A 56,734-nucleotide genomic window follows, 5' to 3' on the forward strand; every position below is an offset into this window, starting at 1 on the left:
TCGCGATGGGTGTGGGTCACGAGAATATGCGTCACGGTCTCGCCGGCTACGGCCTCAAGCAACGCTTTCGCATGGGCTTCATCGCCAGGACCGGGATCGATGATCGCGACCTTGCCGCGACCGACGATGTAACTCACCGTGCCCGTGAAGGTGAACGGCGACGGATTGTTGCAGAGGATGCGTCGCACGTCCGGCCGGACTTCCTCGACCACGCCGGGTTGAAGCGGAAAGTTGCGGTTGAACGGGACGTCGTCGGTGTCGGCCATTTTTCTTCCTGATTGGAGCGGCTTTAACCGCTCCTCATGCTGAGGAGGCCCGAAAGGGCCGTCTCGAAGCATGAACAAATTCGATTTCCGTGGCCATCCTTCGAGACGCCCGCGAAGCGCGGCCTCCTCAGGATGAGGTCGGAGCCTTACATAAACGCCTGAATGCCGGTGATGGCCCGCCCCAGGATCAGGGCATGAACGTCATGCGTACCCTCGTAGGTATTCACCGTCTCGAGGTTCGCGGTGTGCCGCATCACGTGATATTCGATCTGGATGCCGTTGCCGCCGTGCATGTCGCGCGCGGTGCGGGCGATGTCGAGCGCCTTGCCGCAATTGTTGCGCTTGACGATGGAGATCATCTCCGGGGCCATCTTGCCCTCGTCCATCAGCCGCCCGACGCGCAATGAGGCCTGCAAGCCCAATGCGATTTCCGTCTGCATGTCGGCGAGCTTCTTCTGCACCAATTGGGTTGCCGCCAAGGGCTTGTTGAACTGCCTGCGGTCGAGCGTGTATTGTCGCGCGCGATGCATGCAGTCTTCGGCCGCGCCCATCGCGCCCCAGGAAATCCCGTAGCGGGCGCGATTGAGACAGCCGAACGGTCCCTTGAGGCCGGAGACGTTGGGGAGCAGCGCGCTTTCGGGCACCTCGACCCCGTCCATCACGACTTCGCCTGTCACGGAGGCGCGTAGCGACAGCTTGCCGCCGATCTTCGGCGCCGAAAGTCCCTTCATGCCTTTTTCGAGGATGAAGCCGCGGATCTGGTTGTTGTGTTCGGCGGACTTCGCCCAGATCACGAACACGTCGGCGATCGGCGCGTTGGAGATCCACATCTTGGAGCCGCTCAGACGGTAACCGTCGGAGGTCTTCTCCGCGCGGGTCTTCATGCCGCCGGGATCGGAACCGGCATCGGGCTCGGTCAGGCCGAAACAGCCGACCCACTCGCCGGTCGCGAGCTTGGGCAGATATTTCTTGCGCTGGTTCTCGTCGCCATAGGCGTAGATCGGGTGCATCACCAGCGAGGACTGCACCGAATTCATCGAACGGTAGCCGGAATCGACGCGTTCGATCTCGCGCGCCACCAGGCCATAAGCGACGTAGCTGGCGTTGGCGCAGCCATACTCTTCCGGCAGCGTGATGCCGATGAGCCCGAGTTCGCCCATTTCATGGAAGATATCGCGATCGACCTTCTCTTCCAGATAGGCCTTGGTGACTCGCGGCAGCAGCTTGTCCTGCGCGTAGGCGCGCGCGGTATCGCGGATCATCCGCTCATCTTCGGTCAACTGGTCGTCGAGCAGGAACGGGTCGTCCCATTGAAAATTGACGGGAGCCGGTTTGTCCTTGGCCTGAGGGCGCACGCTCATGGAAAATCCTTTCACAAAGATGCCTTTATTTTAAAACGATCGGCAAGGAAGCGCAATTGCACCTCCCTCGCCCATTTCGAGATGCGAAATGAGCAAGGCCTGTGTGCGATGTGCCTGCGACAACTCGTCATCAGCCGGCGACGTCAGTTTTCAAGCTGCTCGTTCGATACGATCTCGATGCCGAATCCGGAAAGCCCCTTGTAGTCGTGCAATGACGACGTCAGGTTCCGGATCGAGGTGACGCCGAGATCGCGCAGGATCTGCGCGCCGACGCCGACCTCGCGCCATTGCTTGTTGCGATCGGCCTCCGCAGTCTTTTCCTCCGGCAAGGGAGCAACCGGGACGCCGGCAGCACCATCGCGCAGGTAGACCAGAACGCCGCTACCGTTTTTCTTGAAATGCTCCAGCACCGATTTCATCTGCTTCGGCCCGGTGAAGACGTCCCGCACAATGTTGGGCTTGTGGAACCGCGTCAGCACCTTTCTACCGTCACCGACGCCGTTATAGACAAACGCCACGTGGGCAATGGAATCGAACGGCGAGCGGTAGGCGAAACCCTGCATCGGCCCGATGGGGCTATCGATGCTGAAGGTCGAAACGCGTTCGATCAGCTTCTCGCGCCCCTGGCGGTAGGCGATCAGCTCTGCAATCGTGACATGCTTGAGCTTGTGGGCCTTGGCGAATTCGGCCACCTGCGCGCCCTTCATCACCGACCCGTCGTCGTTCATCAATTCGCTGATGACGCCGACCGGCGGCAGGCCGCTCAACCTGCACAGGTCGACCGCGGCTTCCGTATGGCCCGAGCGCAGCAGCACCCCGCCGTCGCGGGCGATCAGCGGAAACACGTGGCCGGGCCGGGCGAAATCGTTGGCGCCGACATTCGGATTGGCCAGCGCCCGGCAGCAGGAGGCGCGTTCTTCCGCCGAAATCCCGGTGCCGCCGTCCGGCTTGTAGTCGATCGAGACGGTGAAGGCGGTGGTGTGGCTGGAATCGTTATGCGCCACCATGGGATCTAGCCGCAGGCGGCGCGCGTCTTCCTGGGTGATCGGCGCGCAGACGATGCCGGAGGTGTGGCGGATGATGAACGCCATCTTCTCGGGCGTGCATAGCGAGGCGGCGACGATCAGATCGCCCTCGCCTTCGCGATCGTCGTCGTCGGTGACGACGACAAGCTCGCCCTGGGCAAAGGCAAACAGAACTTCCTGGATTGGGTCAGCCATATCGGTCTCTTGAGGGTCTCTCGCTACAGGGATCGTGCATTTAGCCCGGCAACGGGCTGCCTGCCAGCGTCATGACGCAGATCAGACCTGCCCGGTCCATCGAAAACTGCAACCTTCCGCACGGAGGTGAGCTGCACGGGGCCAGCGAGGGCGGGGCTGGCGATGCCGCCATCCCAATTGGTTTCGACAAATACATATCGGGTGTGTGTCACAGCGATCTCCTTTCCGGTAACCGACACGTCACCCAAGGCGATCACGTGCGCGCCAACCCTGCATTGACGCCGGGAATGGCTCGCGCGTTCTCTTTCATCCGGACTTTGACCGTCGGCTCAGGCATCTCACCTGATCTGCTCGACCCTTCTTTCAAAGACGACTTTCAAAGAAGGCGCTCGCGGGCTCGCAGCGAGAGGCTGCATACCGCCGGTAGGGAATTTCACCCTGCCCTGAGAACGGCCGCATGCTGCATCCCGCGACGAAATCCGTCAATGGCGAACTAGAGCTCCGATTCCGAAGTTCGCAAGCTGTTCGGGCGGCCTCTGATGCGAACTCCGGAATCAAAGGAGCTCTAGCAACTATGGTTTTCTAGTGCGGCCCTAAATTTGAAGCTCCTATAACGAACCCGCGGCGAAATTGATAGGAGCTTCAAATTCGCCGCACTAGGGCAGCGGCCCGCGCACGAGTGGGCTTTCTCACCAATTGTTTAAAACAAACGGAGAAACGCACGCGACCGCCGCTCTTCCTCACCTCACCGCGAACGGCGCCTGATAGGGCCGACCGAACGGCACGCCGTTGATCACGGTCTGCACCGGCTTCAACTGCACCTTGCCGTCGCGCTTGTTGTTGCGGGTGTCGACGAAGGTGACGGGGCCTTCCACGACGTCCATGATCGAGACGTCGCCGGGTGCGCCAATCTGAAGCGTGCCGATTTTAGGCGCGCGGTTGATGATCTTGGCCGGCGCGATGGTCGCCATCGCCACCACCTGCTCGAGCGAGAAACCCAGCGCCATGAACTTTCCCATGACGTTGGGCAAATACGGGATACCCGGCGCATTGCCGGAGAAAACGTGGATGTCAGAGGACAGCGTATCCGGCGTCGCGCCTGCTGGAATCGCGACTTCCGCCACCGTGAAATCGAAGCTGCCGCCGCCATGGCCGACGTCGAAGATCACGCCGCGCTGCTTGGCGGCGAGCGCCGCCGGCAAGAGCTTGCCGTCCTGCACGATGTTGGTGAAGGCACCGGCCATGTTCGGCGCGCCGGAATAGCTGTGGGTGAGGACGTCGCCGGGCCGCAGCAGATTGAGAATGTCGCTCATCAATTGCGGCGTCTCGACGCCGCCGATATGCACCATCATCCTGGCCGGCCAGCCGCACATCTCGCAGGCCTGGATGCCGCGCTTGAGCGGCTCGATGCCGTGCTTGAAGATGACGTTCTCCGACATCCGAACCTTGACGCCGATCAGGAAGTCCTGGTTCTCCGCAAGCCCCATCGCGCAAGCCTCCACCTGCGCATTGTCGATGTTGTAGAGCTCGGCGACCGGGAACGCCGACAGCCCGTTATTGGCGATGTGGAGGAACGCGTACATCCGCGCCCGCGTCTGCGCGACGATGAAGCGGCGCAGCGCCGCGAGATTGTTGACGCCAGCATCGCCCGCCGACACCACGGTCGTGGTGCCCTGGAATTGCACGAGTTCGTCGGCGGGAATGCCGATCGCCGAGCCGTAGGGGTAGACGTGGCAATGCAGGTCGACCAGGCCGGGCGTGACGAGTTTTCCGGATGCGTCGATGGCCTTCAAAGCGCGCGCGGCGGGAATGTCCGCCTCGACCGCTTCGATCACGCCCCAGCGAATGCCGATGTCGCGTTTGCCCCGGAGCGACTGGCTCGGATCGAGCACGTCACCGCCCTTGATCACGAGATCGAATTTGTCGTTCGGCCCCATCGCGGCGAGCGCCGGCGACATCGACAACGCGGCGGCGGCCGTACCGGCCAGGAAATGACGGCGTGACAGTTCGGACATGTTGGCGTTCTCCCCAAATATAGCTTTTCTTATAGCTTGATGATGCGATGGCTCGAGCATTTGCGCAAGCCGCAGACCGCGCCTGCGTCAACGCGGCTGGCCGGGAAAATGTCATTGGCATAATCTCTCAAAAGGGCCGCAGAGCCCAAACGGGAGACGCTCAATGATCCGCCTTCGCTTGCTCGCTGTCACACTGGGATTCTTCGCCTCCGGTACGGTCTTTGCGGCCGACCTGCCGCGCGCCAAGCCGGAAGAAGTCGGCATGTCGAGCGAGCGGCTGGCGCGGATCGGCGAGGTGCTGAAAGCCGATATAGCTGCCGGGCGCATTCCCGGCGCGGTGATCGCGATCGCCCGGCATGGCAAGCTCGTCGCGCTCGACGCCCATGGCTGGCGCGACAAGGCGGCCGGCGTCGCCATGACCACCGACACTATCTTCAACATCGCCTCCATGACCAAGCCGATGGTGACCGTTGGCGCCCTGATGCTCTACGAGCGCGGCCAGCTCCTGATCGGCGATCCCCTGTCGAAGTATTTTCCGAAATTTTCGAACATGAAGGTCGCCGCGCGCGACGCCAATGGCGAACCAACGGCTGAGACCGTGCCGGCCGTCAGGCAGATCACGATCCAGGACCTGATGCGTCACACCTCCGGAATCATCTATGGCGGCCGCGGCAATACGCTGGTGCACAAGATGTACCCGGCCGGCAGCGGCGATGCGTCACGCGAATATGACGGCGCCGCTTTCGTCGACAAGCTCGCCTCGCTTCCCCTGCTCTATCAGCCGGCAACCGTCTGGGATTACGGCTTTGGCCTCGACCTGCTTGGTCTCACCATCGAAAAAATCAGCGGCCAGGCGCTCGGGCAATATCTCAAGGCCAGTCTCTTCACGCCGCTTGGCATGAACGATACGGGCTTTGCGATCTCGCCCGACCAGGCGGCGCGCTATGCGAGGCCGCTGCCAAACGATCCCGACACCGGCAAGCCGCAGGCGCGCAGCCCCGAACTGACGCAGCCGCTGAAGTTCGAATGCGGTGGCGGCTGCGCCGCTTCGACGGCTTCGGATTACTTGCGCTTTGCGATGATGCTGATGAACCAGGGCCGCAGCGGCGAAGCGCGCCTGCTCGGTCCGCGCACCGTCGCTTATATGCTCTCGGATCAGCTCGGCCCCAACATCAAGAACCTGATCGGCAATGCCGACCCGACGCGCGCAGATTACGGCTTCGGCCTCGGGCTTGCCGTGCGCACAACGCCTGGCGTCGTCAAGATGATGGGTTCGATCGGACAGTTCTCGTGGCCCGGCGCGAGCGGCACCGACTGGTGGGCCGATCCCAAGGAAGAACTCGCGGTGGTCTACATGTCGGCCGCGCCCGGCCCCCTTCGCTGGCACTATCGGCAAGTGATCAACGCGCTGGTCTATCAGGCAATCGTCGACTGATTTTTCTGCAATGGCGCGGAACGTTTTCCAAGCTGAACCGCTGTTCAGAATTCTCTCCAAAATACCGCGGAACGTTCCTTCCTCCCGTGAAGTTTAATCTTCACCTCGAAGGAGGAGGACAACATGAAGAAGCTTGCTTACGTCATCGCTGCTATCAGTGCGATCGCGATCGCGGCGCCGTCGATTGCCAACGCCGAGACCGTCGTGATCAAGCATCGTGATCATATGCATCGTGATCAAATGCACCGCGATTGGCACCACGCCTGGCATCGTGACCACGGCTGGCGTCATCACAACGACAGGACGGTGATCATCAAGAATCACCGCCATGAAGGCTAAGGCGCCACGCAGTTCAAGGCCGACACAGGAATGGCCCCGCTGGTATCACCGGCGGGGCCACTCTCTCTTTTCAGTTAGATGAGGCTTAATCCCAGGCCGGCTTAATCCCAAGCCGGCGCAAAGCCCGGCGATACGCAGCGGCGGTCTTTGGGCAGATTTGCGATCGCCTGGCGGTCTTCGTCGTCAAGCCCGAGGCTCAGCGCCTCGAGATTGGCGCGCTGGCTCTCAGGCCGCGAAGCCTTCGGGATCGCAGCCACGCCGTCCTGATCGAGCAGCCATTTCAGCGCAACCTGAGTGGCGCTCGCGCCATGCTTCTTGCCGATTGCAATCAGCGTGTCGTTGGTTGCCGCCCGTCCCTGCACGAGCGGACAATAGGCCACCAGCGGAATCGATTTTGTAGCGAGATATTTGCGCAGCGGAGTCTGGTCGAGCATCACATGATATTCGACCTGGTTGCAGGCGACCGGCGCCTTGATCTCTTCGACGACTTTTTTCAGCAGCGCGACGTTGAAGTTGGCGACGCCGATGGCGCGCGTGCGGCCGTCCTGTTTCAGCTTCATCAGCGTTTCGAACATCGCGGGCAAGTTCATGTTCGGCGCCGGCCAATGCACGAGATAGAGATCGATCCGATCCAGTCTCAACTTCTTCAAACTGGCATCGAAGGCGCGGCGGATCGCATCCGGCGAAAGATTCTCGTTCCAGACCTTGGTCGTGACGTGCAGGTCCTTGCGCGCGATTTTCGAGGCGGCAATCGCAGCGCCAATCGCTTCCTCGTTGCCGTACATTTCAGCCGTGTCGATGTGGCGATAACCGAGCGCGAGCGCGCTTTCGACCGCCGCGCGGCAGGCATCGCCTTGCATGCGAAAGGTACCGAGCCCAAGTCGCGGCAGGCTGATGCCCTGGGTTTGCAGGTTTTCCATTGAGATGGACTCCGAAAGATCAGCAGCCTCGCGTCGGACCGCTTTCAGAAATGAGGTAGGTGAATTGTTCGCGAGATAACGACCCGCCGCTGATAATGTGCTCGCGCGGCAGCATTCAAATCAAGATGACGTCACCGGACAGGCTTATCGCTTCCAGTTGCAAATGCCGCCGGTCCTGCAGGGCCAGACCTGAATGCGGGTATCCCGTGCTTGCGCTTCCATCGGATTGCGCCCGTGAAGCGCGACCAGCGCGTGCGGCTTGTGCGGAGCCGGCCGTTCGGCGCGCGCGTGAGCCATGCGCGTATGAGGAGTTCTGTTCGCGCGCGCGGCGCTGGCAGCGGGTCTGCTCTGGTCGGCAACCTGATCGTCCTCGGCATGAACTGTCTGCACGGCCACGGTCTTGGGATCGACCACCAATTGCGCGTTGGCCTGCGCGGGGTTGGCGCCGCGATCAATCGTGACGTCCAGCGGGCCCGGCGTAAAGCTGGCGGCAGGGCCGAGCGGCCTCGGCGACAGCACGGCCTTGGAGAGATCGAGATTGAGGAATTCGCCGGGGCTATAAGGCTGCGCAGCCGCAAGACCGCTCCATGCGAGCGCCGCCACGCCCAAAACCGCCAAGCCCCTGGCAGCCAACAATACGCGATTCAAGACCATGAAGGCCTCCCTCAGCCGATCGCCCGCCCGAGGAGATTATCTAGGAAATAAAGCCCTCAATTCCAGTGGAATTGGCAGGCAAGGTTACCGCGCCAAAGCCTTTATCCCCCGCATTTCCTCTCAACTTTTCGATGGTTCCCACGACGGAGGGCTTGCTGTATAGGGTGCAACTGCCGGGTAAAATCATGTCTTGTCGTGTTGGCTGAAAGGACTGCCATGCCCGCTGCGTCGTTTTTGACCCGCCTGCCGCTCGCTTTATTCGCAATCCTGCCGCTTGTGACGGCAGCGCCAAAGGCGAGCGCCGACGACAAGGTGCTGCGGGTGGGGACGCTCAAACTCATTCACGGCATCACGCCCTACTTCTACGAAAAATTCGCGCCACCCGGCTACAAGATCGAAGTCATTCCCTTCGAGAGCCCGACCGACGGCAAGAATGCTGTGCTGACCGGCACCGTCGATACCTGCATCCACGGCATTGCGTCCTTCCTGCTGGGAGCAGCGGCCGGAGAGCCGATCGTGGTTGTCGCCGGCGCCACCAATCGCGGCATGGCCATCGTTGCCGATGCCAAATCCGACATCAAGACGGTCAAGGACCTCAAGGGCAAGCGCGTCGCAATCTGGCCCGGTTCGACGCAAGAGGTGGTCATCCTCGAGCGCCTGAAGGCCGAAGGCTTGTCGGTCAAGGACATTCAGCCGATCCGGCTGTCGTTCAGCGATATGCCGGCGGGGCTCGCCCGCGGCGATATCGATGCCTATGTCGGCGCCGAGCCCGGTCCCGGCATCAGCCTCGCCAACGGCACCGGCCGGCTGGTCGAATATCCCTATTCGACGCCGATCGGCTCGCTCAACATGATCCTCTCGGCCAGCGAAAAGATGATCAAGGAAAATCCCGAGCGGCTGAAGATGATCATCGAGATGCACAAGAAGGCGACCGACTATGCCATGGCGCATCCGGAGGAGATGGTCGAGGTCGCGATGCAGAAACTCGGCCAGCAGCGCCCATCGATCGAAAAGGCTGTGCCGAACGTCGAACTGACCTGGAAGATCGACCAGACCTTCATCGACCGCGCCAAGGCCTATAGCGAGTTGATGGTCGAGAAGAAACAGGTTCGCCAGGCCCCCGACCTGACGCACGCCATCACCGAACAGTTCATGTAAGCTGATCACGTGAGTGACCACGCCACCACCCTGCCCGACAGCGCACAAAGCCTGCCGGCCGCTGCCGCCGCGCGCCGAAGGCGCGAGCGGCTGGAGATGCTGCGTGCCATCGTCCTCGGCGCGGGCTTTCCGCTCCTCCTGATCCTGGTTTGGGACCGCGCCGTTGCCATGACCGGCACGCGGCTGATACCCAGCCCGTATCAGGTCGCGGTGATGATGTACGACTTCACCTTCGGCGGAATTTACGACGACGCCTTCAGCGGCACGATCCTGACCCATATCTGGAAATCGATGCAGCGCGTCTACGGCGGTTTCCTGCTCGCCGCCGCGATCGGCATTCCCCTAGGCATGATGCTCGGGCGCATCAAGGTGCTGCGGCAACTGCTCGACCCCACGATCTCGGTCCTGCGTCCGATCCCCGTCACGGCATGGCTGCCGCTGTCGATGATCTTCTTCGGCCTCGGGCCGAATGCGGCAATCTTCCTCGTCTTCCTCGGCGCATTCTATCCGATCCTCCTGAACACCATGTTCGGCGTGCGCTCGATCGATCCAAAACTGTTCGAGGCAGCTTCCATGCTCGGCTGCACCGGCCCCTCGCTGTTCCGGCAGATCGTGCTGCCGGCCTCGCTGCCGGCTATCTTCAATGGCTTGCGGATCGCGCACGGCTTCGCCTGGATCCTGATCGTGGTCGGCGAGATGACGGGCGTGCCGACTGGCCTCGGTTCGGTCGTGATGGATGGCCGCACGCTATCGCGCACCGATCTCGTCATCACCGGCATGATCGTGATCGGCGCCTGCGGCTTCGTCACCGACCGTATCATCGTCGCGATCAGCAATCGCCTGCTCAGCTGGAGCCCGCAGCATCGTGAGTAATGGTCATCAGGATCTTTTGACCGTCCGTGGCGTGACCAAGCGCTTTACCGTCGGCGATGACGAGGTCGAGGCGCTGGCGCCGATCGACCTTGCCATTTCGAAAGGCGAATTCGTCTGCATGATCGGCGCGTCCGGTTGCGGCAAGTCGACCTTGCTGCGGATCATCGCCGGATTTGAAGAACCGACCACCGGCCACGTTGCGATCGACGGCAAGCCCGTCACCGGGCCCGGCAGCGACCGCGGCATGGTGTTTCAGGATTATGCGCTGTTTCCCTGGATGACGGTGCGGCAGAACATCAGTTTTGGGCCGCGGCAGCGGCATCTCGCGCGCGAGGAGATCGACAAGACCACCGACGAGTTCGTCAAAATGGTCGGACTCGAGCGCTTTGCCGATCGCTACCCGAACCAGCTCTCGGGCGGCATGAAGCAGCGCGTCGCGATCGCCCGCGTGCTCGCCAACGACGCCAATATTCTCCTGATGGACGAGCCGTTCGGCGCGCTCGATGCGCTGACCCGCGAGCAGCTTCAGAACGAATTGCTGCAGATCTGGAAGCGCACCGGCGTAACCACGATCTTCGTCACCCACTCGGTCGAGGAGGCCGTGCTGCTCGCCGATCGCGTGCTGGTCATGAGCGCAGGCCCCGGGCGAATCGACAGCGACTTTCGCATTGATCTGCCCCGCCCGCGCGACGTGTCGTCGCCGGAATTCAACGCACTGCGGCGCGACGTTGCGCGACGGCTGACGAGCCATCTCGCGCTGGCGCGGGCGTAACCGCGTCTAGGTGGGCGTATCGGGCAATGCATCCAGATGGCAGGCCGCCCACTGGCCTTCCGCGGCTTGCCGAAGCTCCGGCTCCTCCGTGCGGCAACGATCGAACACGTAGGGACAGCGCGTATGAAAGCGGCAGCCGCGCGGCGGATTGATCGGGCTCGGCACGTCGCCCTTCAGGATCATCGGCGTGCGGCGCGCGGCCGGATCAGGCACCGGCACCGCCGAGAGCAGCGCCCTTGTATAGGGATGCTTCGGCGCGGCGAAAATCTGGTTGCGCGGCGCCATCTCGACGATCTTGCCAAGATACATCACCGCGACGCGGTGCGTCATGTGCTCGACGATCGCAAGGTCATGGCTGATGAAAAGCAGCGCAAGACCAAACTCGCGTTGCAGATCCTGTAACAGGTTGACGATCTGCGCCTTGACCGAAACGTCGAGCGCCGAGACTGCCTCGTCGCAGACGATCAGGTCGGGCTCGGCGGCCAGCGCCCGCGCGATACAGATGCGCTGACGTTGTCCGCCGGAAAATTCGTGCGGCCGCCGACCTAGCGCGTCGCGCGGCAGGCGCACGGTATCCATCAGCTTCTCGACTTTTGCTTCGAGTTCGGCGGATGATTTCGCCAGTCCGAAATTGCGGATCGGCTCGGCGAGGATATCGCGCACGCTCAAGCGCGGATTGAGGCTGGAGAACGGGTCCTGGAACACCACCTGCACGCGGCGGCGGATACGCCGCAGACGCTCGGGCGAGAGGTCGTCGATGCGCTTGCCATCGAGCACCACCTGTCCTGCCGTGATGTTGAACAGCCGCAGGATAGCCCGGCCCACCGTCGATTTGCCGCAACCGGATTCGCCGACCAGCGACAGCGTCTCGCCGCGCGCAATCTCGAACGACACGCCGTCGACCGCATAGACGCGGCTCGTGCTGCGGCCGAAAAGACCGCCGCGGATCGGGAAATGCTTCTTGAGATCATTGACCTGGAGCAGAGGCGCGTTCATGCGGCAGCCGCCTCCTTCTTGGCAAAATGGCACGCCGCAAAATGGCGCGAGGATTTCTCCTCCAGTCCCGGCGCAACCTCGCGGCAGAGATCGGTCGCAAGCGAACACCGTCCGGCAAAGGCGCAGCCGGTGAGGCGCTGCTTGAGGCTCGGCACCGGTCCGGGGATTTCGGCAAGCCGTGCCGCCACGCCTGACAGCGATGAGCCGAGCTTTGGCACCGCGCCAAGCAAGCCCTGCGTGTAGGGATGGCGGGGCGAACGGAACAGTTCAGCGACCGGCGCTTCCTCGACCTTGCGGCCGGCATACATCACCATCACGCGCTCGGCGACTTCCGCGACCACACCGAGATCATGCGTGATCAGGATGACCGCAGCGCCGACCCGGCGTTTCAAGTCCAGCATCAGTTGCAGGATCTGCGCCTGGATGGTGACGTCGAGCGCGGTGGTCGGCTCGTCCGCGATCAGAAGCTTGGGATTGCAGGCAAGCGAAATCGCGATCATCACGCGCTGGCGCATGCCGCCCGACAGTTGATGCGGGTATTCCTTGACCCGCCGTGCCGGCTCGGGAATGCCGACCAGCGTCAACAATTCGACGGCGCGCTTCTCGGCGGCCGCCTTGTCAATTCCCTCGTGCAGCTGCAGCGTCTCGCCGATCTGGCGGCCGACCGTCAGCACCGGATTGAGGCTCGTCATCGGCTCCTGAAAGATCATCGAAATATCGTTGCCACGGATATCCCGCATTTCGCGATCGGAAAGTTTCAAGAGATCCTTTCCACGGAAGCGGATCGAGCCCGCGATCTTGCCCGGCGGCTCCGGAATCAACCGCATCAGCGACATCGAGGTCACGGATTTGCCGCAGCCGGATTCGCCGACGATCGCCAGCGTCTCGCCTTCATTGACGTAGAACGAAACGCCGTCGACGGCCCGGTTGATGCCGTCGGGGGTACGAAAATGGGTCTGAAGATTCTCGACTTCGAGCAATGGCATAGGATCAGACCTAGTGCGGCGGTTCAGAAGTCCGCATCGCTTGTGCCGCGGGTTCGTCGTGCGGACTTCTGAACCAAAGCCGCACTAGATCAATAAGTTTGCTAGTGTCCTTTCGATTCCGAAGTTCGAAACGTGGCTCCCAGAAATGCAACGAACTTCGGAATCGGGACACTAGATATTCTTGGCCATGCGCGGATCGAGCGCATCGCGCAAGCCGTCGCCGACGAGGTTGACGGCAAGCACCGTGACGGAGAGGAACGCGGCCGGGAAGAACACGATGTAGGGTTTCACCTGCCACAGCGCCCTGCCCTCGGCCATGATGTTGCCCCAGGACGGAATGGTCGGCGGCGTACCGGCGCCAATGAAGGAAAGAATGGCTTCCACGATCATCGCGCTGGCGCAAACATAAGTCGCCTGCACCAGCATCGGCGCCAGCGTGTTGGGCAGGATGTGGCGAAGAATGATCATCGGCGTCCGCGTGCCGCAGGCGATCGCGGCATCCACATAAGGCTGCTCGCGCAACGACAGCACGACGCCGCGCACCAGGCGCGACACGCGCGGGATTTCGGCAACCGTGATGGCCATGATGACGTTGCCGACGCTGCCGCGCGTCAGGGCCATCAGCGCAATCGCGAGCAGGATCGGCGGGATCGACATCAAGCCGTCCATCACGCGCATGATGACGCCGTCGGCCCAGCGCACAAAACCTGAGACCAGGCCGATGGCGAGACCCACAAGCGTCGCGAGCCAGGCCACCGAGAGGCCAACGGTGAGCGAAACCCGCGTGCCATAGAGCACGCGCGAATAGACGTCGCGGCCAAGCGCATCGGTCCCGAACCAGTATAGCTCCGACGGCGGGCGCATGCGCTTGGCGGGTGCTATTGCCGTAGGGTCGACAGTCCCGAGATAAGGCGCGAAGATTCCGATGAGGACCAGAATAGCGAGCAGTGCACCGCCGATGGCGACCGTCGGGTTGTTGCGCAGAAAGCCGACCACGCCGCGCCGGACTTTCACCGGCATCATGAGGTCCGGCAGGGCTTGCGCGATCGCAAGGCCCGGCGGCACCGATACGGAGCTGGTTGTCACGTCGGTCAATAGCGGATCCTCGGATCGATGAGCGTGTAGGTCAGATCGACCAACAGATTGACGAGCGTGTAGAGGAACGAGAACATCAGCACGATGCCCTGGATCACCGGGTAATCGCGGCGCAGGATCGCATCGACCGTGAGGCGCCCTACTCCTGGAATTGCAAACACGCTCTCGGTGACGACGGCGCCGCCGATCAGGAGCGCCACGCCGATGCCGATCACCGTGACGATCGGCACGGCTGCATTTTTCAATGCATGGACGAACAGGATATCGCGCTGGCCCAGCCCCTTGGCGCGGCCGGTGCGGATATAATCCTGCTGCAGCACTTCGAGCATGGAGGCGCGGGTGATGCGCGCGATCAGCGCGATATAGACGCAACCGAGCGCAATCGACGGCAGGATCAGGCTTTGCAGCCACGGCCAGATGCCTTCCGAGAAAGGCGTGTAACCCTGCACCGGCAGCCATTCGAGCTGGAGCGCGAACACATAGGCCAGTACATATCCGACCACAAACACGGGAAGCGAAAAGGCCGAAACGGCGAATGCCATGATGGCGCGGTCGATCCAGCTTCCGGCCTTCCAGGCCGCGACCACGCCAAGCGGCACAGCGACGACCAGGGTCATCACCAGCGTCAGCAGCATCAGTGACAGCGTTGGCTCGATCCTCTGCGCGATCATGGAGGTGACCGGCAAGTTGGTGAAGATCGAGGTGCCGAGATCGAAATGCAGAATGCGCCAGAGCCAGCCGCCGAACTGAACCAGGAACGGCTGGTCGAGGCCCAGGCTCTGCCTGATGCGTTCGACGTCGGCCGGGCTCGCCTGATCGCCGGCGATCACCGCTGCCGGATCGCCCGGCGCGATATAAAGCAGGCTGAAGACGAACAGCGCGACGATCGCCATCACGGGGATGGTGACCAGAATACGCCTGAGGACATATGAAGCCATATCGGCTGCCGCTTCGCTTAAGCGGTCTTCGACACGCCCCAGAAGAAGGGCAATGGTCCCTTCACGATACCCGACACGTTCTTGCGCCAGGCCGTGTAGCTGAGGAAGAAGCCTGTCGGCGCATAGATGACGTCTTCGCACGCGGCTTTGTTGAGACGGGCGACCGCGGCCTTTTCCTCATCCAGGCTCTTGGCTTCGAACCAGGCCGTGACTTCCTTTTCGACGCCGGGACTGTTGGGCCAGCCGAACCACGCCTTGTCGCCATTGGCGCGAATGGCGGGATAGACGGCAGGATTGATGCAGTCGGCGCCGGCGTGCCAGGTGTGGAACATTTCCCAGCCGCCCTGGTTGTGCGGCGTCTTTTGCGCGCGGCGCGCGCCGACCGTGCCCCAGTCGGTCGCGACGAAGTCGACGTTCATGCCGATGCGTTTCAACAGATCGGCTGTGACATCGCCTTGCGCCTTGGTAATCGTCTGGTCCTGCGCCACGATGCAGGAGACCGGCTCGTTGGCGTAGCCACTTTCGGCCAGCAGTTTCTTGGCGGCATCGATGTTGCGCATTTTGAGGATGTCGCCGCCCTCTTCCGTGTAAAGCGGCGTGTTGGGCGTGAAGAAACCCGGCAGCGGCTTCCAGAGCGAGGTGTCGTCCCCGACCAGCGCGCGCATATAGTCTTCCTGGTTCAACGCGGTGAGCACGGCGCGCCGCACCTTCACATTGTCGAACGGCGGATGCGTGTGATTCATCCGGAACGAGCCGATATTGCCCAGCGGATCGGCAATGTCGACGCCGATGTTGCGGTTCTTCTTCAGGACCGGAACGAGATCGGGAAGCGGATTCTCCCACCAGTCGATCTCGCCGTTCTGCAACGCTGCAGCAGCAGTCGCCGGGTCAGGGATGATCACCCATTCGATCCGATCGACCAGCATCTGCTTGCCGCCCGCAAGCCACGATCCCTTGTCCTGCCGCGGCACGTAATCGGCGAACTTCTCGAACACCGCTTTCGCGCCAGGTACCCATTCGTTGCGGGCGAATTTCATCGGGCCGGACCCGATATATTCGCTGATCTGCTTGAACGGATCGGTCTTGGCGATGCGCTCCGGCATGATGAAGGCGACCGGCGAATTATTCTTGCCGAGCGCCAGCTTCATTTTCGGATAGGGCTGCTTGAGCACCCATTTGAAGGTTTTATCGTCGACCGCGGTGAGTTCGTTCTGGATGCCCTTGAGCATGATGCCCATGGGATCGCGATTCGACCAGCGCGTCAGCGAAGCCACGCAATCTTTCGCGAGCACCGGCTCGCCGTCATGGAATTTCAGCCCCGAACGCAGCTTGAACGTCCAGGTCAGGCCGTCGCTCGAAACTTCCTCCGACTCGACCATCTGACGCTGCGGCTGCAACTTGTCGTCGACGCCGTAGAGCTGGTCCCAGACCATCGCGGAGGCATTGCGCACGACATATTGCGTGCCCCAGATCGGATCGAAATTGGCGAGGTCCGCCTGCGGCACAAAACGCAGCGTGCGCGCGGCGGCGCCTTGCGAGATCGCCGGCATCGGCAAGCCGCCCATCACCGCCAGGCTGCCCGCGCCCGCCAACCCCTTCAAAACCGTCCTGCGATCCATTTAAGACCTCCTCCCAATTCCGAATGCCCCACTGCGATTAGGCTCCAAAGAAGCCCGTCCCGCAATGCGGTTCGTTTGCTTGCAAATGGTATGCCAGCGCCCCTCCGGTAAAGCCCGGTCTGAACAGGCGATTTTGGCCCGATCACAGCATTTTCGGCGCTTCTTAGCCAGCCAGTGGAGCGGATTTGACATTCGCTACCCCGGGCCGCGGGTTCGCCAAGCGAATGTCAAATCCAAAGCTCCACTGGAAACCTATGTTTTTTAGTGGTCTTTTGATTCTAACATTCGCAAAAGAGGCCGCTGCAACGGGATGCGAATGTTAGAATCAGACCACTAGCCGTTTGAATTTCGGCGACTCTTTCGGATGCCACCAGCGCCCGCCGATCACGACGCCCTCGGAGACGATCTTGCGGTCGCCGATCAGGTGCTCGCCGACGACATCCTCATAGTCGAATTTGCCGTCCTGGATCGAAAGCAGCGTGGCGTCGCCGACGCTGCCCGGCTTGAGGCTGCCGAGCTCGGGACGGCGCAGCGCCATCGCCGCGTTGACCGTCGAGGCCGCCACGACATCCGAAAACGGCATCCCCATGCACAGGAACTTCGACATCGTCGTCACCTGGTCGTAGGCCGGGCCATTGATGCAGAGGATGTGGACGTCGGAGGAAATCGTGTCCGGATAAAAACCGTTGGCGAGCATCGCGCGCGCGGTCTTGAAGGCGAAGGAGCCCCTTCCATGGCCGATATCGAACAGCACACCGCGTTCACGCGCCTGGAGCACGATCTGCTTGACTGTGCCCTGTGCAGTGCACGGCGCATTGGGAAATGGGCGGAACGCATGCGTCAGCACGTCGCCCGGACGCAGCAGGCTGACCACCTCTTCATAGGTCGGCGGCGGATGGTCGATATGGCACATCAGCGGCATGCCGACCTCGTTGGCGACTTCCAGCGCGATCTGCAGCGGCACGATCCCCGAAGCACCCGACGAGGTGCGGCCGACCCGGACCTTGATGCCGACAATGAGATCACGGTTGGCGTCGGCGACCTGCACGGCGTCGATCGGGTTCATCAAACGGATTTCCTCGCTTTCGCCGACCATGACGCGATGCGAGAAGCCGTAGATGCCGGCGTGCGAGACGTGCAGATAGGCCAGGATGCGAACCTGGCTCGGCTCGATCACGTGTTTGCGGAAGCCTGCGAAATTGCCGGGGCCGGCGCTGCCGGTGTCGATCGCGGTGGTGACGCCGGAAGTGCGGCAGAATTCCTCGGCATCGATGCCGAGCGAGGTGCCGCCCCAATACACATGGGTATGCAGATCGATCAGGCCGGGCGTGACGAAATAACCCGATACGTCGCGCACCTCGGTGCCCGGTTCCACCTTGAGCGCATTGCCGACCGCGGCGACCTTGCCGCCGCTGAACGCAACATCGGTAACGGCATCGAGTTTTTGGGAGGGGTCAACCACGCGTCCGCCGCGCAGGACCAGATCGAACGACATCATCATCTCCGGGGTAATAGGCAAAGGGCGCGACGGGGGGTCGCAAGGTTCAATTGAGCAAATACTTGGGCGGGTGTCATCCCCCTGGCTGTCAGGCCTGATCGAAGCTGTGAACCCAGGCTTCCGGATAAAGCGCAAAAGCCTCGCCTCGCCGCGCCAATCGCCCAAAGCCCGGGAAATGCGTATGCATGCCCGCGACGAGCATCCCATCAGCGCTGACGCGATCAAACATGCGCTTGCGCGAAGCAGCCGCCATCGCGAGATCGGTATCGAAGCCCATGCCGGCCTCGGGTATGGCGGTCTGCACTTCCGGCACGTGGACGGTGTCGCCCCAGATCATCAACTGATGATCGCCAGATGCAATCAGATAGGCGGTGTGTCCCGGCGTATGTCCATGGCTCGGAATGGCGGTGACGCCGGGAAAGACTTCGCCCTGCTGGAACAGCCGCGTGCGGCTCTTGTAGGGCGCGACCTGTTCGCGGCCTGCCTGAAAAAACAGCTTCTTCGCTCGCTCGTCAGCTTTCGCCATGGCGCCGTCGTCGAACCAGTGCGGCAGTTCGTTCTCGTGCATGACAAGTTCCGCATTCGGAAACAACAGCTCGCCGTTCGACATGTCGGTCAGCCCGGCCGAATGATCCGGATGCATATGAGTCAACAACACCGTGTCGATCGACTTCGGATCGACACCGGCGGCCGCCAGATTGCGCTGCACGAAGCCGGCGGTCGGCATGAGATAATTGCCCGATCCGGTGTCGATGATCGCTAGGCGGCCCTTGGAGTAGATCAGGAACGTGTTGACGCTGGTTCGCCGCGCGGGCCGGAAGGCCTCGGTCAGAATTTTATGCGCCCTGTCGAGATCGACGTTGCGCATGACTTCAAGATTGCCGTCGAGATAGCCATCGCTGACCGCGGTGACGACGATGTCTCCGATCTTGCGATGATAAAGGCCGGGAATCTGTTGCAACGGCTGGGACGTCATGACGGGAACCTCGATACGCTTAAGCGTTGGCCGATTTCAGGAATTCAACGATGCAGCCCGCGACCAGATCAGGGGTCTGGACCGCCATATAATGTCCGGTGTTGACCTCGATATAACGGGCACCGGGGATCGTTTGCGCCAATTCCTGCGCGATGGCCGGTGCACGAACGCGATCAAGGCTTCCGCCGATCACCAGCGCCGGGCATCGCACCTTGCTCAGGGCTTCCTGCATGTCGGCGTTCGCCAGCATTCGCCAGATCGTCGCATAGCTTGAGGGGTCATTGCCAAGCCAGCGTGCACGGAATTGCTCGAAGCACTTGCCGTCGCCGCGCAATTCCGGCGCATAGCCGTTCAGCATGGCGTCCTCGACGACGGACGCCATCCCCTGCGCCTCGATCTTTGCCAGCCGCTCGAGCGCCGCCGGACGGCGCGCCGCCGCGATGCCGGTCGCGGGACTGCCGACGATCACGGCGCTTGCGCGCTCCGGATACTGGGCCGCGAATTGAAGCGCAATCGCGCCACCGACGGCAACGCCCGCGAGCGCGACCTTTCCAACGATGCCGAGCGCATCCAGCAGCGCGGCGATGTCGGCGGCCATGGTCGAGAATGTGAGCTCACCGCGGGCCTTCTGCGACATCCCTGCCCCGCGGGTGTCATAACGCAAGACGCGGCGAGAGAGCGCAAGATGCGGGACAACTTCGTTCCAGCTTTCGAGCGAGCCTCCCATTTCGTGCACAAGCACCACAGCGCGGTCACCCCCGCCGCTCAGTTCATAGCGGAGCGCAACACCGTCCAGTTCAATGAAATGCATTTTGGATTTCGGCCTCCCTCCGCCGTTCCTTGATTTTCTTGTTAAGGCGGACAACGCCTGCCAGCGGCGAAAGAGGATCACTCACGCGATCGGCGCGGCCCAACGATTTGAGCAAATCGCCGGGCGGCTGTCATCACTGGCGAGCCGTACGCACCCTTGCGTTTTTGCCGCGCCAGCGCATCGCAAAAGCCAATGATGTGCTTCGGATTTCCGGAAAGGTCACACCGGGCTCCGCCTTGGATTTTAGCGGGGCCAGTCACCTTTTGTTAAGCAAAGACGAGTGCGCGCGTCGTCATTCAACCTTTTGTTGAGTTCGCGGACCTAGAACACTCGGCAAGACACCCTCTGCAACCTTGGCGTCATTTTCCTGCGGTCATTTGTGGTCCAGACGATGAAGCGATTGAGCCTAACCATCCTGTGCTGTGTCCTGCTGTCGGGTTGTATTTTCGATCCGACCTTCGACATGTCGACCTGGCAGAGCTATCAAGCGAGCCTTTCTGTTATAAAGGCCAAGCTTGGCAGCGATGACCAGCGCCGTCTCGATATCGCGCTCAAATATCTCGCGATTGAAGCCCCGCTGAAGGCGCAGGCCGATTTGCAAATGGCCGACAATGTCGAGGCAATAGCAAATGGCCTGAACCCGCTTATGGCATTTGGCCAGCTGCGGTCGAAGATCCACGGCCAGAACGCCGAAACAATCATTCACGATCTGGCTATCAAGCTGGATACCGAAATCGCACAGGCTGGAGTGGCATCGCAGGGCGACACGGCCAAATCGATCGAGGTCACCTCACCCGGATATTATTGGAAAAGAAGCGGCCGCCTTGAACAGCCCGCGATCGAATTTGCCGTCTTCAACGGCGGCAAATCCCCGATCTCCCGAATCTATTTCCGACTCGCCCTGACTACACCCAACCGGTCTATACCGTGGGCCAAGCTGGATTACGTCGAGGCCTTCAAGGGCGGCCTGGAGCCTCGCGAGAAGCGTCAGCTATCGTTTATGCCGCGGGGCGACTGGACCGACTCGCAATTGCAATATTTGCCCAACGCCGAACTCAAGGTGGACGTGCTGAACTATGAGGACGCGAACGGCCAGAAGATGATCAGCGTCGACCGCCGCACTCTTGAGCTGATGCGCAAGGTGAGGGCGGCGCTGGGCTGACTTTGCGGCTGCGCCGCTGCTAGACCGCGGACTTGACAGTCTGCGGCGCCTCGCTGCCCCGGTGAAACAGCTTTTCAATGAAAATGACGATCGGCGGCGTCATCAGCGCGACATACATGTTGTCGATGCCAAGGGGATCGCCAGCCAGGTACCATGCCGTCGTTGTCAGCGCGGCTGTCAGGAGTCCCAGTGTCGCGCCGCGGTTACTGGAGAAGAAAGGCAGATAAAAGCCGATCACGGCCACGATCGAAATCGACAGCCGCAGCGCGCGGGTGAAAAACGACAGGTGCAGAAGTCCCGGCGCGAAAAATACGAAGATCAGCGGAATAAAGCCGATGAAGATCGACATCACGCGCGCGGCGCGGAATTCCTGCTCGGTCGTGGGCTTGAAATACGGAACGTAGAAATCCTTCATCACGAGCGAAGAGATGGCAAGCGCTACCGTGCTGACGCCGACAAAGATCGATGCAACCAGCGAAATGGAGACGAACGCGGCCCACCCGACGTTCATGCTCTGGATGAAGACCGGCAACGCAAACAGACTGTTCATGTCGGGATAGAGATATTTTGCCGAGACTCCAATCAAGCCGAGCGCAATGCTGATCGGAATGCTCAAGGCGGCCGCGATATAGGTTGAATTGCGCGCCGCCGCCGGATTCCTGGTCGAGGCGACCGCCTGAATGATGTACTGGGTCGAAAAGACCGCGCCGATATTGCCGATGAAGAAGGCTACGACGGTGGTCAGACCGATATGGCCGTCCCAGGTGAAATAGAACGGCGGCAGCTTGGCTGCCACCGGCGCGACACCCTTCGTCAAATAAAGCGCGACGCCAAGCACAATGAACACGCCGACATATTTCACGGCGCAGTGAATCATAGACACGTAAGCGACGCTCTTGAAGCCGCCGAGCGCGAAATAGAACGTCGAGACGCCAGCGATGATAAAGGCGGCCGTGGTCAGGTCGACCTTGAGGATGGTCGCGAGCGAAGCCGCGCCGCTGACGTAATTGCCGAGGTTCACCATCAGGAGCGCATAGATCATGATCAGCGAAACGACCAGTTCGGTCGAGCGGCCGAAGCGCTGCGCGATCATGCCGGAAATGGTATATTCGCCCGAATTGTAGAGCTTCTTCGCCAGGAAAAACCCGAACAGCGGAAACGCGATCGCAGCGCTCAACACCGCCCATGCGGCTGCCATGCCCTGCTCGAACGCCGCTTGCGCCACTCCGATCGTCGACTTCGCGCCGATAAACTCCGACATCAGGAGGATGCCGACCACAATCGCCGGCACCGAACGCGCGCCGACCATGAATTCCGCAGACGTCTTGCTGCGTAATCTCACGGTCAGCCACGACGTAAACGCGATATAAAGAACGATCGCGACGACGATAACGCCGGTATCGAAATAGCCGAACGATTGCATTGGGACGTTTCCTCCTGAGAGCTAGCGGCCGTTTTTATTTTTCTTGTCAGGCCGCCAGCGCGCGCATTTCTGCGTAGAGATCGGACTTGCCTTCAAATCCGATGCCGGGAAGTTCAGGCATCACGATGTGTCCGCCCTCGACCCTCACACCGTCGGGAAAACCGCCATAGGGCTGGAACAGATCGGGATAGCTCTCGTTGCCGCCGAGCCCGAGGCCGGCCGCGATATTGAGCGACATCTGGTGGCCGCCGTGCGGGATACAGCGCCGCGGCGACCAGCCGTGCGTCTTCAACACGTCGAGCGTTCGCTCATATTCGACGAGACCGTAGGACAGCGCGCAATCGAATTGCAGCCAGTCGCGATCGGCGCGCATGCCGCCATAGCGGATCAAGTTGCGGGCGTCCTGGTGGCTGAACAGGTTTTCGCCGGTCGCCATCGGCCCGGGATAATAATCGGCGAGCGTCGCCTGGAGGTGGTAGTCGAGCGGATCGCCCGCCTCCTCGTACCAGAACAGCGGATAATCGCGCAGCATCTTGGCGTAGGCGATGGCGGTATCCAGATCGAAACGGCCGTTGGCGTCGACGGCAAGGCGCGCCTGCGAGCCGATTTCCTTCAGCACGGCCTCGATGCGCGCGCGGTCTTCCTCGATCGACGCGCCGCCGATCTTCATCTTGACCACGTTGTAGCCGCGATCGAGATAGGAGCGCATCTCGGCGCGCAGCGCGGAATTGTCCTTGCCGGGATAGTAATAGCCGCCGGCCGCATAAACGAAGACACGCGGGTTCGGCGCAAGTCCATGGCGCTCGGCGATGAAATGAAACAGCGGCTTGCCTGCGATCTTCGCGGTCGCGTCCCACACCGCCATGTCGATCGTGCCGACCGCGACCGATCGCTCGCCGTGGCCACCGGGCTTTTCGTTGCTCATCATGGCGGCCCAGACCTTGTGCGGATCGAGGTTATTTCCGGCGGCGCTCAGCAGGCTTTCCGGCTTGGCTTCAAGGATGCGGTTGGCAAAGCGCTCGCGGATCAATCCGCCCTGGCCGTAGCGGCCGTTGGAGTTGAAGCCGTAGCCGACGACGCGCTTGCCATCCCTGATCACGTCGGTGACGACGGCAACAAGACTGCTCGTCATCTTCGTGAAATCGATATAGGCGTTGCGGATCGGCGAGGCGATCGGCTTGGTGACTTCGCGGACTTCCAGAATGCGAACCGACATAGGTTTCCTCTTTTCGTAAAATCTTTCGTTTGCCGGCGGCTGGCCGCCCGGCAGATGTTTCGTCCTATCAGATCGAGCCGCCGCCGCAGATCACGATCTGCTGGCCGGTGATCGCCCCCGCCTCCGCGCTCAAAAGAAACGCGGTCAGCGCCGCCACCTCATCGGGCTTGATGAAGCGTCCGATCGGCGGCTTTCTCGGCGGCGTCCCCTCGCGCGCCGGGTCCGTCAGCATCGGCGTCTCGGTTGCGCCGGGCGCGACGACATTGACGGTGATGCCCCTGGGCGCGAGCTCAGCCGCCCAGGAGCGCGCCATGCCGTTGAGCGCGGCCTTGGTCGCAGCATATTGGCTGCGGCCTGCCGCGCCCGATGCGGTCCGGCTGCCGATCAGAACCATCCGACCGCCCGCCGGCATCCGCGGCAACAACGCATTGGCGAGCACAGCCGCCGCGTCGACATGCAGCCGCCACATCGCCGCGCCGTCCTCTGGCTTGAGCGAACCGAGCGAAGCCGTCCGCATGAAACCCGCGGCATGAACGACAGCGGTGATATCGCGAAGGCCGGCCAGCACGGCCTCAAGCCGCTCGAAATCAGTGAGGTCGACTTCGACAGAGCGAAACCGCGCGGAAGACAGTTCGGCACGTACCCTGTCGAGGCCGACAACGTGCCAGCCGTCGGCGAGCAAACGCGTCGCGACCGCCTGGCCGATGCCGGACGCAGCGCCGGTCACCACGGCGCAACCGCCGTGGCCCCGTCCGTCGCTCGCGCTTTGCTCGTTGGCTGCCATCACGGCTTACGCCGCCGCGCGCTTCAACAGGCCCGCATGCGCCAGGGCGGATCGGATCGCCTCCAACTGCTGGGCATTCGGCGCATGGGTCGGCGGACGCACGGTGCCGTCGCGCAGGATTCCCGCCAGCGCCATTGCCGCCTTCATGCGGCCATGCGCTTCGCCGGTCGGCTCGCCGCCGCCATAGACCGCATCCTTCAGCGGCGTGATCAACGATTGCAGCCGCATCGCCTCCGTCAGATTACCGGCCTTCACCGCCTTGAGCAGGTCGTAGATCAGGCCGGGGATGACCGAGGCAAAGCCGACCAGCGCGCCATCGATGCCCTGCACCATCGAGGCCAGCAGATATTCGTCGTGGCAGGTCAGAAGCGCCTTGCTTGAATCGGCCGCGCGAATCTCCTGGATGTCGCGGGCGTATTTGTTCATCTCGCGCTCGCCCATCTTGAAGGCCGCGACATGCGGCAGCTTGGCGAGTTGCGCCAGCAACGCAGACGAGTACGAGCCGCGCGTCCAGGCCGGATAAATGTGCACGATCAGCGGCAAGCCGGTCGCATCGCCAATCGCATTGAAATAGTCGAGGCAGTGCTCGGGCAGGAAGCCGAAGCGCAGCCAGTGATGCGGCGGCATGATGTCGAGGCCGACCGCGCCGGCATCCTTCGCCATCTTGGCCTGTTCGACCGCGTCGTTGATGCCCTCGCACACGATCGAGGAAATGACCGGGCACTTGCCTTCGACGGCTTTGGCCGTGATGCGGGTCACTTCGATGCGTTCGCGCGGGGTCAGCGAGAAGACCTCGCCGGTGTGACCGTTGGTCATCAGCGCGACGATGCCGGGCTGGCTCGCCAGCCACTGCGAGAAGCGCCGAAGCTCGCCTTCGTCGATACTGTAGTCCGAATTAAAGGGAACCGCGATGGCGGGAATGATTCCATTGAAGTTGAGGGCCGGCAAAATCGTCTCCTGTCAGTTGGCTTGGTGTTGATGGGTGAATGCGCCGCTGCTTTGCAGTGCCCGCGACAAAGCCTGCGCGGCGTGCATGACCGGCTCGGCGCCGGTCGCTTCGAAATCCGCAAGACTGGTCTGGAAGGCGGGCGCCGCGACGCTGAGCCCCGCAAGTGGAATGCCGTCGGTATCGAGCACCGGCGCGGCAAGAACATAGAGGCCGGTGACCGTCTCCTGATCGGAGATCGCATAACCGCGCCGCTTCACCTGTTCGAGCCGTGCGACGAGCGTGTCGAGATCGGTCAGCGTGGTCGCGGTGAGTTGCTTGCGCGGTTGCGACTTGAGAATGGAAACCTGATCGGCGTGGGGAAGCCAGGCAAGGATCGCGTGGCCGACTGCCGACGAATAGGCCGGAACCCGGCTGCCGATCCGGATGTCGACGCCGAGCCTTGCGAGGCCCGCCTGAATACGCTCGACATAGATAATGTCGGCGCCGTCGAGCACACCGATCGAGGCAGCCTCGTTGATCTTGCCGACGAGCGTACGCAGGATCGGCCGGGCGCTGCTGCGCAGGTCCGAGCGGGCGATCGCGTTGAAGCCGAGATCGAGCACCTTCAGGGCGAGCCGGAAATTCCGCGTCTCGCCGACGCGTTCGACATAGCCGATATCGACCAGCGTATTGAGAAAGCGGAACGCCGTGGCGTTGTCGACACCCGCGCGCCGCGCCACTTCCGCCATGGTCAGCTCGGGCTCCTGCGCGGTGAACGCCTCCAGGATCCGAAAACCCTTGGCGAGCGACAGCACCGTGTTCTTTTCAGAACCGGCAGCCTTGGCTTGCTTTTTCTTCCCTGTCGATCGTGCGATCATTTTCATTATTCGGATAGCGAACTTTAATTCGCAACCAGAATACTCGCTTATTCCCGCTTTCTCAAGCCGCCAAGCAACGCCGGCAGCGCATGGCTGGCAGACGGAGGCCAAAAGGCTTCGCTGATCGCCAAGGAAAGTTGCGTTCGAAGAGCTCAATCAAACCAATGCGATTTGGCGGGTTCCACCGTCATCCGCGGCCGGCGATATCTGCCGCTGTTATCGGCCACCGACTTTCATCACGAAGACGAGTTTTCGGATTTGCCCAGAGTCTGGCCACGCCCAACTGTTGATATAATTTCCTCGTTGGATGGATTGTGCATGCTCTTCGCTGGATGAGCTGCGCATGCCGATCGGAGGCAAACATGATCAGATGGATCGTCGCATTTGCCACCGGACTCCTCGTCACATGGTCATGCGCTGCATTGGCCGATCCCGTTCTCAGATCCCCCGACGCCACGATCCGGATCGGCAACGTGATGCCGTACACCGGACAGCTTGCAGCATTCGGCGCGATCGGACGGGCTGAGGCCGCCTATTTCCAGATGCTCAACGAACAGGGCGGCATCAACGGCCGAGCGATCGAGTTCATCTCCTACGACAACAGTTCCGATCCGGTCGCAGCCGCGGAGCTGACGCGCAACCTCGTTGAGGCCGAGGACGCGCTCTTTGTGTTCGGGTCGTTTGGCACGCCGGGCAATCTCGCGATCAGAAAATATCTGAACGAGAAGCACATCCCGCAACTGTTCGTCGCTTCGGGCGATGATCAATGGGCCAATCCCAAGGACTTTCCCTGGACGATGGGGTGGCCGCCGGCGTTTCGCACCGAGGGACGCATCTACGCGAACTATATCCAGGCTTACTATTCCGAAAAGAAGATCGGCGTGCTCTGGCAGAACGATGAGTTCGGCCGCGATCTGTTCCGGGGCTTGCAGGAAGGACTGGGTGACGCCGCGCGGATGATCGTCGCCGACACCGCCTTCGACGCGACGGATCGTTCGCTCGGCGAGCAGCTCGACCTGCTGCATAAATCCGGCGTCGAGATTCTGGTGTTCGACGGCGCGCCTGCGATGGCTGCGCAAGTCATCCGGCGTCTCGGCGAATCCGAATGGCATCCGGTGCTCATTCTGGACAATGCAGCGGCCTCGATCGCCAACGCGCTGCGGCCGGGCGGCCTCGAAAATGCAATCGGCGTGATATCGACGGCGTTCCTGAAGGACGGCAGCGATCCCGCCTGGAAAGACGATACGGCGATGAAAGCGTACCTCGCCTTCATGGACAAGTATTATCCCGAAGGCGACAAGGAAGACAGTTATGCGGTCTTTGGTTACGCCGTCGCGGAGACGCTGGCGCAGGTGTTGAAGCAATGCGGAGACGACCTCTCGCGCGACAACGTCATGAGGCAGGCACAATCGCTGAAGGGCTTTCGAAGCTCGGTGACGCTGCCGGGCATTGCGATCACGACGAGCGCAACGGACTTTCACCCCGTCAAGGACATGCGGCTGGTGCAATTCGACGGCACAAGCTGGCAGCCGATCGGCCAGCTCTTCGATAGTGCGTTTACCGGTACGGGCGTGGGCACGACGACCGGAATCGCGCAATAATCCCGGAACCCGAGATTACCGGTTCAATTTTCAATTCAGACTGTTGACGATGCTGCGGTTGCAGTGCGGCTGCGCGCGTGAATTAGGAACCTCCGGCCGTTCCTCCCATTGCCCCGGCAAGGAGACGGTCGATGAAGCCGGCTGCATTTCTGCTGAGCGCTTTGTTGCTCGCAACTGGAACCGCCCTCACCGGCATCGGCTTGCTGGCGCAGGGCACGACGGCCGCGCAAGCACGCGATGACGGCAGATATGCGAATTCCCCTTTGAAGCCCTGGTTCGATAGCCTGCACAGCAAGCGCGGCGGCGCCTGCTGCTCGAATGCCGATGGCATGGCGCTTTCGGACGTCGATTGGGATACCAAAGACGGCCATTACCGCGTCCGCCTTGACGGCGAGTGGGTGGACGTTCCCGATGACACGGTCATCACCGAACCGAACCGGGCTGGCCGAACGATGGTTTGGCCCTACTACTATAACGGTCACCCCGTCATTCGCTGCTTCCTGCCGGGGACGATGACCTGACCCTTGCGCGAAGACGTTGCTCGGAACGCCAAACCAGCACATGGTGACGTCAAAACACCATCTGGGGAAGCAAACGTGAAGAGGCATTGGGCCGCCGCTGTTTTTCTGATCGCGAGCGGTGTGATCGCGCCAACGCTGGCGCAGGACTATCCCGCAAGGACCATCACCATGATCGTCCCGTTTGCTGTCGGCGGGCCGGCCGATATCACGGGGCGAATTGTCGCCGATATTTTTTCGCGCCGTCTCGGGAAAAGCGTCGTGGTAGAAAACATCAACGGCGCCGGCGGCACGATCGGGGCGCTGCGCGCCGCGCGCGCCACGCCTGACGGCTATACCATCCTGTTCGGCCACATGTCGACCAACGCGCTTGCGCCGGCGTTCTACCCTGACCTCAAGTACGATCCGCAAAAGGATTTCGAACCGATTGGCCTCGCGGCCGAATATCCCGAGCTGCTTGTGGTCCGCAAGGACCTGCCCGCCAAAAGCCTGCGCGAATTTGTCGCCTACGCGAAGGCCAATGCCGACAAGCTCAATGTCGGGCACGCCGGTGTCGGCTCGATTTCCTATATCGGATGTCTGCTGCTCAACTCCGCGATCGGCATCAAGCCGACGCTGGTCCCGTTCACCGGGACGGCGCCGGTGTTGAACGCGATGCTCGCGGGCGAAATCGACTATGAGTGCGATCCCGTGCTCGGCACGTTGCCGCAGGTTCAGGCGGGCAGCGTCAGGGCGCTTGCGATTGCCGCCAGACAACGCAGCCCGATGCTGCCGGATGTGCCGACGTCCGACGAACAGGGTCTTGGCGAATTCGACATTGCCGTGAAGTACGCCGTATTCGCCCCCGCCGGGACGCCAAAACCTGTGGTCGAGAAGCTCGCCGCGGCGCTCAACGAGGGCCTCGACGAGGAGCCGGTCAAAAAGCGGCTCGCTGAACTCGGCGCCACCTTGATCGAGCCGGGCCGGCGTGGACCAAAACCACTCGCAGATCTGGTGAGGAGTGAAGCCGCGCGGCTCATTCCGATCCTTCAAGCCGCAACGAGCAAGTAGGGCTTTCGAAAGCGGACGGGTGTGCTGGCGCCAATCCGGCAAGGCTCCGCGCGTCAGCGCAGGAAGAGGCCTCGCTATTTCTTCTTTTCTCTTAGAGGCTTAAGGCGCAAATCGCGCGGCGCTGCCGGCCGCGATTCACGAAAAATTATCGCTGGCCTGCTTGCATGAGGCGTCCGCCGTCGCACCCGGCGCTTCCCTTGGCGGTCCGGCAGGGTTCTCACCATGAGCGTTACCAGCATCGACAGTGCGCGCGGCCGCGGTCTCATGGACGGCCGCGCCAGGATCCTGGTCCGGGCCCCAGCCTGGTTCTGGGCCGCCGTCGTCGTTGGCGTGCTGGTCGTGCTCCAGGGCAACAATCTCTTCCTCGACACCGATACGTTCTGGCAGATCAAGGTCGGCGAGGCGATCCTCGCGCAGCACGCGGTGCCGCATGTCGACATCTATTCCTGGACCAGAGCCGGCGCGCCCTGGATGTCGTCGTCATGGCTGTCGCAGGTGCTGTTCGCAGCCGCTTACCAGTTGGCCGGCTGGTCCGGCGTGGTCGCGGTGTGCGCGCTCGCCGTCGCGGCCGCGTTCGCGCTCATGGTGCGGCTGTTGAGTTCGCGGATCTCCATCGCCGCAACCGGTGTGGTGGCGATGCTCGCGTTCGCGCTGGCGCAGCATCATCTGCTGGCGCGGCCGCATGTGCTGGCGATGCCGGTCATGGTCGCCTGGGTTGCCGGCCTCATGGCGGCGGCCGATCGCCGCGCCGCGCCGTCGCCATGGTTGCTGCCACTGCTCGCGCTATGGGCCAACCTTCATGGCAGCTTCCTGCTCGGGCTCGTCCTGGTCGGCCCGATCGGGCTGGATGCGCTGTGGAACGCGCAGGCGCCGCAGCGCAAGACACTCGCATTGAAATGGACTCTGTTTGGCATCGGCGCGCTGATCGCCTGCTGTGCGACACCCTATGGCTGGGACACGCTGTTCGCGGCCCGCAAGATTCTCGATCTCGGCGGCGTGCTGACGGTGATCTCCGAATGGGCGCCGGTCAGCTTCGAACACGTCAGCGCGTTCGAAATCTGCCTGCTGCTCGCGATTGCCGCGGTGCTTTATCTTGGCGTGACGCTGCCGCCGACGCGGATCCTCCTCGCACTCGTCCTGCTGCACATGGCGCTGAGCCATGATCGCCACATCGAGGTGTTCGCGCTGCTGCTGCCGCTGGTCTTGCTGACACCGCTTGCCGACCGCTTCGGCTGTCCGCGCAATGCTGCTCCTGCATCACGAAGCGCGGCGACGACGGCGGTCGTCGCGGCGATGTTGCTGATTGTCGGTGGCGCCGCGCTGCGCCCGATCCGACTCATGGCCGATGAGCGTTACCAGCCGGCGATCGCAGCACTGCGCGCGCAGAACGTGACACGGGTGTTCAACGAGGACACCTTCGGCGGCTACATGATCTGGAAGGGCATGGCGCCGTTCATTGACGGGCGCTCCGAACTCTACGGCGAACAGTTCGGGCTCGACTATTTCAACGCGGTGTCGTTGCAGGATCCCAACGTGCTATTCCGCGTTCTCGATGCGAACAGGATCGAGGCCACGATTATGGTTCCGTCGACGGCCGCTGCGCGGCTGCTCGATCATCTCGATGGCTGGCACAGGGTCTTCGCCAACGACTGGGCCGTGGTGCACGTGCGCACGGTGAAATGATTTCGGGCGGAATCCGAGGGCGATCCACGGCGCTTCGGGGCCCCTCCTCCCAAGGGCGGTTTCACTGAATCGGCGCCGGCGAGCGGGCTTTCGAAAAATCCGGAGGTTTGCGCAACCCCAATTCAGGCCCGCAGAATTGCGTTGCGGATTTCGTTGCGCGCTGAAATTGCAGTCATTATAAGCACTTGGGAGAATGGTCGGAGCGGCAGGATTCGAACCTGCGACCCCTGCGTCCCGAACGCAGTGCTCTACCGGGCTGAGCCACGCTCCGACAAGAAGGCGGCTTATAGCGTCCGCTTTCGCGCACTGCAAGAAGCCGGACCTAAAGGATTTTGACCCCGTGAAGCTGGGCCTGAAAACACAGACTTTGCCGGCCGACGCCGCCGCGGTGGCCGAGGCCGCGCGGCTGCTCGCGGCAGGCGGTCTGGTCGCCTTCCCCACCGAGACCGTCTATGGGCTCGGCGCCGATGCCACCCAGGCCCCAGCCGTCGCACGAATCTATGAGGCCAAGGGGCGCCCCGCCTTCAATCCGCTGATCGCCCATGTCGCCGACATCAGGGCCGCGGCGGACATCGCCCGCTTTGACGCGACCGCCTTGACGCTGGCGGAAGCCTTCTGGCCCGGCCCCCTCACTTTGGTGCTGCCCAAGACGGCGCAGTGCCCGGTTGCGGAACTCGCGACCGCCGGCCTCGATACGGTCGCCATCCGCATTCCCGCCCACCCCGTCGCGCGCGACATTCTGCGCGCCTTTGGCGGCGCGGTGGTCGCGCCCTCCGCCAATATTTCGGGCCACGTCTCGCCGACGACCGCGGCCCATGTGGCAAGCGACCTCACAGGCCGTGTCGATCTGATCGTCGACGGCGGACCGGTTGCGGTCGGCGTCGAGTCGACCATTGTCGCCTGCTTCGAAGAGCCGATGCTGCTGCGGCCGGGCGGGTTGCCGCGCGAGGACATCGAGCGCGTGCTCGGCCGTCCCCTGCGGCGGCTGCCGGAAGACGCCGCTGATAACGACGCTCAGCCGCTCGCGCCGGGCATGCTGGCCTCGCATTACGCGCCGCGCTCGCCGGTGCGGCTTAATGCGACCGACGTCGAACCGGATGAAGTGCTTTTGGCTTTTGGCCCGGCTGAGGTGAATGGCGCCCATGCCGCAAAAGCGGTCATGAATTTGTCGGAAACGAGCGAGCTTGCGGAAGCCGCCGCCAACCTTTTCGGTTATCTTCGCATTCTCGACGCGAAGGGCGCGCGCGCCATTGCCGTGATGCCGGTGCCGCATCATGGCCTCGGCGAAGCCATCAACGACCGGCTGCGCCGCGCCGCGATCGGCAGATAGACGAACAGATCAAGAAGAAACGAGACGTCCATGAACATCGCCCAAGCGCCCGTCCCGCCGCTGTCGCCCGATTTGATCGCGCGGTTTCGCGCCATCGTCGGCGACAAATATGCGGTGACGGAGGCCGCCGATGTCGCGCCCTACGTGACCGAAGAGCGCGGGCTGTATCACGGACATTCTCCGCTGGTGTTGCGGCCGGGCTCGACCGCGGAAGTCGCCGCGATCTGCAAGCTTGCCACGGCTGAGAGGATCGCGCTGGTGCCGCAAGGCGGAAACACCGGCCTTGTCGGCGGACAGGTGCCGCATCGCGGCGAGGTCGTGGTCTCGACGCGGCGGCTCGACAAGATCCGCGATATCGATCCTGCCTCCAACACCATGACCTGCGAGTCCGGCGTGGTGTTGCAGGTCGCGCAGCAAAAGGCGGCCGAGGTCGATCGGCTGTTCCCGCTGTCACTGGGCGCGGAAGGAAGCTGCACCATCGGCGGCAATCTCTCCACCAATGCCGGCGGCACTGGCGCGCTTGCGTTTGGCGTGGCGCGCGAGATGGCGCTTGGACTAGAAGTGGTGCTGGCGGACGGACGGATTCTCAATGCGCTGTCGAAACTGAAAAAGGACAATACCGGCTACGACCTGAAGAACCTCTTCATCGGCGCGGAAGGCACGCTCGGCATCATCACCGCTGCAACGCTAAAGCTGTTTCCGAAGCCGCGCGCCATCGAGACCGCCTTTGTCGGCCTGAAATCGCCCGATGATGCCTTGAAACTGCTGTCGATCGCGCAAAACGAAGCGGCGGGAAGCCTCACCAGCTTTGAACTGCTCGCCGACATCGCCGTCGATTTCAGCGTGCGTCACGGCATCGACATCCGTCCGCCGCTGCCGGGCCAGCATCCCTGGTTCGTGCTGATGGAATTGTCATCCTCGCGCGACGACGCGCGCGCCGCGCTGGAATCGATCCTCGGCCGCGGCATGGAAGACGGCATCGTCGACGACGCCGTCATCGCGGCAAATCTGAGCCAGCGCGCGGTGTTCTGGAAATTGCGCGACGAAATGTCGGCGGCGCAGAAGCCCGAAGGCGGCTCGATCAAGCACGACATTTCGGTGCCGGTCGCGGCCGTGCCCGCGTTCATCGCCGAAGCCAACGCCGCTGTCGTCAAACTCATTCCGGGGTCGCGGCCTGTGCCCTTCGGCCATCTCGGCGACGGCAACATCCATTACAACGTCAGCCAGCCGATCGGCGCCAACGCCGCCGACTTCCTCGCGCGCTGGCACGATGTCAACGCTGTCGTGTTCGAGATCGTGCTGCGGATGGGTGGATCAATCTCTGCCGAACACGGTATCGGCGTGCTCAAGCGAGACGAATTGCCGGAAGTCAAGGACAAGGTCGCGATCGAGCTGATGCGCTCCATCAAGGCCCTGCTCGATCCGCTTGGGATCATGAATCCGGGCAAAGTGCTGTGACGATCACACTTTCCACCCTCGCGGTCGCGCCAATTGCCGACGCCGATGTCGCCGACGTCGTCGCGCTGTGGCAGGCGTGCGGCCTGACACGGCCATGGAACGATCCGGCTGCCGACATCGCGATGGCGCGAAAGGGCGCCAACGCCACGGTCCTGGTCGGACGCAATGATGGTGCGATCGTTGCCACCGTTCTGGTCGGACATGACGGTCACCGTGGCTGGGTCTATTACCTCGCCGTCGATCCCGCTCAGCGCGGCAAGGGATATGGCCGCATCATGATGGATGTCGCGGAAGATTGGCTGCGCGGGCACGGTATCCAGAAGCTGCAGCTGATGGTGCGGCCCGACAACACCGGCGTAAAGGATTTCTATCAGTCGCTGGGCTATTCCGAGCAGGAACGCGTCATCTACGCCAAATGGCTCGATGGCCGCGAGCCCACGCCCTGACAATCCGAGGAACGAGATGACGGTCTCCGACAGGATTCGTGTCAAAGACGAGCGCGTGCTTTCCGACAATCATTATGTCTTGAAGACCACGACCTTCGAGTGGCGGCGCGCCAACGGCGATTGGCAGACGCAACATCGCGAGACCTACGACCGCGGCAACAGCGCGGCTCTACTGCCATACAATCGCTCGCAACGAACGATCGTGCTGGTGCGGCAATTCCGCTACCCGGCCTACGTCAACGGCCATGACGATCTCCTGATCGAAGCCTGCGCGGGCCTCCTGGACGATTCAGCGCCGGAGGCACGAATTCGTGCCGAGGCGGAGGAGGAAACGGGTTACCGGATCGGCGAAGTTCGCAAGATCTTTGAAGCCTTCCTGAGCCCGGGCGCGGCGACCGAAAAAATGCATTTCTTTGTCGCCGAATACGACGCGAAGATGCGCGTCGGCAGCGGCGGCGGCCTTGTCGACGAAGGCGAGGACATCGAAGTGCTGGAATTGCCGTTCGAAGTGGCGCTCGCGATGATCGACGACGGTCGCATCGTCGATGCCAAGACGATCATGCTGTTGCAATATGCTGCGCTGAACCTCTTCACGCGAGCCCTATATTGACACGCCACCGCCCCGCCGTGAGAATTGAAAAATGCGCATCGCCCTCATCCATGCATTGAAGCATTCGCTGGCACCAATCGAAGCCTCGTTCGCGCGGCTTTGGCCCGAAGCGACGCTGATGAACCTGCTCGACGACAGCCTGTCGGCGGATGTGGCGCGCGATGGCCGGTTGACGCCCGAGATGACCGATCGCTTCCTCGCGCTTGGACGCTATTCCGTCTCGACCGGCGCCAACGCGATCCTGTTCACCTGTTCGGCCTTCGGTCCCTGCATCGACGCCGTCGCGCGTGATCTTTCGCCGATGCCGGTGTTGAAGCCAAACGAAGCGATGATCGAACAGGCGATCGCGCGCGGTCACCGCATCGGACTTCTTTCGACTTTCCCGCCGACCCTGAAGTCGATGCCGCCGGAATTTCCGGGCTCGGTCCAGCTGGTGACGAAACTTGCGAAAGGCGCGATGGCGGCGCTCGATCGCGGCGACCGTGCCGAGCACGATCGCCTCGTCGTGCAGGCTTCGCGCGATTTGCGCGACTGCGACCTGATTGCGCTGGCGCAATACAGCATGGCTCCCGCGGCAATTATGGTCGCAGAGGCCACCAAACTCCCGGTGCTGACGACGCCCGACAGTGCGGTGACCAAGCTGAAGCAATTGCTGAAGGCCTAGTCACGAGGCAATTCTTCCTTCTCCCCTTGCGGGAGAAGGTGGCGCGGACAAGGTCCGCGCCGGATGAGGGGGTCTTCTTGGAGCGACATACCCCTCACCCCAACCCTCTCCCGCAAGGGGAGAGGGAGCTCACCTCCGCCGCGGCTAGTTCTGAGCCAAGTCCTATCGCAATCCCGCGCAGCTTTTCAGAACAAACTCCCCTGCCCGTCGTCGATATCTGACGCAGCCGTTTTGCGCGAGCTCGCCTTCTTCGGCTTGGGCCGCTCAGCCTCACGCTGCTCGTCGGTGATCGGCAGGATCAGTTGCGCATCGTCGTTGTCGACGTGGTTGACCCGCGTCGAAATCTCGTGCCAGGCGAATTCGCCCTCCTCAGGTCCCTTCATCAGCGGCGTCACGCTGTCCGCTTCATCCGAGCGGCAATCGAGCCAGAACTCGAAATCACCAGGTGCAATCGTGACCGGCACGCGCGGATGCAGCACGGCGAGGTCGGCACTCGCGGGAGCCGTGACAATTGCAACCGTGTCGACTTCCTCGCCGTTCGGCCCGACCCAGGTCTCGGCAACGGCGGCAAAACCGATCGGGCGGCCGTCGCGCCGGTGAATGAAATAGGGCCGCTTGATGCCGTCCGACGTGTGCCATTCGTAATAGCCATCGGCCGGGATGAGGCAGCGCCGCCGCCGGATCGCATTCTTGAAGGCCGGCTTCTCCTTGATGGTTTCCGCGCGCGCATTGATCAGGAGCGTAAATTTACGGGGATCTTTCACCCAAGCCGGCCACAGCCCCCAGCGCATCAGGCGAAAATGCCGGCCATCATGGTTCAGGACGACAGGTATTGGTTGTGTTGGAGCAACATTAAACCTCGACGGGAAGTTCGGCTGTTCGAAATAACCGAAAAGTTGCCGCAAGGCCTGGGGCGAAGAGGTGATAACGAAGCGTCCGCACATTTATGGTACCCGAATAAGCAAAATTCAGCAGCCTTTAACCCCGAACCATAACACTGCGGCCAATGACCTCACCCGCCGCCAATCCTGCGCGACCTGCTTCCGAGACCAACGCCGACATTGCGGCGCGGGCCGAGCAATTGCGCGCGGCCAACATCAATCCCCGCACCGGGCTTGCCACCGACTACCTCAATCACTTCAACGAAGCTGTCATGCTGCTCGAAATGGTTCCGGACATGCCGGAATGCGCCGAGGATTTTCTTAGCTGGCGGCCGCTGTCCTATGCAGAGCATTTTACGGCCTCCAATTTCAAGGCCAGGGATCTGGCGATCGAGGCCTACAACGCCGCCGACGCCCGCATCCGCGGCGAGTTCGACAGCATCACCAACGCCATCACCTCGATCCTCACTGCAGTCGGCGAGGCGATGCAGAAGGCGCAGCAGGACAAGACCCGCACCATATTGGCCGAACAGGCCACCGGCTGGGTCAAGCCGCTGGTCTCGCAGGCCGGCGGCGTCATCAACGGCGATGGCGCAGCCGACGTCGAATACATCATGACCCATTGATTGCGATTGCGCGCGGTCCTGTTCTAAGCTTCGCAAAGTTTGCGCAATCATCGGTCCCGGATCCTGCCTTGACGTCCCCTCCTTCGTCCCCTCCCCAGCTTGCGGTCAGCGCTGCAATTTTCCGCGATGGCAAGGTGCTGCTGGTGCGGCGCGCGAGATCGCCGGCGAAAGGTTTTTATTCGTTGCCCGGCGGCCGGGTCGAATTCGGCGAAACCCTTCATACCGCTCTCCATCGCGAGGTGATGGAGGAGACCGCGCTGAAAATCGAAATCGCGGGCCTTGCCGGCTGGCGCGAGGTCGTACCGATTGCCGCCGGCGGCGGACATTATGTGATCATGTCGTTTGCCGCGCGCTGCAGCGCCGGTGAGCCTCATCTCAACGAGGAACTCGACGACTATCAGTGGCTCTCGCCCGATGCCTTGGGCGATCTCAAGATCACCGATGGACTTCCCACCGTGATTGAACAGGCCCGGCGGGTTCTGGGCCTGTAAGCGAGTGACCTCAACGCTTGCGTCCGGCATCCCCAGGGGGCATACCAAACAGGTTTCCTGGACCCCTTATGCCGAAACTTCTCGCTGTTTCCCTCATCGTCATGTGCTGCCTCGGAAGCCCTGCGCGCGCGCAGGAGAACGCCGCGCCGTTCGACAACGAGTTGCAGCGGTTTGCCGAGATTCTCGGAACCCTGCACTATCTCAGGGGCATTTGCGGCAGCAACGAAGGCAATAAATGGCGCAACGAAATGCAGGCGCTGCTCGACGCCGAAACCCCCGCAGGCGAACGGCGAGCCCGCATGATCGCCGGCTTCAACCGCGGCTATAACGGCTTTCAGCAGACCTACCGGAGCTGCACCCCGGCGGCGACGCTCGCCATCCGCCGCTACATCGATGAAGGCCTGAAGATCTCGCGCGACCTGACCGCGCGCTACGCCAACTAGCAACGAGTTCCCCACTGTTCCACAAGCGCGTGGATTTTTTGACCCGCATTAACCTTTCCTAAAGAACTGCTCTAGCCCGCCCCGCTCGACGTGCTACACCACGCTCCTTCCTCGCCTCCAGAGCTGCTTTCCAAGTTCATGAGCCATCCTGCGCCCTTCATCGCCCGCGACCTCTTGCCCGACCACGAACAGAAGCAGGCCGCGCTCAGTTATCTCAGCGAAGCCTGGGCGGAAGCACGGCACGATGGCGTCGATGGCGATTGTCTCGCGCAGGCGAGCTTGTTTGCGGCGTTCGCCGAACTGGTCCGCACCTATGGCGAGGATGCGGTGGCAAAGTTCGTCGAGGGCCTTGTCGTTCGCGTGCGCAACGGCGAGTTCTCGACCGCGACGGCGAAGCAGTAGGCCAGCGCAAACTTCAGTGTCATCACCCGTAAGCGGGTCTCGCCTTCGGCGAGCCCGATGACAGCTGAGCAGGAGCCGTGACAGCATCTGGCAGCAAGCCCTTCCAGGCCTTGTCGTTTATGCCTTGGCGGCTTACTTTCCCATGCGTGATGTCACTCGAGATTCCCACATGAAGGCTGCGCTTCTGCCCGACCGCGGCGTGGTCAAGGTGTCAGGCGAAACCGCCCGCGACTTCCTCAACGGCCTCATCACCACGGACTTGACGCGCCTTTCGCCCGGTCAGGGCCGGTTCGGCGCGCTGCTGACGCCCCAAGGCAAGATCACGATCGACTTTCTGATCACCGAGGCGCCGTCCGGCCATGGCGGCGGCTTTCTGATCGACTGCCCGAAAGTGCTCGCGAAGGCACTTGCCGACAAACTCACCTTCTACCGGCTGCGCGCGAAGATCGGGATAGAGAATCTCTCGGACAGTCTTGGCGTGCTCGCCGCGTGGGATGGCGAGGCGAAGCTGAAGCCAGATCTCACCTTCACCGATCCGCGTAACCCCGAGCTTGGCTTGCGGATTTTCGTCCCCGGCGAACTCGCGCAGAAAGCTGCGGACGCGATCGGCGCCGAACTGGTCGACGCCTCCGCCTATGAGGCGCACCGCATTGCGGCGGGCGTTCCCCGTGGCGGTCTCGACTTTATGTACAGTGACGCCTTCCCGCACGAGACCAACATGGACCGCCTTGCCGGTGTCGATTTCGACAAGGGCTGCTATGTCGGCCAGGAGGTCGTGTCGCGGATGCAGCATCGCGGCACCGCGCGCACGCGCACCGTCCGCCTCAAGCTGGACGGGCCCGCCCCGGAGCCGGGCTCGACGATATCAGCCGGAGATAAATCCATCGGCACCATGGGCTCGGCGGCCGGCGGTCATGCGCTCGCGCTGATCCGGATCGACCGCGCCGGCGAGGCGCTCGAGGCCGGCACGCCGCTGACCGCGGGGGGCCTTTCGATCCGCATCGCAGACGCCGACGAGCTGCGCCTGCAACCAAAGCAGACGGTCGCATGACGAGAAGCGCTCGCCTGCATGCCGACGGCCTGACGCGGTGCCCCTGGCCGGGCGAAGACCAGCTTTACGTCGCCTATCACGACACCGAATGGGGCGTGCCGGAATATGACGACCGCGCGCTTTATGAGAAGCTGATCCTCGACGGCTTTCAGGCCGGGCTGTCCTGGATCACTATCCTGCGCAGGCGCGATCATTTCCGTAAAGCCTTCGACGACTTCCAGCCGGACAAGATCGCGCGCTACAACGCCAAAAAAGTCCACGCGCTGATGAACGATGCCGGCATCGTCCGCAACCGCGCCAAGATCGAGGGCACGATCGCGAGCGCGAAGTCTTATCTGAAGATCATGGAAGAAGGCGCTGGCTTCTCGAAGTTTTTGTGGGACTTCGTCGACGGCAAGCCGAAGGTCAATCAGTTCAAGACCACTGCCAGCGTGCCCGCCTCGACGCCCCTGTCGATCAAGATGTCGAAAGAATTGTCCTCGCGCGGCTTCAAGTTCGTCGGCCCCACCATCGTCTACGCCTTTATGCAGGCGACCGGCATGGTCAACGACCACCTCGTGACCTGCTTCTGCCATGAGCACAGCGCCGGCAAGCGCCGTAGCCTTCGCCTTCCCGCCAAATGACGGCGAGGAAACCGGCCGAAGACCCCGCAAGGCGTGTCTGGCAACGGATGCTTTCGGGCCGGCGGCTTAATCTGATCGACCCCTCCCCGCTTGATATTGAAATCGCCGACATCGCCCACGGGCTGGCGCGCGTAGCGCGCTGGAACGGCCAGACCAGCGGACCGCACATCTTTTCGGTGGCGCAGCACACGTTGCTGGTCGAAACCATGATGCGCGAGCAGATGCCGCGTATCGACGTCAGCTGGCGTCTCGCGGCGCTGCTGCACGATGCGCCCGAATATGTGATCGGCGACATGATCTCGCCGTTCAAGGCCGTGCTCGGCGAAGACTACAAGTCGGTGGAAAAGCGGCTGCTGTCGGCGATCCATATCCGTTTTGGCCTGCCGGCCGTGCTCGCCGACCCGATCACGCAGGCGATCAAGACGGCCGACAAGGGCGCGGCCTATCTGGAAGCCACTGAACTTGCGGGCTTTGCGGCCGACGAAGCCAAGCGCCTGTTCGGGCGCGATCCCGGACTGTCACCGGCAACGCGCGAGGATTATTTGACGCCGTGGAGCGCTGCGAAAGCCGAAAAGCGCTTTCTCGCGCGGTTCAAGGTGCTGGCTTCGTCTTGATTGGCCGCAGATCTCAGACAGATTGCTGGACTCGCGCATCCGCCATGCCGCCGGTCGTAGTGATCGCGCCGTAGGCCTCGATCGGCTGCGGCCGGCCGATCAGATAACCCTGCACCTCGTCGCAGCCTTCGTTGATGACCGCCGCCAATTGCGCGCTGGTCTCGACGCCCTCGGCAAGCACCGGCACCCCTAATCCGTGCGCCAGGCCGATCACCGCGCGGACGATCGCGAGCGACCGCTCGGTGCGGCCGAGATTTGAAATGAACGTGCGGTCGATCTTGATCCGGTCGAGCGGAAACGACTGCAGATAGGACAGCGATGAATATCCCGTGCCGAAGTCATCAAGCGCAAGCTGCACGCCGATAGCCTTCAGCTCCTTGAGCGTCTGCTTGGCGCGCCCGACGTTTTCGATCAAAACCCCTTCGGTAATCTCGAGCTCGAGCCGGCCGGGTGCGAGCCCCACCTCGTCAAGAACGATTTGCACGGTCCGCTCCAGCGCAGTTCGCCGGAACTGGATCGCCGAAACGTTGACAGCAACATGCAGCGGGGGATGCCAGGATGCGGCTTCCCGGCAGGCCTCGCGCAGAACCCATTCGCCGAGCTCAACGATCAAGCCGCTTTCCTCGGCAACCGGAATGAAATCGGAGGGCGGCACCGGACCGCGCTGCGGATGTCGCCAGCGCGCCAAGGCCTCGAAGCCGATGATCCTGCCGTCGGCGTTCTGCTGCGGCTGGTACTCGAGCGACAGCTCGCCGTTTGCAATGGCCAGCTTCAAGTCGCGTTCCAGCGCGCGCCGGTCACGCAATTGCTGGTCCATGGTCGCGGTGAAAAAACGGATCGCGCCGCGCCCGTCATGCTTGGCGCGGTAAAGCGCGGCATCGGCATTGGCGATCAGCGAGGTAATGTCCTCGCCATCGCGGGGATAAGCGGCCATTCCGATGCTGAGCCCGAGCTCGAAGCGGTGCCCCTCGATCTCGATTTCGTCGTCAAGCGCGGCCTGCAGCCGCCCTGCAAGCAGTTCCGCGCTGGACGGCAGCGGCTCCTGTTCGGCAATCGCAATGAACTCGTCGCCGCCAATTCGAGCGAGAAATGCCCCTTGCGCGGCCGCCTGCAGGCGGTGCGTCACCTCGCGCAAGACCAGATCGCCGGTCGAATGCCCGAACAGATCGTTGATTTGCTTGAAGCGATCGAGATCCAGGCACAGCACCGCAAAACGATTGCCATCCCGATGGGACCGCTGCAGCAAATCGGAGGCATATTCGTCGAGCGCGGCGCGGTTCGGCAGGTCGGTCAGCGCGTCATGACAGGCGAGATGCCGGATGCGCTGTTCGGCGCGCTTGCGGTCGGTCATGTCGAACGCCACGGCGACGCAGGCCTCGCGACCGTTGTAGGACAAAGGCCGCGCTTCGATCGCGACCTCGATCACCCGGCCGTCGGCCGTGATGTGCCGGCGCGTCGTTTGCGCGGTCTGCACCCCCCCGTGCTCGCGAAACTCTTGGTGCAACTGTTTGGTCTCGTCGGGGTGGCGCATCTGGTCGACCGTCATCGCGAGCATCTGCTCCCGCGAATAGCCGTAGTGCCGGCAGGTCGCCGCGTTGACGGCGAGCAGCTCCCGCGTGTTGATGTCGACCACCCACATCGGCAGCGGATTTTCCTCAAACAGCAAGCGGAAGGACGCCTCGCGCCGTTTCAGGTCGGTGATATCGACACGGATACCGATGCTGCCGCCGTCAGCCGTGCGCCGTTCCTCGATCCGGATCCAGCGATCTCCTGCAATCAGTTGCTCTTGCGTACTCTGTGGCTGCCGATGGCGCGCCATCCGCTCCCGCAGCCATTCCTCTTCGCACCCTTTGGCTTCCGGGTACTGGCCGTTTGCAAGGCCAAAACGCAGCGTGTCCTCAAAGCGCATGCCCGCGACCAGCGCGTTCTGGCTTTCGGAATAGAGCTCTCCGTAACGGCGGTTCCAGAGAACGTAGCGGTCGTCCGCGTCGAGGATCACGATCCCCTCGGGCACGACATCCAGCGCGTTCAACAACGTCGTATGCGCGACGCGCGCGGCCTCTTCGGCGCGCTCCGCATTGGCCTTCGCCTCGGTGAGCGCCTGTTCGGTCCGGTGGCGTTCGGTGATGTCCTCGTGGGTTGCGACCCAGCCGTGATCGGGCATCGGACGGTGACGGATCTGGATGACGCGGCCGTTGGCAAGTTCGACGATGGTATCGCTCGGGTGGTGAAAGCCCTGAACATTGTTGCGCCAGTCGTGATAAGCCTCCTTGGTCATGGCGGGCGCGCTGCCCGCCGCGTAGCGCAAATCGATGACCTCCTTGAGCAGCATTCCAGGCCGAAGGCTGTCGGGCGGCAGATCATAGGCCTCGGTGTAGCGGCGGTTCCAGACCACCAGGCGCTGCTCGCCGTCGAAAAAACACAGGCCTTGCGACATGTTGTTGAGCGCGAGATCGAAGCGGCCCGCGATCAGGCTGGCCTTCAGCTGCTCCAGCGTTGCTGTGGCCTCCGCCCGCCTTGCGCGCTCCCGCTCGGCGAGCATTTTTGCCCGCGACGCCACGAGCTTCACGAGGTCACGGTAGTTGATGTTCATGATGCGCACGAGCAGCATCAGCGAAAGGCAGAGGTTGAGGCCAATACAGACGAGCAGAGCCTCTCCCGAAAGGATCAGACGCAGCGAGATCGGGACGCCGGACAAAAGCAGCGTCAGGCGAGCGGCGCTCGGAAAACTCGCAAGGCAATAGGCGCTCCCGACCGACCCCATGAAGACCAGGAGCGCGATTGGCGCGCGCGAGTTGAAATCGACATTCTCGAACAGCACGAGTGCCCAGGCCGAGAAGCCCGCGTTCACGGCGGCCGCGACAAGGCGCGTTCTGGAGAGATAGCTCAGCGCCTGTTCGGGCGTGGGCACGACCTTTCTCAGCCTGGTCCAGTGCACCAGCCGGACAGCGCATATGACGAGGAGGACACCCGGCAGGCCAAACCTGAGCGCCCAGTCGACAGAGGACGGCAGCACGTAGGCGATGCTGAGACTGTCGACGATGGTGACGCAATACAGAACGGGTATCTGGCTGGTGAGGATGCGGAACTGCTCAAGCAGCAATGCTCGGCTCGCCGGTCTATTGGCGTTGCCGAGCCTGAACCAGCGCCTGATATTGCCAACCCATGTCATGGAAAGCCGCGCCCACTGGTGCGGCGAATTTGAAGTTCCTGTCAGTTTCGCCGCGAGTTCGTTACAGGAACTTCAAATTCAAAGACCGCACCACAAACCAATATTTTGTCAGAGCTCCTTTGATTCCGATGTTCGCATCAGAGGTCGCTCCAACAGCTTGCGAACCTCGGAATCGGAGCTCTGGACGAGCCAGCCTAGTTAATGGCGGATAACAGCCTGTAAAATCTCATGGTAAGGGTGAACTTAAAGTTTGACGGACATGGCAGCACATCCGGGAATTCCGTAGAATCACGGACTTATCGACGAAGGGACCCGCCGGTGGTCTGCCTTACGTATGCGCCGGCCAATGCCGGTCGCGGAACCAGGCGCGGTAATTCGACATCTTGGCGCGCTGCGCCTGCGGCGCGTGCCGCCTGCACGTTGCGGCCTCCTCGCTGTTTTCAGGCGCGCCCCAGCGAAGCTCGACGCAATCGTTCGGGTTATAGGCCATCTCGAGATCGGTGGCGCGATCGAGCACGTCCTTGACCGACAACGTCCACTGCGAACCGTCGCTGCGCGTATACGTCACCTTGCGCGAGGCGAGCTCGGACGTCAGCGCCGCCTGCAATTCGTTCCTCACCTGAGCGGCGCTCTTGCCCGGTGGGATCGCGTAGCGGTTTGAACGGCGCACGAGGCGATCCGGAAAGTTTCGTACCACATCGATCGCGATCAACAGGCGAAGATCGCGCGCCGGCGTCGAGAAATCCTCCCAGGCGCCGCTTGCCTGAAAGATCGAAGCGCCATCCGGCATCGACGTGTCGCCGGGCGCCTTGTTTTGATGGTTGCGTCCGTTCTCGACCGCCGTGACGCGCGTCCTGATCTGCTCGCTCAGGCTGGTGATGGCGTCCGCCATCGCGCGCATCGGATCGAGCGGCTCCGGCGACATCACGTCGTCCATGCGGTCGTAGAAATCCTCCGTCGGCATCTGCGACTGCTCGGCCGAGAAATCGCCGAACTCCGGATGCCTGTTGATTTCGGCGTTGCTGAGCCGGTGCAGCGGGCCGCCTTTGTCGCGCACGATGGGGCGGAAATGCTTGAAGCCGGGTGCCCCTAACGTGGGCTCGTGTGCAAAAAGGAAATTGCCGCGCCAGAAGCGTTTGCGCGTGATCGACCCGTCGGGTTCGGCGTCGACGGCGAGGAACACGCCGGGCGTGCCGTTCACTTCGTTCACCCGATGCACCAGCATCAGCACATGACCGTAAGGGTCGGCGTAGACCGTGCCCGGCCGCAACGCTTCCTTGGTCAGCGGCACAGTGTAGAAATCGGCACTGTCGTCGCCGGCACGCACGGAACCGGTATGGACGACATCACCGACGTCACGCAGATATTCCGCGAAGTTGGTCGGGCGCTTCGGCTTCGGCGGAGCCGCTTTCGCAGCCGGAGCGGCAGCAGGTTGATCTGCCGGCGCATCCGATTGGCTGAACATCCCCAGGAAACTGGACGTCTGCCGCGGCGGAGGTGGCGGCGGTGGTGCGTCTGCGACCGTCGCGCCCGTGTCCTGGCCGGGCGGCGGCGGTGGCCGCGTCACTTCCGGATGCTCGACGTCGAACCATTGCCCGCACCTCGGCGGCTTTCCGCGCGAGCAGTTCGAATAGCCGAACGGCAGTCCCATTTTGAAGGCGAAATAAGCGCGCAGGAAATAGACGAAGTCGGCACAGTCGGGCCGCAATCCGGTCTGGGTGATGTCTTCGTTACGGCCGAGATAATTGTAGAGGAAATTGCGCCGGGGATCGCGCAGCACCTCGTACCAGACCTTCCAGTTCAGATCCTGCTCCGGCGGTCCGTCGAACAGTTTTTCGATCCACGCCGAGAACAGCGCTTCGCTCGTGCTGTTCCAGCTGTTGCGCGTCGGCCAGATCATTCCCGCCGGAATGCGGAAAGGCTCCGGCTTGCGTCCCACCACCGTGATGTCGCGGGCGATCGGACCACACTCGGCGGAGTTAAGCGTCGCGCGCCAGGTGCCCGCGGCAGGCGAAGCGACCTCGGCGAACCAGGAATAAGGCGGGCCCTCATGATGCTCCGCCGATTTGACGGCGACGCTGCCGTCGGGCGCGACCAGCGACAGCGTGCCTGCGACCGGCTTCTCCGCAATGACCATGACCCGCAGCGGCGCGCCGCTCCAGGGCGAAAACGGCGATGGCAGGACGGTCACCCCGGCGCAACCGTCGGATGCGGCCATAGCGGGGAAATTAAGGAAAAGTCCGGCTGAGATCAGCGAGAACGCCGTGGCAGCGGCAAAGCGGCGCCCGGGAAGCATTCGGAGAGAAACCCTGCTAGAGAAGAGATCTGGAACTTGCATTCGACCCTGCCGCTGGTCGGATTGCAAGATACTGAATCGGAAGGAAGAAGTCATTGCGAGCTTTTCACGCCGTGTTGAAAACCCGCGCCGATCGAGTTGACCTTGTCCCAGCAAGGCTCGCGGAACTTTTTATTCTAGCTGCCTGCCTGTGGTCGGTGGTGTCGGTTCCCGCTGCCGACGCCGCCTCGACACGGCCGGTCGCGGCCGAGCATGGCATGGTGGTCACGGCGCAACACCTTGCGACCGAGGTTGGGGTCAACGTTCTCAAAACCGGCGGCAATGCAGTCGATGCCGCGGTTGCGGTCGGATATGCACTTGCAGTCGTTTATCCAGCCGCAGGCAATCTCGGCGGCGGCGGCTTCATGACCATTCGCTTTGCCGACGGTCGCAAGACCTTTCTCGACTTTCGCGAGAAGGCGCCGCGCGCGGCAACGCGCGACATGTATCTCGACAAGGACGGCAAGGTCGCCAGTGGCCTGAGCACGGTGGGGTGGCTCGCCGCCGGCGTCCCCGGCTCCGTGTCGGGTCTGGAATATGCGCGTTGGAAATACGGCACGATGACGCGCGCCGCACTGATCGATCCGGCGATTGAACTCGCCGACGATGGATTCATCCTCGACCAGGGCGACGTCGACATGCTGGCAACGGCGACCGACGACTTCAGGAAGTTTCCGCCGACCGCAAAAATCTTCCTCAAAGAGGGACAGCCTTTCACCGCCGGCCAAAGACTGGTGCAGCACGATCTCGCCGACACCTTGCGCCTGATCCGCTCGCATGGCGCGGACGGCTTCTACAAGGGCAAGACGGCTCTCGCCATCGTCAAGGCGAGCCGCGCCGGCGGCGGAATCTTCGAGGAAGAAGATCTCGCGAGCTACCGGACGCGCGAGCTTGCGCCGATCGAGTGCGAGTACCGCGGCTATCACCTGATCTCGGCGCCGCCGCCGAGTTCCGGCGGCGTCGCCCTTTGCGAGATGTTGAACATCCTGGAGGGATACCCGCTCCGCAAGCTTGGCTGGGGCTCGGCGATGGCGCTGCATGACGAGATCGAGGCGATGCGTCACGCCTATGCCGATCGCGGTACGCTTCTTGGCGATCCCGCCTTTGTCAAAAATCCGGTCGCACGGCTGATCGACAAAGGCTACGCCGCGAAAGTTCGCGACTCCATCGCCGTCGACAAGGCCGGTGTCTCCAGCGAATTCGGCAAGGACGTGATGGCGCATGAAGGCTCCAACACCACGCACTTTTCCATCATTGATCGCGCCGGCAACGCCGTGTCGCTGACCTATACGCTGAACGACTGGTTTGGCGCGCGCGTTGTCGCGACCGGCACCGGCGTCCTGATGAACGACGAAATGGACGACTTCACGCCCGATCCGGGCCGGACCAACAAGTACGGCGTGGTGTCAGGTGATGCGAATGCGATTGCGCCGGGCAAAATCCCCTTGAGTTCGATGAGCCCGACCATCATCACCAAAGATGACAAGCCGGTGCTCGTGATCGGTACGCCCGGCGGCAAGCGCATCATCACCGCGGTGCTGCAAACGATCCTCAACGTCATCGACTACCAGATGAACATCCAGGAAGCCGTCGATGCGCCGCGCATCCATCATCAATGGTTTCCGGATGTGACCAATGTCGAACCGTATGGGCTCTCACCGGACACGCGGAAGATCCTCGAGGGCATGGGGTACAAGTTCGACGATCAGCTGCCGGCCAATCACCTCGCCGCGATCATCGTCGGCGCGCCGAGCCTGGAGGGCAAGCCGGTCGGCCGCAACCGATATTACGGCGCGAACGATCCGCGGCGCGGCACGGGTCTGGCGCTTGGATATTAGCGGGCGGAAATTTTAAGGACTCGCCCGTTCGGCGGCAGCGGTGGCGGTCGACATGTATTTCGACATGAAGTTGGCAACCCGATCGCGCCACATTCCGACGAACGCCTCGGATGTCAGTTTGTCGACCGATTTCCATGTGTCTTTGATCGAGGGAAGCGTGTTGCCCCAGATCGCGCGCTTGCACCACTTTTCGCCTTTCTCCCTGCCTTCGCCGGTGGCGCACATGGATTTCCAGGCGATGCGATCGGGTTGGCTGATGTGCTCGGCGGCGCCTTCCCAGCCTTGTTGATGGATCAGGTAGAGATCGCTCAAGGTCGGCGTCTTGTGCGTCACCCAATCGAACAGAATGCCTTCGGTAATGACCTTGTAGGCGGCCGCAACGGCATTGTCGCGCGGATCGAGAATCTGCCCGGAGCCATATTTGGCGAACTCGTATTTGCTCAGCTGGAACAGCCCCATATACGACCCGGTGCGTTGCTTGGGATCGAAGTCCGACTCGATTTTCGCAACCGCTTTCATGAAATTGAAGTCGAGACCAAAAGCGTCGGACGCGCGCTTGATCTCCTCGATCGGCGTTCCGACCGGGATGTCCTTGAATGCTCTCAGGACGACAGCCGCGGGCTTCTCGGCAGGCGGCAGTTCGGACCAGACGTAATAGATGAGATACTTGAAATCCGGCGTCGCCTTCGCGGGGGTGACGACCGGAGTGGCGGCATCGGTGGACACATCGCGCGTTGGCGGCAGGACGACATCATGGTGGCCCAGATCCGCCAGCTTCACGTCGCCCGATTTCGAGTCCGCTGATTTCGTCTCCGCCGCTTTCGAGTCCTCAAGTTTGGTGTCCACCGGTTTCAAGTCCGCCGGCTTCGTGTCCGCCGGCTTCAAGTCGACCGATTTCGTGTCCACCGATTTTGTATCGCCGGGATCGTCGCCGGTTTCCGCTTTGGCGATCAACGGTGGTCCGGATGCCGACTCCGCCACCGCAGCGGGCGCTGCTGCGGGCGCCGCTGCGGGTGCTGCCTCAAGCACTGCTGCAGGCGCCGTTGCAACTTCGACAGACGTCTGCGGCATGGCGGCGGAGACCGCAGGCACAGGCGTCGCCGATGTCTCGGCATTCATAGCCGCCTTTTGCGCTACGTCCGGCGTGGTCACACCCGGCGTGTTTCCGCCGAGCTGTACGATCATCACCAGCTGATAGCTTATCCCCGTGAGTGCTATCGCACTCACAATGCAGGCAGCTTGCCAGGCTTTCATCGCCCCCGACTCCGCGGCACTACCCCGGAACGAACGCTACACCCATGCTCGCCATAGTCCATTGCAAGCACGCAACACCTGACGGCTTTTTCGCGGGCTGTCCCAAAACGGGGCGACTGACAAGGTCGGGATGGGCTGGGAGCGTCAGGATGGGCTGGCAGAGCGGCGCTACTTGCTGAGCAGCGTCAATCCTGTCGGCGGGCCATCGACCGCTGTCGGGCGCCATCGACGAACAGCGTCGATCAACTATCGCTCGATCCTGCCGCTGCGCAGGATTTTCTTCTGCAACAGCAGAACGCCGTAAAGCAGGGCTTCCGCGGTCGGCGGACAACCGGGGACGTAGATGTCCACCGGCACGATGCGATCGCAACCGCGCACGACCGAATAGGAATAGTGATAATAGCCGCCGCCATTCGCACAGGAGCCCATCGAGATCACGTAGCGAGGCTCGGGCATCTGGTCGTAGACCCTGCGCAGGGCCGGCGCCATCTTGTTGCAGAGTGTTCCGGAGACGATCATCACATCGGACTGCCGCGGCGAGGCCCGAGGCGCCGCGCCGAAACGCTCGATGTCGTAGCGCGGCATCGACACCTGCATCTGTTCGATCGCGCAACAGGCAAGTCCGAACGTCATCCACATCAGCGAACCCGATCGCGTCCATCGCACGAGGTCGTCAAGCGGCGCGACGAAATAACCGCGGTCGCCGAGATCATGATGCACGTTGTCTACAAGGGTCTGGTTGTCCAGCATCTTCGGATTTCCGAGCCTTTGAGCCAAATGCGCCTGGCTGCGCCAGGACCGCCGGAGACCATTCTCATTTGCCGGCGCGAATGGCGGCGCGATCGGTCCCTTCAGACGACCAATCCCCGGCGCGCGCCGACGTTCCTGTCGGGCGCGACTTGTCCCGAGACTTGCCCCGCAGTGTCACACAAGCGTCGCAAAAAAAACGGCCCCAGAACGGCGCCTGCGTATTTTCTGCCATGCGGTAACGTAAGTTAGCGACGCGCTGTAGCGATCCATCGCAACGTGGAATCCGAAGGGAGGTTTCCATGATCGTGAGACGTAATCGCCGGAAGCAAACTGTTTCGTTCGACGAACGGCTGCAGATGGCCGCGAAGGAAGCGCGTCAGGCCGCGCAGTCGCTGCCGCAAGGCGCGGAGCGCGAAGATCTCCTGAAGAAGGCAAGACAGGCCGAGGCCGCAAGACGCATCAATGGATGGTTGATGTCGCGTGGCCTAAGGCCGCCGGCATGACGCCGCAGCGCTATTTCGGCGCCGGCACAATTTCAATAAGCGCACGCCTTCCTGCCGCTGTCAGATCGCCGAGCGTGGTCTTGCCGGCGCGCGCGCATTTGATGATCTGTTTGGCAACGCGTTTGCGGACCGAATGCTTTTCCCCGTCCGCGGCTTTCTCGCAGACGCGATCCAAAGCAACGTTCATGTTGGCGAGCGCACGTGGATCAAATGCCCCTTCGATCGACATTGTTGGCCTCCGCTCTCCCCGGGGGAACCCGAGCCTAAGCCGGTTCCGCAAGGCGGTCCTTAACTTATGATAGCGGGCGGGATTAGGAACGCTTGACGGCCCGGCGCGTAGGCCCAGTGCTTTCGTGCTTTTTCTCCCCGGGGCACGGAAGCCATTCCGGACCGTCCTCCGGCGTCTGACGCGCCGGAGGACGCGGCATGATCGGGACCAGGCGGACACGCCGGGCGGCCCGGCCTTTCAGGCATCGCCATTAACGCTTCGATAACCGTCATTACTAACGTGCGCTCCACGGTCGGACTGTAGTCTGTTCCGCGGGGAGCGAGAAAAATGCTGACCAACAGCAAGGAATCTTTCGGCGAAAGGGGCGTGGTCGACATCGGCAGTTTGGCCGATGGCGATTCCACTCGTCGTCGTAATCCCATTCTCTGGCTGTTCATTTGCGGCATCCTGCTGATCGCGGCCATTGCCGTCGGCACCGCGATGATGGTGCGCAATTTCCGCGACCATGCGATCGAGAGCAGCAAGCGCGAGCTCGAAAACGCCGTCGTTTTGCTCTCGCGTCATTTCGACCAGCAACTCGACGACGCGGAAGTTCCTCTCGTCGACCTGATCGAACAAGCGCGTCAGGACGGCATCAACTCGCCCGAAGATTTCAAGCGCCGGATGTCAACTCCGGAAATGCACCGGGAGCTCGTCGAAAAAGTCAGCCACGCGTCCAAGGTCGCCGGCATCAACATCTATGACGCCGACGGCGTCCTGATCAACTCGTCGGAAACCGAAAGCGTGCCGAACGTCAGGATTGACGATCGCGCCTATTTCAAGGCTCTGCGGTCCAGCACGGACCCGGCGCAGCCGCAGATGGAGCTGGTGCTCAGCCGCTTTACGCACGTCTGGAAAACCCTCCTCACCCGCAAGGTCGTTGGCCAGGACGGCCAGTTCCTTGGCGTAGTGTCGCGCGCGATTGCGCCGGCCAAATTCGAGGAATTCTTCTCCGCCGTCGCGCTTGGAAAAGACGCCACGATCTCCATGCATCATCACGGCGGAAAGCTGATTGCGCGCTATCCCCATGTCGAAGCGGTCATCGGCAAGGATTTCAGGACAGACTCGACGCCGGAAGCCGCCGCGTTCCTGAAAATGGCTCACGGGACAACCCGACTGTTCAGCCCAATCGACAACGCCGAGCGGCTGGTGTCGATTCAAAGCCTGTCGCGCTTTCCGCTCTCGGTCGTGGCGACGACGACAGTTGAGGCATCTCTCGCCGACTGGCGGGCGCAGACCAAATTCCTGGTGGTCGCGGCGATCCTTTCGGTCATCATCATCGCCGTCACCATCCTGCTGATCGTCCGGCGCCTGACGTTGCAGCACCAATTCGCACAGCAGCGGGTCAATCTGGAAAAGCAGCGTCTCGATACGGCGGTCGAGAACATGGTGCAGGGCCTGACGCTGTTCGACCGCCACAGGCGACTCGTCGTCCGCAACCAGCGTTATCTCGAGATGTATAACCTTTCGCCCGATGTCGTGAAGCCGGGCTGCTATCTCCACGAACTTATCGCCCACCGCAACCAGGTCGGGCTGATTGGCGTCGACGTCGATCAGTATTGCGCCAAGATCGTCGACCACGCCGCGCGCGGCGAAACGGTCACGCTGCGATCGGCGGACGGTGGCACGTTTCAGATCCGGCATCGCTCGTTGCCGGATGGCGGCTGGGTCGCCACTCATGAAGACATCACCGAACGTTCGCGCCAGGAAAACGCCATCCTGCAGCAGGCCAGCGAACTGGCGCGCATCAACATGCAATTCGATGCAGCACTTGGCAACATGGCCCAGGGGCTTTGCATGTTCGACGGCGAGAAGCGGCTCGTGGTCTGGAACGAGCGCTACGCGAAGCTCTATCAGCTGTCGCCGGATCTTTTGAAAGTCGGAACGACCCACGAAGCCATCATTGCCGATCGCGTCTTGCGCGGCATCCTCAAGGGCGAGACGAGCGCCTCTGCGACCCGGGAAAAGCTCGCTTCGCTGAACCAGCTGCCGAAAGATACGGCATCCTCCCGGGTCGACGAATTTGCCGACGGGCGCTTCATCCTGGTGACCCGGCAGCCGATGGCTGACGGCGGATGGCTCGCCACGCACGAGGACATCACCGAACGGCGGCGGGCGGAAGCGGAGATCGTCCACCTGGCGCGTCACGATGCGCTGACCGGACTTGCAAACCGCGCGGAATTCAACGTCAGGCTCGATGAGGCGTGCAAGCGTCTGAAACGGAGCGGTGGCACCGTCACGGTGATGATGGTCGACCTCGACAAGTTCAAGGGCGTCAACGACACTTTCGGACATCCGGCCGGAGACGCGTTGCTGATCGAGGTCGGCAGGCGCCTGCGGTCGACCGTTCGGGAAAGCGACGTCGTGGCGCGCCTCGGCGGCGACGAATTTGCCATCATCCAGGAGGGCGGAGCCGACCCGCATGAGGGCGCGATAGCGCTTGCACTGCGGATCATCGGCGCCATTTCCAAACCGTTCGACCTCAACGGCAGCCCGGCGCAACTCGGCACCAGCATCGGCATCGTGCTCGCCCCCGAGCACGAGATCGACCCCGAGGGGCTGCTCAAGCGCGCCGACCTTGCGCTCTACGACGCCAAATCCAACGGACGCAACGACTACCGTTTCTTCCGCGAGGAACTGCTCGAAGTCGCCCGCACCCAGCGCACTGCGGAAAGCGAACTGCGCGAGGCGATCGAGCGGGAAGATTTCGAACTGTATTACCAGCCCGTCGTGGACGCGAAGACGCGCACCTTGTGCGGCGTCGAGGCGCTCGTCCGGTGGAAGCACCCGACCAAGGGCCTCATCGCGCCCGACAAGTTCGTTCCGCTCGCGGAAACGACCGGGCTCATCGGCCCTCTCGGCGAATGGATCCTGCGGCGCGCCTGCGCCGACGCGGCCGCCTGGCCTGCGCACATCAAGCTCGCGGTCAACATCTCGGCGATCCAGTTCAAGAAGGGCAACCTGTTCGAGGTCATCCTGCGCACGCTGATGGAAACCGGGCTTTCGCCGGAACGGCTGGAGCTTGAGATCACCGAGACCTCGCTCCTGGAGAACCAGGAAGCCCATCTCACCACCATCCGTCAGCTGAAAAATCTCGGCATCTCGATGGCGCTCGACGATTTCGGCACTGGATATTCTTCAGTGAACTATCTGGCGAACTTTCCGTTCGACAAGATCAAGATCGACAAGTCGTTCACGCAAGGCGTCCTCAGCCGCCGCGACTGCAAGGCGGTCGTGGCCTCGACGCTCGCGCTCGCGCAAGGTCTCGGGACTGTGACCACGGCCGAGGGCGTCGAGACCGAGGAACAGCTGGAATACATGCGTGCGGCCGGAGTGGACTTGGTGCAAGGCTATCTGTTCGGCCGGCCGGCGCCGCTCTCCCAACTCGACCTCGACGCCACGCCGGCGCTGAAGGTCATGGTCGCGTAAGCGAAACCCTCCCGAAACCCTCCCCAAACCCTCTCCCCTTGCGGGAGAGGATGGTTTCGAGCGCTAACGAGAAACCGGGTGAGGGGTTCGGCATCGCAGACAGGAACCCCTCATCCGGCTCGCATCATTGCTCGCCACCTTCTCCCGCAAGGGGAGAAGGTAAGAAAGCGGGCGGTCGACCCACCCCGCTCAAATTGCGCGGCAAATGTCACGCCCTGCCGGAGAAGACGTCCTTTCGCACCAGCGCGTGGACGCCCCAGTTGCCGTCGACCACCTGCGTGACGCCGAAGTCGACGCCGATCGACATCAGCGAAATCGCTTCGTCCTCCGTCAGGCCTTTCGTGGTCATCAGGAAGTGGCGCATCTTGCGGAACGCGTCGCGCATCGCAAGATCGACCGACGACTTGCTGTAGATCACCGATTGCGCTTCCGGTCCCAGTTCCTTGAGGTAATTGGCGAACGAGAAGCCGTGGACCAGCCACTCGTTCTGCGTTTCCAGTAGCGGATAGTTCAGTTGCTCCAGCGGCGTCCCGCCGAGATCGGCTTTCTTGTGCACGATGAGCTGGAACGTACCCGTCATCGAACATTCGATCGCCGTGCCGCACAATTCGCTGTCGCCCTGCGAGGCATGCGGATCGCCGGCGGACAAAAGCGCGCCTTCGACCGAGACCGGATAGTACATGGTCGCGCCTTTTCCGATCCGCCAGTTGTCGATGTTGCCGCCGGTATAGCTCGGCGGAATCGTATCGACGAAATCAGCTTCCGCTGGCGCCAGGCCGAGCGTGCCGAAATGCGGCCGAATCGGAATGCGGACGCCTCTCAGGACTCCCTCGTTCCGCTTGGTCTTGGAATGATCGACGGGCACGCCGGGATAGTCGATCGTGGCGTGGGTGACGCCGAACGGATCGGTCTGCGGCACCCACTGGAAATTATAGACCGCTTCCGCCCAGCTTTTGCCGCCCGTCGTCTCGAGCTGGTAGATGGTCACGACCTCGCGCTTCACGCCGCCGAGCAGGTCATTGTACTGAAAGCCCCAGTTGGCCGCGGCGTTCGAGCCGAAGGTCTTGCCCTTGAATTGCGGATTGGCACAGGCGCGCGGCACGCAGTCGAGAATGCGCACCTCAAGGATATCGCCGGGCTCGGCGCCGCGCACGAACACCGGCCCCGTCATGATGTGAACGCCTTGCCCCTCGCCGGAGCCTTTCTTGTAGACCTTCGGATCGGTCGAACCCGCGCCGCGGCGGTCGACGCCCTTCTTGTCCTTGGTCCAGAGAAAAACGCTCTCGGCGCCGGGATCGCCGTTGACCATGCGGTCGACATCGTCGCCCGCATGATGTGTCAGCGTTTCGATGGTGACGATGTCGCCGCTGTTGATTTCAACGCGCGGCTTCAGCGTCTTGGAGAAATAGCCCCAGTGCACCGTGTCGGAATTGGCGGGCAGTGTGTGCCAGGCGCGCTCGCTCGGCTGCCGCGCGGCCGAGGCCTGCGCCAGCGCCGGCGTCACCACGGACAGGCCGCCGATCGCGCCGAGCGCCGCGACGCCACCGCTTGCAAACACGCCCGATCGCAACAGATTGCGCCGCTCGATATCGAGCCCTTCCTTGAATTTTTCGTAGTGCAGCTTGAAATGCGGACAATTGAGATCGTCACCCTGGCACATTGCGGAAAATCCTCCCCTGCTGATCGGCGCGATCTTCAGCGCAGGTTTTGGCCTCAACAAGGCCGAGTTTTGAGCGCGGCCTGCCTTGTTTCTATGCGCGCCGCAAAGCGCGACAGATTTTTGAAGCGCGTCCAAGAATTTGCGTTCGGCTGCGCGTGACGCATGCGTGGTGAGCGTTCAAAAGCGTCAGGCGTCTTGACCTAAAGCCAAAATTGAATAACGATGTCAGCCGATGGGGATGGAGTCCCCCGATAACCGCCGAGAGGTCAAGCGCCTCGAGGCTGATGACTCCTACCGGACGCCTGCGCGTCGGTAGGAGCTATTTCCTTCCAGCAGCGTCCAAACATGGGCGCGAGATGGCTGGGATTCCCACGACACTTGCAATCGGCATCTGGACCACCGGCGCGTGCCGGGTGGTGGCCATCATTGCCTATGTCCTCGAACTCGAAACTGCGTTTGTCGCGCCGCTCTCGGTCATCGGAATTCTGACCGGCTCGGCCGAATGGCTGACAAGGAGAAGGCATTGAACCCGACTTTTATTCTCGCCGTCGCCGCTGGCGGGGCGCTCGGCTCCGTGATGCGCTATCTGGTTGGTATCGCATCAGGCAGGTTGTTCGGCACGAACTTCCCGTGGGGGACGCTGATCATCAACGTCACGGGTTCGTTTCTGATCGGCGCCTTTGTCGGCCTGTTCGCAACGAAGTGGGATTT

53 protein-coding genes, 1 tRNA gene and 2 riboswitches (2 of these 56 running past the window's edge) are annotated in these 56,734 nt (G+C 62.4%); of the genes, 27 read left to right on the forward strand and 27 right to left on the reverse strand.

Annotation, left to right across the window (positions count from 1 at the left end; translation table 11 throughout):
* From VFB05_RS03975 to VFB05_RS03990, 4 genes are all read right to left on the reverse strand, one after another.
* A protein-coding gene (locus tag VFB05_RS03975; RefSeq protein ID WP_325009021.1) for an MBL fold metallo-hydrolase crosses the window boundary here: on the reverse strand, positions 1-266 show its start. 658 nt of this gene lie to the left of the window's left edge; the window shows 266 of its 924 coding nt (coding positions 1-266); it begins with the start codon at positions 264-266; its stop codon lies off the left edge, out of view.
* 146 nt (positions 267-412) lie between these two features.
* Positions 413-1,627, reverse strand: coding sequence for an acyl-CoA dehydrogenase (locus tag VFB05_RS03980; protein ID WP_325009023.1), 1,215 nt, complete (start codon positions 1,625-1,627; stop codon positions 413-415).
* A gap of 143 nt (positions 1,628-1,770) precedes the next feature.
* A complete protein-coding gene (gene ribB / locus VFB05_RS03985) occupies positions 1,771-2,847 on the reverse strand; it encodes a 3,4-dihydroxy-2-butanone-4-phosphate synthase (RefSeq protein WP_325009025.1) in 1,077 nt (358 codons plus the stop codon).
* A gap of 294 nt (positions 2,848-3,141) precedes the next feature.
* A riboswitch (FMN riboswitch) is annotated at positions 3,142-3,302 on the reverse strand.
* Between the two features lie 285 nt (positions 3,303-3,587).
* Entirely contained in the window at positions 3,588-4,862 is a 1,275-nt protein-coding gene (locus VFB05_RS03990) for an amidohydrolase/deacetylase family metallohydrolase (RefSeq protein ID WP_325009027.1), read from the reverse strand.
* Between the two features lie 163 nt (positions 4,863-5,025).
* Between VFB05_RS03990 and VFB05_RS03995 the strand changes: the two genes are divergently transcribed.
* Both VFB05_RS03995 and VFB05_RS04000 read left to right on the forward strand, forming a co-directional pair.
* Positions 5,026-6,297 carry a serine hydrolase domain-containing protein gene (locus VFB05_RS03995; protein WP_325009030.1) on the forward strand — a complete coding sequence of 424 codons (1,272 nt, stop codon included), beginning with the start codon at positions 5,026-5,028 and terminating at the stop codon, positions 6,295-6,297.
* A 123-nt stretch (positions 6,298-6,420) separates the two neighbouring features.
* Positions 6,421-6,636 (forward strand): hypothetical protein, encoded by a 216-nt coding sequence (locus VFB05_RS04000; protein ID WP_325009032.1) that lies wholly within the window; start codon positions 6,421-6,423, stop codon positions 6,634-6,636.
* A gap of 101 nt (positions 6,637-6,737) precedes the next feature.
* Here the strand turns inward: VFB05_RS04000 and VFB05_RS04005 are convergent, their stop codons facing one another.
* Together VFB05_RS04005 and VFB05_RS04010 are read right to left on the reverse strand one after the other, a co-directional pair.
* Entirely contained in the window at positions 6,738-7,556 is an 819-nt protein-coding gene (locus tag VFB05_RS04005) for an aldo/keto reductase (protein WP_325009034.1), read from the reverse strand.
* A gap of 144 nt (positions 7,557-7,700) precedes the next feature.
* The gene (locus tag VFB05_RS04010) at positions 7,701-8,210 is read right to left on the reverse strand and encodes a hypothetical protein (RefSeq protein ID WP_325009036.1); all 510 of its coding nucleotides are present in this window, start codon (positions 8,208-8,210) and stop codon (positions 7,701-7,703) included.
* Positions 8,211-8,426: 216 nt separating this feature from the next.
* Here VFB05_RS04010 and VFB05_RS04015 point away from each other — a divergent pair, with 216 nt between their 5' ends.
* The 3 genes from VFB05_RS04015 (at position 8,427) to VFB05_RS04025 (ending at position 11,013) form a co-directional block, all read left to right on the forward strand.
* Positions 8,427-9,368, forward strand: a complete 942-nt coding sequence (locus tag VFB05_RS04015; protein WP_325009038.1) for an NrtA/SsuA/CpmA family ABC transporter substrate-binding protein — start codon at positions 8,427-8,429, stop codon at positions 9,366-9,368.
* A gap of 96 nt (positions 9,369-9,464) precedes the next feature.
* Complete coding sequence (locus VFB05_RS04020) at positions 9,465-10,241, forward strand: ABC transporter permease (RefSeq protein WP_414643147.1); 777 nt, start codon at positions 9,465-9,467, stop codon at positions 10,239-10,241.
* Positions 10,234-11,013, forward strand: coding sequence for an ABC transporter ATP-binding protein (locus VFB05_RS04025; RefSeq protein WP_414643146.1), 780 nt, complete (start codon positions 10,234-10,236; stop codon positions 11,011-11,013). The genes VFB05_RS04020 and VFB05_RS04025 overlap by 8 nt, the downstream gene beginning before the upstream one ends.
* A gap of 6 nt (positions 11,014-11,019) precedes the next feature.
* Here VFB05_RS04025 and VFB05_RS04030 read toward each other — a convergent pair whose 3' ends face one another.
* From VFB05_RS04030 to VFB05_RS04065, 8 genes are all read right to left on the reverse strand, one after another.
* Positions 11,020-12,009, reverse strand: coding sequence for an ABC transporter ATP-binding protein (locus tag VFB05_RS04030; protein WP_325009043.1), 990 nt, complete (start codon positions 12,007-12,009; stop codon positions 11,020-11,022).
* Positions 12,006-12,995, reverse strand: coding sequence for an ABC transporter ATP-binding protein (locus tag VFB05_RS04035; RefSeq protein WP_325009046.1), 990 nt, complete (start codon positions 12,993-12,995; stop codon positions 12,006-12,008). Before VFB05_RS04035 ends, VFB05_RS04030 begins: the two co-directional genes overlap by 4 nt.
* 171 nt (positions 12,996-13,166) lie before the next feature.
* The gene (locus tag VFB05_RS04040; RefSeq protein ID WP_414643148.1) at positions 13,167-14,018 is read right to left on the reverse strand and encodes an ABC transporter permease; all 852 of its coding nucleotides are present in this window, start codon (positions 14,016-14,018) and stop codon (positions 13,167-13,169) included.
* Positions 14,019-14,086: 68 nt separating this feature from the next.
* Entirely contained in the window at positions 14,087-15,028 is a 942-nt protein-coding gene (locus tag VFB05_RS04045; RefSeq protein WP_325009051.1) for an ABC transporter permease, read from the reverse strand.
* Positions 15,029-15,045: 17 nt separating this feature from the next.
* Entirely contained in the window at positions 15,046-16,647 is a 1,602-nt protein-coding gene (locus VFB05_RS04050; RefSeq protein ID WP_325009053.1) for an ABC transporter substrate-binding protein, read from the reverse strand.
* Positions 16,648-16,972: 325 nt separating this feature from the next.
* The gene (locus VFB05_RS04055; protein WP_325009056.1) at positions 16,973-18,142 is read right to left on the reverse strand and encodes an amidohydrolase/deacetylase family metallohydrolase; all 1,170 of its coding nucleotides are present in this window, start codon (positions 18,140-18,142) and stop codon (positions 16,973-16,975) included.
* Between the two features lie 91 nt (positions 18,143-18,233).
* Entirely contained in the window at positions 18,234-19,121 is an 888-nt protein-coding gene (locus VFB05_RS04060) for an MBL fold metallo-hydrolase (protein WP_325009058.1), read from the reverse strand.
* A 19-nt stretch (positions 19,122-19,140) separates the two neighbouring features.
* On the reverse strand, positions 19,141-19,932 hold the full coding sequence (locus VFB05_RS04065) for an alpha/beta hydrolase (protein ID WP_325009060.1): 792 nt from the start codon (positions 19,930-19,932) through the stop codon (positions 19,141-19,143).
* 391 nt (positions 19,933-20,323) lie between these two features.
* Between VFB05_RS04065 and VFB05_RS04070 the strand changes: the two genes are divergently transcribed.
* Positions 20,324-21,094 (forward strand): DUF6694 family lipoprotein, encoded by a 771-nt coding sequence (locus tag VFB05_RS04070; RefSeq protein WP_325009062.1) that lies wholly within the window; start codon positions 20,324-20,326, stop codon positions 21,092-21,094.
* A 19-nt stretch (positions 21,095-21,113) separates the two neighbouring features.
* On the opposite strand, the gene VFB05_RS04075 is transcribed toward VFB05_RS04070, so the two are convergent.
* The 5 genes from VFB05_RS04075 to VFB05_RS04095 all read right to left on the reverse strand — a co-directional run bounded on the left by VFB05_RS04075 (position 21,114) and on the right by VFB05_RS04095 (position 26,323).
* Positions 21,114-22,517: a sodium:solute symporter family protein gene (locus VFB05_RS04075; protein ID WP_325009064.1), complete on the reverse strand. Its 1,404-nt coding sequence runs from the start codon at positions 22,515-22,517 to the stop codon at positions 21,114-21,116.
* Positions 22,518-22,563: 46 nt separating this feature from the next.
* A complete protein-coding gene (locus VFB05_RS04080; RefSeq protein ID WP_325009066.1) occupies positions 22,564-23,733 on the reverse strand; it encodes a mandelate racemase/muconate lactonizing enzyme family protein in 1,170 nt (389 codons plus the stop codon).
* Positions 23,734-23,800: 67 nt separating this feature from the next.
* Entirely contained in the window at positions 23,801-24,517 is a 717-nt protein-coding gene (locus tag VFB05_RS04085; RefSeq protein ID WP_325009172.1) for an SDR family NAD(P)-dependent oxidoreductase, read from the reverse strand.
* 6 nt (positions 24,518-24,523) lie between these two features.
* Positions 24,524-25,465 (reverse strand): dihydrodipicolinate synthase family protein, encoded by a 942-nt coding sequence (locus VFB05_RS04090; RefSeq protein ID WP_325009068.1) that lies wholly within the window; start codon positions 25,463-25,465, stop codon positions 24,524-24,526.
* A 12-nt stretch (positions 25,466-25,477) separates the two neighbouring features.
* Positions 25,478-26,323: an IclR family transcriptional regulator gene (locus tag VFB05_RS04095; RefSeq protein ID WP_325009070.1), complete on the reverse strand. Its 846-nt coding sequence runs from the start codon at positions 26,321-26,323 to the stop codon at positions 25,478-25,480.
* Between the two features lie 362 nt (positions 26,324-26,685).
* Here VFB05_RS04095 and VFB05_RS04100 point away from each other — a divergent pair, with 362 nt between their 5' ends.
* The 4 genes from VFB05_RS04100 to VFB05_RS04115 all read left to right on the forward strand — a co-directional run bounded on the left by VFB05_RS04100 (position 26,686) and on the right by VFB05_RS04115 (position 31,175).
* Positions 26,686-27,924, forward strand: a complete 1,239-nt coding sequence (locus VFB05_RS04100) for an ABC transporter substrate-binding protein (protein ID WP_325009072.1) — start codon at positions 26,686-26,688, stop codon at positions 27,922-27,924.
* Between the two features lie 131 nt (positions 27,925-28,055).
* Entirely contained in the window at positions 28,056-28,445 is a 390-nt protein-coding gene (locus VFB05_RS04105) for a hypothetical protein (RefSeq protein ID WP_325009074.1), read from the forward strand.
* Positions 28,446-28,520: 75 nt separating this feature from the next.
* Entirely contained in the window at positions 28,521-29,492 is a 972-nt protein-coding gene (locus VFB05_RS04110) for a Bug family tripartite tricarboxylate transporter substrate binding protein (protein ID WP_325009076.1), read from the forward strand.
* 222 nt (positions 29,493-29,714) lie between these two features.
* On the forward strand, positions 29,715-31,175 hold the full coding sequence (locus VFB05_RS04115) for a hypothetical protein (RefSeq protein ID WP_325009078.1): 1,461 nt from the start codon (positions 29,715-29,717) through the stop codon (positions 31,173-31,175).
* A 194-nt stretch (positions 31,176-31,369) separates the two neighbouring features.
* Here the strand turns inward: VFB05_RS04115 and VFB05_RS04120 are convergent.
* Positions 31,370-31,446: transfer RNA gene (locus VFB05_RS04120), tRNA-Pro, on the reverse strand.
* A 69-nt stretch (positions 31,447-31,515) separates the two neighbouring features.
* On the opposite strand from VFB05_RS04120, the gene VFB05_RS04125 reads away from it, so the two are divergent.
* Genes VFB05_RS04125 through VFB05_RS04145 form a run of 5 tightly spaced genes read left to right on the forward strand, consistent with a single transcriptional unit; the run spans position 31,516 to position 35,683 of the window.
* Entirely contained in the window at positions 31,516-32,505 is a 990-nt protein-coding gene (locus tag VFB05_RS04125; protein WP_325009079.1) for an L-threonylcarbamoyladenylate synthase, read from the forward strand.
* 30 nt (positions 32,506-32,535) lie between these two features.
* A complete protein-coding gene (locus VFB05_RS04130) occupies positions 32,536-33,963 on the forward strand; it encodes an FAD-binding oxidoreductase (RefSeq protein WP_325009081.1) in 1,428 nt (475 codons plus the stop codon).
* A complete protein-coding gene (locus VFB05_RS04135; protein WP_325009083.1) occupies positions 33,960-34,409 on the forward strand; it encodes a GNAT family acetyltransferase in 450 nt (149 codons plus the stop codon). The genes VFB05_RS04130 and VFB05_RS04135 overlap by 4 nt, the downstream gene beginning before the upstream one ends.
* Positions 34,410-34,425: 16 nt before the next feature.
* The gene (locus tag VFB05_RS04140) at positions 34,426-35,019 is read left to right on the forward strand and encodes an NUDIX domain-containing protein (RefSeq protein WP_325009086.1); all 594 of its coding nucleotides are present in this window, start codon (positions 34,426-34,428) and stop codon (positions 35,017-35,019) included.
* Positions 35,020-35,050: 31 nt separating this feature from the next.
* Complete coding sequence (locus VFB05_RS04145; RefSeq protein WP_325009088.1) at positions 35,051-35,683, forward strand: aspartate/glutamate racemase family protein; 633 nt, start codon at positions 35,051-35,053, stop codon at positions 35,681-35,683.
* Between the two features lie 185 nt (positions 35,684-35,868).
* On the opposite strand, the gene VFB05_RS04150 is transcribed toward VFB05_RS04145, so the two are convergent.
* On the reverse strand, positions 35,869-36,627 hold the full coding sequence (locus VFB05_RS04150) for an SOS response-associated peptidase (protein ID WP_325009090.1): 759 nt from the start codon (positions 36,625-36,627) through the stop codon (positions 35,869-35,871).
* Between the two features lie 62 nt (positions 36,628-36,689).
* Here VFB05_RS04150 and VFB05_RS04155 point away from each other — a divergent pair, with 62 nt between their 5' ends.
* The 7 genes from VFB05_RS04155 to VFB05_RS04185 all read left to right on the forward strand — a co-directional run bounded on the left by VFB05_RS04155 (position 36,690) and on the right by VFB05_RS04185 (position 40,814).
* Positions 36,690-37,190 (forward strand): hypothetical protein, encoded by a 501-nt coding sequence (locus VFB05_RS04155; protein ID WP_325009092.1) that lies wholly within the window; start codon positions 36,690-36,692, stop codon positions 37,188-37,190.
* A 68-nt stretch (positions 37,191-37,258) separates the two neighbouring features.
* Entirely contained in the window at positions 37,259-37,681 is a 423-nt protein-coding gene (locus tag VFB05_RS04160) for an NUDIX hydrolase (RefSeq protein ID WP_325009094.1), read from the forward strand.
* A 68-nt stretch (positions 37,682-37,749) separates the two neighbouring features.
* Positions 37,750-38,124 carry a TIGR02301 family protein gene (locus VFB05_RS04165; protein ID WP_325009096.1) on the forward strand — a complete coding sequence of 125 codons (375 nt, stop codon included), beginning with the start codon at positions 37,750-37,752 and terminating at the stop codon, positions 38,122-38,124.
* Positions 38,125-38,262: 138 nt separating this feature from the next.
* The gene (locus tag VFB05_RS04170; RefSeq protein ID WP_325009098.1) at positions 38,263-38,526 is read left to right on the forward strand and encodes a hypothetical protein; all 264 of its coding nucleotides are present in this window, start codon (positions 38,263-38,265) and stop codon (positions 38,524-38,526) included.
* Positions 38,527-38,695: 169 nt separating this feature from the next.
* Positions 38,696-39,577, forward strand: coding sequence for a folate-binding protein (locus VFB05_RS04175; RefSeq protein ID WP_325009100.1), 882 nt, complete (start codon positions 38,696-38,698; stop codon positions 39,575-39,577).
* Positions 39,574-40,200: a DNA-3-methyladenine glycosylase I gene (locus VFB05_RS04180; RefSeq protein WP_325009102.1), complete on the forward strand. Its 627-nt coding sequence runs from the start codon at positions 39,574-39,576 to the stop codon at positions 40,198-40,200. Before VFB05_RS04175 ends, VFB05_RS04180 begins: the two co-directional genes overlap by 4 nt.
* A complete protein-coding gene (locus VFB05_RS04185; RefSeq protein ID WP_325009104.1) occupies positions 40,197-40,814 on the forward strand; it encodes an HD family hydrolase in 618 nt (205 codons plus the stop codon). The genes VFB05_RS04180 and VFB05_RS04185 overlap by 4 nt, the downstream gene beginning before the upstream one ends.
* 13 nt (positions 40,815-40,827) lie before the next feature.
* Here the strand turns inward: VFB05_RS04185 and VFB05_RS04190 are convergent, their stop codons facing one another.
* Both VFB05_RS04190 and VFB05_RS04195 read right to left on the reverse strand, forming a co-directional pair.
* Positions 40,828-43,986, reverse strand: a complete 3,159-nt coding sequence (locus tag VFB05_RS04190) for an EAL domain-containing protein (RefSeq protein WP_325009106.1) — start codon at positions 43,984-43,986, stop codon at positions 40,828-40,830.
* A gap of 328 nt (positions 43,987-44,314) precedes the next feature.
* Positions 44,315-46,282 carry a hypothetical protein gene (locus VFB05_RS04195; protein WP_325009108.1) on the reverse strand — a complete coding sequence of 656 codons (1,968 nt, stop codon included), beginning with the start codon at positions 46,280-46,282 and terminating at the stop codon, positions 44,315-44,317.
* Positions 46,283-46,539: 257 nt separating this feature from the next.
* On the opposite strand from VFB05_RS04195, the gene ggt reads away from it, so the two are divergent.
* Entirely contained in the window at positions 46,540-48,159 is a 1,620-nt protein-coding gene (gene ggt, locus VFB05_RS04200; protein WP_325009174.1) for a gamma-glutamyltransferase, read from the forward strand.
* Between the two features lie 12 nt (positions 48,160-48,171).
* On the opposite strand, the gene VFB05_RS04205 is transcribed toward ggt, so the two are convergent.
* Entirely contained in the window at positions 48,172-49,413 is a 1,242-nt protein-coding gene (locus tag VFB05_RS04205; RefSeq protein WP_325009110.1) for a transglycosylase, read from the reverse strand.
* 246 nt (positions 49,414-49,659) lie between these two features.
* Positions 49,660-50,163 (reverse strand): NADH-quinone oxidoreductase subunit B family protein, encoded by a 504-nt coding sequence (locus VFB05_RS04210; protein ID WP_325009112.1) that lies wholly within the window; start codon positions 50,161-50,163, stop codon positions 49,660-49,662.
* 299 nt (positions 50,164-50,462) lie between these two features.
* On the opposite strand from VFB05_RS04210, the gene VFB05_RS04215 reads away from it, so the two are divergent.
* On the forward strand, positions 50,463-50,666 hold the full coding sequence (locus tag VFB05_RS04215; protein WP_325009114.1) for a hypothetical protein: 204 nt from the start codon (positions 50,463-50,465) through the stop codon (positions 50,664-50,666).
* A gap of 10 nt (positions 50,667-50,676) precedes the next feature.
* On the opposite strand, the gene VFB05_RS04220 is transcribed toward VFB05_RS04215, so the two are convergent.
* On the reverse strand, positions 50,677-50,895 hold the full coding sequence (locus VFB05_RS04220) for a hypothetical protein (RefSeq protein ID WP_325009116.1): 219 nt from the start codon (positions 50,893-50,895) through the stop codon (positions 50,677-50,679).
* Positions 50,896-51,222: 327 nt separating this feature from the next.
* Between VFB05_RS04220 and VFB05_RS04225 the strand changes: the two genes are divergently transcribed.
* Complete coding sequence (locus VFB05_RS04225; protein WP_325009118.1) at positions 51,223-54,363, forward strand: bifunctional diguanylate cyclase/phosphodiesterase; 3,141 nt, start codon at positions 51,223-51,225, stop codon at positions 54,361-54,363.
* Between the two features lie 208 nt (positions 54,364-54,571).
* On the opposite strand, the gene VFB05_RS04230 is transcribed toward VFB05_RS04225, so the two are convergent.
* Positions 54,572-56,023, reverse strand: coding sequence for an acetamidase/formamidase family protein (locus tag VFB05_RS04230; protein WP_325009120.1), 1,452 nt, complete (start codon positions 56,021-56,023; stop codon positions 54,572-54,574).
* A gap of 225 nt (positions 56,024-56,248) precedes the next feature.
* Positions 56,249-56,324, forward strand: a riboswitch (Fluoride riboswitch).
* Positions 56,325-56,379: 55 nt separating this feature from the next.
* On the opposite strand from VFB05_RS04230, the gene VFB05_RS04235 reads away from it, so the two are divergent.
* Both VFB05_RS04235 and crcB read left to right on the forward strand, forming a co-directional pair.
* A complete protein-coding gene (locus VFB05_RS04235; RefSeq protein WP_325009122.1) occupies positions 56,380-56,550 on the forward strand; it encodes a hypothetical protein in 171 nt (56 codons plus the stop codon).
* Positions 56,547-56,734 carry the beginning of a fluoride efflux transporter CrcB gene (gene crcB, locus VFB05_RS04240; protein WP_325009123.1) on the forward strand. Its footprint extends 196 nt past the window's final position, so the window shows 188 of its 384 coding nt (coding positions 1-188); it begins with the start codon at positions 56,547-56,549; the stop codon falls past the right edge of the window. Before VFB05_RS04235 ends, crcB begins: the two co-directional genes overlap by 4 nt.

Source organism: Bradyrhizobium sp., assembly GCF_035652035.1.
In the GTDB taxonomy this organism is placed as follows: domain Bacteria; phylum Pseudomonadota; class Alphaproteobacteria; order Rhizobiales; family Xanthobacteraceae; genus Bradyrhizobium.

Excerpts from the sequence above, each read along its gene's own strand:
- ribB (WP_325009025.1), bottom strand. The coding sequence starts at position 2,847 with ATGGCTGACCCAATCCAGGAAGTTCTGTTTGCCTTTGCCCAGGGCGAG.
- VFB05_RS04040 (WP_414643148.1), bottom strand. The coding sequence starts at position 14,018 with ATGATGCCGGTGAAAGTCCGGCGCGGCGTGGTCGGCTTTCTGCGCAAC.
- VFB05_RS04225 (WP_325009118.1), top strand. The coding sequence starts at position 51,223 with ATGCTGACCAACAGCAAGGAATCTTTCGGCGAAAGGGGCGTGGTCGAC.
- VFB05_RS04050 (WP_325009053.1), bottom strand. The coding sequence starts at position 16,647 with ATGGATCGCAGGACGGTTTTGAAGGGGTTGGCGGGCGCGGGCAGCCTG.
- VFB05_RS04130 (WP_325009081.1), top strand. The coding sequence starts at position 32,536 with ATGAACATCGCCCAAGCGCCCGTCCCGCCGCTGTCGCCCGATTTGATC.
- VFB05_RS04070 (WP_325009062.1), top strand. The coding sequence starts at position 20,324 with ATGAAGCGATTGAGCCTAACCATCCTGTGCTGTGTCCTGCTGTCGGGT.
- VFB05_RS04235 (WP_325009122.1), top strand. The coding sequence starts at position 56,380 with ATGGCTGGGATTCCCACGACACTTGCAATCGGCATCTGGACCACCGGC.
- VFB05_RS04010 (WP_325009036.1), bottom strand. The coding sequence starts at position 8,210 with ATGGTCTTGAATCGCGTATTGTTGGCTGCCAGGGGCTTGGCGGTTTTG.
- VFB05_RS04075 (WP_325009064.1), bottom strand. The coding sequence starts at position 22,517 with ATGCAATCGTTCGGCTATTTCGATACCGGCGTTATCGTCGTCGCGATC.
- VFB05_RS04030 (WP_325009043.1), bottom strand. The coding sequence starts at position 12,009 with ATGAACGCGCCTCTGCTCCAGGTCAATGATCTCAAGAAGCATTTCCCG.
- VFB05_RS04105 (WP_325009074.1), top strand. The coding sequence starts at position 28,056 with ATGAAGCCGGCTGCATTTCTGCTGAGCGCTTTGTTGCTCGCAACTGGA.
- VFB05_RS04195 (WP_325009108.1), bottom strand. The coding sequence starts at position 46,282 with ATGCTTCCCGGGCGCCGCTTTGCCGCTGCCACGGCGTTCTCGCTGATC.
- VFB05_RS04055 (WP_325009056.1), bottom strand. The coding sequence starts at position 18,142 with ATGTCGTTCGATCTGGTCCTGCGCGGCGGACGCGTGGTTGACCCCTCC.
- VFB05_RS04185 (WP_325009104.1), top strand. The coding sequence starts at position 40,197 with ATGACGGCGAGGAAACCGGCCGAAGACCCCGCAAGGCGTGTCTGGCAA.
- VFB05_RS04230 (WP_325009120.1), bottom strand. The coding sequence starts at position 56,023 with ATGTGCCAGGGTGACGATCTCAATTGTCCGCATTTCAAGCTGCACTAC.
- VFB05_RS04065 (WP_325009060.1), bottom strand. The coding sequence starts at position 19,932 with ATGCATTTCATTGAACTGGACGGTGTTGCGCTCCGCTATGAACTGAGC.
- VFB05_RS04190 (WP_325009106.1), bottom strand. The coding sequence starts at position 43,986 with ATGACATGGGTTGGCAATATCAGGCGCTGGTTCAGGCTCGGCAACGCC.
- VFB05_RS03990 (WP_325009027.1), bottom strand. The coding sequence starts at position 4,862 with ATGTCCGAACTGTCACGCCGTCATTTCCTGGCCGGTACGGCCGCCGCC.
- VFB05_RS04095 (WP_325009070.1), bottom strand. The coding sequence starts at position 26,323 with ATGATCGCACGATCGACAGGGAAGAAAAAGCAAGCCAAGGCTGCCGGT.
- VFB05_RS03980 (WP_325009023.1), bottom strand. The coding sequence starts at position 1,627 with ATGAGCGTGCGCCCTCAGGCCAAGGACAAACCGGCTCCCGTCAATTTT.
- VFB05_RS04145 (WP_325009088.1), top strand. The coding sequence starts at position 35,051 with ATGCGCATCGCCCTCATCCATGCATTGAAGCATTCGCTGGCACCAATC.
- VFB05_RS04080 (WP_325009066.1), bottom strand. The coding sequence starts at position 23,733 with ATGTCGGTTCGCATTCTGGAAGTCCGCGAAGTCACCAAGCCGATCGCC.
- VFB05_RS04115 (WP_325009078.1), top strand. The coding sequence starts at position 29,715 with ATGAGCGTTACCAGCATCGACAGTGCGCGCGGCCGCGGTCTCATGGAC.
- VFB05_RS04155 (WP_325009092.1), top strand. The coding sequence starts at position 36,690 with ATGACCTCACCCGCCGCCAATCCTGCGCGACCTGCTTCCGAGACCAAC.
- VFB05_RS04180 (WP_325009102.1), top strand. The coding sequence starts at position 39,574 with ATGACGAGAAGCGCTCGCCTGCATGCCGACGGCCTGACGCGGTGCCCC.
- VFB05_RS04060 (WP_325009058.1), bottom strand. The coding sequence starts at position 19,121 with ATGACGTCCCAGCCGTTGCAACAGATTCCCGGCCTTTATCATCGCAAG.
- VFB05_RS04175 (WP_325009100.1), top strand. The coding sequence starts at position 38,696 with ATGAAGGCTGCGCTTCTGCCCGACCGCGGCGTGGTCAAGGTGTCAGGC.
- VFB05_RS04220 (WP_325009116.1), bottom strand. The coding sequence starts at position 50,895 with ATGTCGATCGAAGGGGCATTTGATCCACGTGCGCTCGCCAACATGAAC.
- VFB05_RS04005 (WP_325009034.1), bottom strand. The coding sequence starts at position 7,556 with ATGGAAAACCTGCAAACCCAGGGCATCAGCCTGCCGCGACTTGGGCTC.
- VFB05_RS04015 (WP_325009038.1), top strand. The coding sequence starts at position 8,427 with ATGCCCGCTGCGTCGTTTTTGACCCGCCTGCCGCTCGCTTTATTCGCA.
- VFB05_RS04020 (WP_414643147.1), top strand. The coding sequence starts at position 9,465 with ATGCTGCGTGCCATCGTCCTCGGCGCGGGCTTTCCGCTCCTCCTGATC.
- VFB05_RS04215 (WP_325009114.1), top strand. The coding sequence starts at position 50,463 with ATGATCGTGAGACGTAATCGCCGGAAGCAAACTGTTTCGTTCGACGAA.
- VFB05_RS04085 (WP_325009172.1), bottom strand. The coding sequence starts at position 24,517 with ATGGCAGCCAACGAGCAAAGCGCGAGCGACGGACGGGGCCACGGCGGT.
- VFB05_RS04205 (WP_325009110.1), bottom strand. The coding sequence starts at position 49,413 with ATGAAAGCCTGGCAAGCTGCCTGCATTGTGAGTGCGATAGCACTCACG.
- VFB05_RS04140 (WP_325009086.1), top strand. The coding sequence starts at position 34,426 with ATGACGGTCTCCGACAGGATTCGTGTCAAAGACGAGCGCGTGCTTTCC.
- VFB05_RS03995 (WP_325009030.1), top strand. The coding sequence starts at position 5,026 with ATGATCCGCCTTCGCTTGCTCGCTGTCACACTGGGATTCTTCGCCTCC.
- VFB05_RS04000 (WP_325009032.1), top strand. The coding sequence starts at position 6,421 with ATGAAGAAGCTTGCTTACGTCATCGCTGCTATCAGTGCGATCGCGATC.
- VFB05_RS04045 (WP_325009051.1), bottom strand. The coding sequence starts at position 15,028 with ATGGCTTCATATGTCCTCAGGCGTATTCTGGTCACCATCCCCGTGATG.
- VFB05_RS04170 (WP_325009098.1), top strand. The coding sequence starts at position 38,263 with ATGAGCCATCCTGCGCCCTTCATCGCCCGCGACCTCTTGCCCGACCAC.
- VFB05_RS04150 (WP_325009090.1), bottom strand. The coding sequence starts at position 36,627 with ATGTGCGGACGCTTCGTTATCACCTCTTCGCCCCAGGCCTTGCGGCAA.
- VFB05_RS04100 (WP_325009072.1), top strand. The coding sequence starts at position 26,686 with ATGATCAGATGGATCGTCGCATTTGCCACCGGACTCCTCGTCACATGG.
- VFB05_RS04210 (WP_325009112.1), bottom strand. The coding sequence starts at position 50,163 with ATGCTGGACAACCAGACCCTTGTAGACAACGTGCATCATGATCTCGGC.
- VFB05_RS04165 (WP_325009096.1), top strand. The coding sequence starts at position 37,750 with ATGCCGAAACTTCTCGCTGTTTCCCTCATCGTCATGTGCTGCCTCGGA.
- VFB05_RS04035 (WP_325009046.1), bottom strand. The coding sequence starts at position 12,995 with ATGCCATTGCTCGAAGTCGAGAATCTTCAGACCCATTTTCGTACCCCC.
- ggt (WP_325009174.1), top strand. The coding sequence starts at position 46,540 with ATGGTGGTCACGGCGCAACACCTTGCGACCGAGGTTGGGGTCAACGTT.